We start from the raw sequence: 42,489 nt of genomic DNA on the forward strand, positions 1-42,489 counted from the left end.
GCTGGCTGTTCTGTGCGTGGTGGTCGGCGCACTCCTGAACGTCAAGGCAGGGCTGGCCCTCGCGATCGTCATGCTGCTCGCGCAGAGCTTCTTTAGCACCTTCCACAAGCAGCGATTGTGGCGCCTGCTCGACGCGCCGGTCTACGGCGAAGTGCCGAGCGCCCCCGGCATCTGGGGCGAAATCTACTACCGTCTGCATAAGCTCGCGAAGCGCTGGCATGCGCAAGTGCGTCAGGTCGAGCAGCAGCATTCGCGTTTTATCCAGGCGATCCAGGCGTCGCCGAACGGCGTGGCGATGCTCGACGACCACGATCAGATCGAGTGGTGCAACGCGATCTCCGAACTCCATTTCGGGCTCGATGCGAAACGAGATCTGCGTCAGCACATCACGCATCTCGTGCGTCAGCCCGATTTCGTGCGCTATCTGAATTCGCAGCGCTACGAACAGATGCTGATCATGCGCGGCATGGGCGAGAAGCGCCAGAACGTGCTGTCGGTGCAAGTGTTTCCGTATGGCGAGAATCGCAAGCTGGTGCTGTCGCAGGACATCACCGAGCTGGAGCGTACCGACGCGATGCGGCGCGACTTCGTCGCGAACGTGTCGCATGAATTGAAGACGCCGCTGACCGTGTTGTCGGGTTTTCTCGAGACGATGCGGGAGCTGCCGTTAAGCGAAGCCGAGCGCGGGCGCTATCTCGAACTGATGGAGCAGCAGGCCTCGCGCATGCGCCATATTGTCAACGACTTGCTGGTGCTCGCGAAGCTCGAGGGCGACAACAAGCCGCCGAGCGATCAGATGATCGATATGCGCGCGGTGCTGCGGCATCTGCGGGACGACGCGCAAAGCCTGTCGAGCGACCATCACAAGATCGTGTTCGACGCCGACGAAGGTCTCACCGTCACGGGCGTGGAAACGGAAATTCTCAGCGCGCTGGGCAACCTCGTGACCAATGCGATCCGCTATACGCCGGACGGCGGTGCGATCAAGGTGAGTTGGCAGGCCAACGGCGGCAGTGCAGTGTTTTCGGTTACGGACAGCGGCCTGGGCATTCCAGCCGCGGACATTCCACGTCTGACTGAGCGCTTCTATCGCGTCGACCGCAGCCGCTCGCGCGATACGGGTGGGACGGGTCTCGGGCTCGCCATCGTCAAGCATGTGCTGCAACGGCACGATGCGCAGCTCGACGTGAAGAGCGAAGAGGGGCGTGGCAGCACGTTCACTGTGCGCTTCCCGGTGTTTCGCACGGCGCGTCGGCAACCGGCACCGGTTTGAAAACGTTGGTCTGAAAAAAAGCCCGCCTGGAGCAAGACAAGGCGGGCTTTTTTTATGCGCAGCGCCGCTTGCTTCAGCGGAGCGTGAACGCAATCAGGCAATCACAAACTCACGAACAGAATTTCCCTAGCAGACTCATCTGCGCATTGCGCGAGGATTTGCCCGGCCGGCGGCGCCGATAGTGGCCGTCGCTTTGCATCAGCCACGCGGACTGGTTGTCGCCGAGAAAGGCCGACAGCCCTTCAGCAATCACACGCCGCTTCAAGCGACGGTTGTTGACCGGAAACGCCACTTCCACACGGCGGAAGAAGTTACGGTCCATCCAGTCGGCGCTCGACAGATACACCTGTTCCTTGCCGCCGTCGTAGAAGTAGAAGATGCGGTGATGCTCGAGGAAACGCCCGACGATCGAGCGCACCGTGATGTTCTCCGACAAACCCGGCACACCCGGTTGCAACGAACACACGCCACGCACGATCAGATCGATCTTCACGCCCGCCTGTGACGCTTCGTACAGCTCGGCAATCACGGTCGGTTCGAGCAGCGCGTTCATCTTCGCGACGATGCGCGCTTTCTTGCCGGCGCGCGCATGCTCGGCTTCCGCGCGAATCGCTTCGACCAGTTTCGGATGCAGCGTGAACGGCGACTGCCACAACTCGTGCAGCGACAGTTCACCACCGATACCGGTTAGTTGCTGAAACACGTGGTGCACGTCTTCGCAGATCTTCTGATCCGCGGTCATCAGCGCGAAGTCAGTGTAAAGACGTGCGGTGCGCGGGTGATAGTTGCCGGTGCCCAGGTGCACGTAACGCTTGAGCGTGGTCCTGCCGCCCGACGAGACACGCCGCACGATCAGCATCATCTTCGCGTGGCATTTGTGGCCCACCACGCCGTACACGACGTGCGCACCCACCGCTTCAAGCTGCGACGCCCAGTTGATATTGGTTTCTTCGTCGAAGCGCGCGAGCAGTTCGACCACCACCGTCACTTCCTTGCCGTTGCGCGCCGCTTGCATCAGCGCATCCATCAGCGGCGAGTCGGTGCCGGTGCGATAGATGGTCTGCTTGATGGCCATCACGTTCGGGTCTTTAGCTGCCTGCAGCAGCAACTCGAGCACCGGTTGAAAGCTCTCATAAGGATGATGCAGCAGCACGTCCCCCTGATCGATCACGTCGAACATGCTGGTGCTGTTGGCGATCTGCGGCGGGATCGCTGGAATATGCGGAACGAATTTCAGGTCGGGCCGGTCCACCATCTCCGGCAATTGCATCAGCCGCACGAGATTGACGGGGCCGTCGGCGAAATAGCAATCCTTGGTGGTGAGGCCGCTTTCGTCGAGCAGGCGCCGCACGACATGCGTGGGCGTCTCCGCCGACACTTCGAGCCGCACCGCGTTGCCCAGATGGCGCGCCGGCAGTTCGCCCTGCAGCGCGACACGCAGATTGGTGATTTCGTCTTCGTCGACGAACAGTTCGCTATTGCGTGTGATGCGAAACTGGTTGCAGGTGCGCACCACCAGGTTCGGGAAAAGCTCGCCGACAAAGCGCTGCAGCAACGAGCTCAGCAGCACGAAACCATGCGGATAGCCTGACAGTTCCTGCGGCATGCGCACGAGCCGCGGCAAGGCGCGCGGCGCTTGCACGATGCCCATCATCGCCTGGCGGCCGAACGCATCCTTGCCTTCGAGTTCGACGACGAAGTTCAGGCTCTTGTTGAGCACGCGCGGAAACGGGTGAGCCGGATCGAGGCCGATCGGCGTGAGCACCGGCAGCAGTTCGTCGAAGAAGTAATTGCGCGCCCATTCGGTCTGCGCTTCGTTCCACGCTTCAGTGCCGTGAAAATAGATGCCTTCTGCTTCGAGCGCGGTGAGCACCGTGTCGTGCAACATGGTGTACTGGCGATGCACGAGCCTCTGCGCGCGCTCGACCACGAGGTCGTACACGTGCTGCAGCGACATGCCGTCCGGCGACAGCGCGCCCGGGTTGTCGCGCATCTGTTCCTGCAGTCCGGCCATGCGGACTTCGAAGAATTCGTCGAGGTTGCTACTGGTGATGCAGATGAAACGCAGGCGTTCGAGCAAAGGGACGGCAGGGTCGGCAGCTTGTGCCAACACACGCTCGTTGAAACCCAGAATGCCCAGCTCGCGATTCAATAAGGGGTAGCGGATGGACATCGGCAGCGAGAATGGAATGTCAGGAAGGGAGACGTAAAGACGCTCGGAAATTCTCACAGTATGATGACGTTGTTATGACATTCTCGAAGTTATAAATTCTACGCCGTATTCATTGCGTGTCGTAATTATGACGCAGTGTGTGTGGGACCATAGGGCACCCCCATTACTGCGAGGCGACATCGTGAGGTCCGGTACGCTTAGAATGGCGTCTTTGAACAGCGCGGCCGGCCACAAGGCGCCCAAGGCATCGGGTGGGCATCCGGCACCTTTCGCATCCACCGCCGCCGCGCTCGCGCGCATGGAGTCCGCTTACTCGATGGTCACTACTCCACAACTCCTCGCTGCCGTCGATCTCGGCTCGAACAGCTTCCGCCTGATCGTGGGCCGGGTCGAGGAAACCGACGCGGGCAGCCAGATCTATCAGGTCGACGCCTTGCGCGAGCCGGTGCGCCTTGCCGCCGGTCTGTCGCGCGACAAGATGCTCGACCGTGCCTCGCAAGTGCGCGGCTGGGATGCGCTCAAGCGCTTCGGCGAACGCCTGCGCGACTTTCATCCCGATCATGTTCGCGCCGTCGCCACCAACACGCTGCGCATCGCTAAGAACGCGGGCGAGTTTCTCGGCGAAGCGCAAGCCGCGCTGGGTTTTCCTATCGAAGTGATCGCCGGGCGTGAAGAAGCGCGCCTGATTTATGCAGGGGCTGCACACTCCGTGCCCGCGAGCGCGGGCAAGCGTCTCGTGGTGGATATCGGCGGCGGCTCGACGGAATTCATCATCGGTTCGCACTACACGCCGATCAAGATGGAGAGCCTGTATATCGGCTGCGTGAGCCACAGCCGCGCATTCTTCCCGGCGGGCAATGTCGACGAATACACGATGCGCCAGGCCGAACTCGCCGCGAGCCGTGAAATTCAGATCATTTCCGCCGAATACAAGAAAACCGGCTGGGAACAGGCGATTGGCTCGTCCGGCACCGCGCGGGCGCTCGCCGAACTCGTCGAGGCGAATGGCTTCAACGATCCGGGCGTCACGCACGGCATCTCGCGCGGTGGGCTGGAGCGCCTCAAGCGCGCGCTGATCAAGGCGGAAAACGTCAATCGTCTGAAGCTGGTCGCGTTGAAGGGCGATCGTATTCCGGTGCTGGCCGGTGGCCTGTCGATCATGATCGCGGTGTTCGACGAACTCGGCGTCGACTACGTCGATACGACAGACGGTGCGCTGCGCCTCGGCGTGCTGTACGACTTGCTGGGCCGTTCGCAACACGAGGACATGCGCACGGTGACGGTGGAAGGCTTCATGCGCCGTTACGGTGTGGACCGCGCGCAGGCCGGGCGTATCGGTGAACTCGCGGTGCGTTTTTACGACCAGTTTGCCGAACCGGATGAAGAACGCCGCGCCGAGAACCGCATGTTCCTCGGCTGGGCCGCGGCCTTGCATGAAATCGGCCTGTCGATTTCGCACAGCGCCTATCACAAGCATTCCGCCTATATCGCCAGCAACGCCGACATGCCGGGCTTTTCGCGCACCGACCAGGCGCGGCTCGCCGCGCTGGTGCTTGGCCACGCGGGGAAACTCGGCAAGCTGTCGCAAACGCGCGAAGTGGAATGGCCGCTGCTGTTCTGCCTGCGGCTCGCGGCGCTGCTGTGCCGCCGGCGTGCGGATGTCGGCTTGCCGGGTATCGCGGTTGCGCAGGTCAACGGCGGCTACGAAGTGCGTTTGCCGAACGAGTGGGTGGCTAACAATCCGCTGACGGATTACAGCCTGATCCAGGAAGCCGCGGAATGGGAGAAGGTCGGCATTCCCTATCGCGTGGTTTATACGGACGATTGAGCATCATGCGCGGTAAATGAAAAAGCCCGGCGGATTAGCCGGGCTTTTTTTATGCGCTTCGGTTTTCAGTCGCTCAGCCGCCGGTTGAATCTGCCGGGCGGCTCGCGTGTGCCACTCAGTTCAATTCAGCGCGGTGTTGCGTCGCCGAGGAAGTGCCGCGCATAACGCGCGTTGATATCCGTCAGACGCAACAGCGTCAGAAAGTCGGCCGTGTTGAAGTCAGGATCCCAGGCCGGTGCGCCGCAAATCTTCGCGCCGAGGCGCAGATAGCCCTTCACCAGCGGCGGCGGCGCGACGTCGGCGCCCGTTTGCAATTCTTCCACCGGCAGCGGCGTGTGCGGGAACGCGCGATATTCCGGCGCCGTCATCGCGTTGTCGCGCAGCGAGCAGTAAAGATTCGCCGCGTAGTGGCCGCCGTCGACCATCGCGACGCTCGCGCAGCCGAGCATCGTCTCGTAGCCGTTGTGCTTCATGTACGCGGCGAGCCCTGCCCACAACGACATGATCACCGAGCCGCTGCGATAGTCAGGGTGCACGCACGAGCGGCCCACTTCGACCATCTTGGCGCGCAGGTGCGTGAGACGTGACACGTCGAATTCGCTTTCGGCATACAGGCGGCCGATACGGGCGGCCTGGTGCGGCGGCAGCGCGCGATAAGTGCCGACCACCTTCAGCGTGTCGAGATCGCGCACCAGCAGGTGATCGCAGTACGAATCGAACACATCGACGTCGAGGCCGGCCGGACCCGTCAGACGGGCGCCCATTTCATCGGCGAATACACGGTAGCGCAGACGCTGGGCTTCGCGCAGTTGCTCGTCGGTGCGTGCCCACGTCACTTGCAGGCGATGCTGGGCGGTGACTGTCTCTTCGGCGCGCGGCAGGCGGCGCGTTTCGAAGATCGAAGCCAGGGGCAGGGTGGGCGTCGGCAGTTCTCGCATGTGGCGTCCTGGTCGAAAAAAGGGAGATTTCTTTTTTCGCCAATGTAGTAACGCCTGGTGACGCTCGCATGGCAAAGCTGTGACGATTGGATGACTGCCCGTAAGCTGCGTGCGCGCGGCTTGTAATGTCGTGGGTAGGGCAGGTCATGTGTTGTTTCCGCGCGACCCGTGGGACTGGCGGGCGCAACGGGGCCTCTTTGAGTACCAGGTTGCGTGAGCTGATCGCCTCAGTTTAGCTCAGATCAGATCGGGGCTCATCGCCGCGCGCAGCACGGCCTGGTCGTCGCCGTCGCGCTCACGGCTTTCGATCCACCACAGGCCGGCTTTCTTCAATGGCCAACTCGCCCCGCTGTTGCCGAGCAAACGTGCCGCCACGTGGCCGAGCGTCGGTTGATGGCCGACGATCACGACAGTCGGTGCGATACCTTTTGACCAGCCAGCGGCCTCGAGCACATCGTCTGCGCTGGCGTTAGGCGCGAGCTCGCGCACCACGCGATATTGGTCGCTCAAGGTTTCCGCGGTCTGGATGGTGCGCACCGCAGGACTCGCGAGGACCACAGCGTCTTCGGGCAGGCGGGTGCGCAGCCATTTGGCGACGTTTTGCGCCTGTTTGCGGCCCCGCGTGGTGAGTGCGCGGGCGAGATCGCTAGCGGCGAAATCTTCGGCTTCGGCGTGACGCCAGAGGATCAGATTCATGTGTGTCTCCTTGACTCTGGTTGCGGCGTGGATAACAGCGCCGGGTTTTCAATCACTGTCGCATGCGAGCTTGTGAGGGCGCAAGGCGATGGCGCGTGCCGAACGGTCACATCAGTTCGCGTGAACCTCTCGCGCCCAAAAAGCAAAAACCCGCGAAGCCGAAGGCTACGCGGGTTTCGTATTGCTTTTCGTGGTCGGAGCGAAAGGATTCGAACCTTCGACCCTCTGATCCCAAATCAGATGCGCTACCAGGCTGCGCTACGCTCCGACGAATCCGAGATTCTACGTGGCATTGGGTGCCAGAGTCAATCACGAATTGCGTCGGGGTGAAAAAAGGTGCCAGTGTGGCGCGCCGGTTTATCTGTTCAATGCCGGCGACGCATCCAGTGCGGCATGTGCTGGTGCGTGATCCAGTGATGCAGCATGCCTTCGCCGTCATGTTCGCGCCGGTAGGTTCTCGATTCGAAAATCGACAGTGCGAGCAGCACGAGCAGGCCTATTGCAAGTCCGACCAGACCTGCGATCGATTCAGCGTCCATGGCAGTCTCCTATGACACGCAAGCTGTGCCTCTATAGTAGGACACGCGTAACAAAATGGCAGGGGCAGCAGGGTGACGCGGCCTGCCGCGACATCGTCGAATGTGAATTGCAGGTAGACTCTCGGCGCTTCGTTGCCGTTATTGTCATTCTGTTTCGAGAGTCTATGAACCGCGTTTTGTTGATTGTATTGATGCTGGCCGCAGGGCTCGCCGGCTGTGCCAACGATCCTTCCGGCCATCATGGCGGCCCGCCGCCGAAAGATCCCGTCGACTATCACGGTGTGCCTACCGACGACCGTCCGCCCGTCATGGCGCCCGCGCCCTGAGCGCTTGTAGGGAATGAAAGCGAAGCACCGGCGCGGGCACGTCGGCGCTTCTGACCCGCGCAGAGAATTCGCGCGAACGGCGCGGGCTGCAATCATTCTAGGGTGACGCGCACGCGTGATATGTGTGCGCTTGTTTCAAGCCGTAACGATGTGCTGCGTGTGCGGCGTTGTCGTTCAGACCGCCGCCACCGCCATGCCCCGCATGACACCCGGCAAAAAGCGCGCGAGCGTCACACCGCGCGCGGCCATGAAGATCAGCATCGCGGCCCACAAACCGTGGTTGCCGTACAGCGCCAGCAAGGCCCACGAGGCCGCCACGAACACCGCGAACGAGACCACCATCGACGTCATCAGCTCATGCGTGCGCGTCGCGCCGATGAACACGCCGTCGAGCAGAAAGCCCCACACTGAAATCACCGGCAAGAGCGAGGCCCATGGCAGATAAGTTTCGGCCGTGGTGCGCACAAGGGCCTGATTGGTCAGACCTTCGATGATCCATGAGCCCGCGCCCCAGTACACCAGCGAGAAGCCCAGCGCGCCGAGCGCGGACCACAGTGCCGTCACCTTGATGGCCTGCGCGAAAGCGTGCCGGTCGCGCGCGCCGATCGCAGCGCCTACCAGCGCCTCCGCCGCGTGAGCGAAGCCGTCGAGGCCATACGCCATGAAGGTCTGAAAGTTGAGCAGCAGCGCGTTGGCGGCGAGCGTGGCGTCACCTTGCTTCGCGCCGAGATGCGCGAACCAGCCGAACGACGACAGCAGGCAGAGCGTGCGCACGAAGATATCGCGATTCAACACCACGAGGCGCTTGAGGGCGGCAGCGTCGAAGAGGGCCGCGCGGTTCAGCGCAGGCAAACCGCGCGGCCGGCCGTGCCACAACAACGCGGCGCCGAGCAGGAAGCCGAGTGCGTCGGCGGTGGCCGTGGCCGCGCCGATGCCGGCCACGCCCCAATCGAATACGTACACGTACAACAGCACCGCCGCGATGTTCACACTGTTGATGAACACTTGCGACAGCAGCGCAAGCCGCACCTGCTGCGTACCGAGCAGCCAGCCGAGCACTACGTAGTTGCCGAGCGCGAGCGGCGCGGCCCAGATACGCGCGTGGCAGTAGATTTGCGCGTGGCGCTGCACCGCGTCGCTGCCGCCGATCACGCGCAATGCGTAATCGATCAACGGCGCTTGCAGCAGAAGCACCGCAGCGCCGATCGCCGCCGCCAGCAACAATGCACGTACGACGTTATTGCGCAGCTCGGCTTGGTCTCTCGCGCCGTGCGCCTGCGCGACGAGGCCGGTGGTGCCCATGCGCAGGAAGCCGAAGCCCCAGAACACGAAGTTGAAGAACAGGCCGCCAAGCGCGACGCCGCCGAGATAGGACGCACCGTCCAGATGGCCGGCGACGGCGGTGTCGACTGCGCCGAGAATCGGCTGGGTGAGATTGGCGAGGACGATGGGAAACGCCAGCGTCATCACCCGGCGGTGCCAGTGCACCGGGACGGCGGGAGCCGTCGCGCTCGCACCGCTCCCCGAGGGGACTTCCTTCGGGGCGTGCGCGGGGTCGCTCAATTACGTTCCTGCACGCACACCCATGGCGAGACGACTACTGCCCAGAGGTCGGGATCGCGCGCGGCGAAATCGGCGGCGGTTTCCGCCTGCACGCGTTCGACGAGGCCGGAAGACAGCCATTGCGTGACCTGCGTGGTGTCGTCGCTGGCGATGGCTTCGGCGACGCTCACCAGATCGAGGTCGCGTGCGACGCGCAGCAGCATGCCGCGCGCGAAAAAGCGTTCGAGTTCGGTCCAGCCGATTTTGGCGGTTTCGGCGAGCAGCTGGGCGTACAGCGGGCTATGGGTGGCGTCGTTGGAAGTCATCGTGAGCGGGTTCTGACGGGGCCGTTACTATAAACCATCGGCGCGGATCGCCAGGGCGGCGCGCGTTCCGGTACGCTTGAGGTCTTTCGGCAAAATTCATTCTGAACCTTCATGTCACTGGATTCAACGGCGCGCGCTGCGAGCGCGCAAGCTCATGTGGTGGCCGACGCCACACTCACGCGTACCGATGTGGAGCGCCTCATTGTTACGAGTTTGGGCGGCAATAGAGAGCCGCTCCATTTCACTGGCTGCGATTTCGAAGGCGCCGATCTGTCGCGACTCGATCTGCGCGGCGCTGAGTTTCATCGCTGTACGATCGTCGAAACGTCGTTTTTCGGCGCGACGCTGTCGCACACGCGCTGGGTTCGTTGCCGTGGCCGTCAGGCGGATTTCGCGTCGGCCGATCTGGTCGATGCGGCGTTCCAGTCGAGCGATCTGAACAACACCAGCTGGCGGCGCACCAAGCTTGCCTCGGCGTCGTTCCACAGCTGCAAGCTGACGGGCGCCAATTTCGAAGCCTGTACGGCGCTCGGCTTGAGCTTTGTCGAGACCTTGCTGGTGGGCGCGCATTTGCGCGGCTTGTCGTTTCGCAAGGCCACTCTCCAGCAACTCGATTTCTCCGACGCCGATCTGGCCGGCGTCGATTTCCGCGAGGCGATCTTCGACGGCGGCAGCTTGAAGGATGCCCATCTGAAAGGCGCGCGCTTTGACGGCGCGGACCTGCGCGAGGCGGATCTGAGCGGCGTGCGGCTCGTCGATGCGGCACTGTTCAAGGGCGCGACGATTTCGCATCAGCAGGCGGCGGTGCTCGTGACCGAACTGGGCCTGAGAGTGATGTGATTGCGCTGCAAGCTGGCCGATTTTAGCCATTCGGCCAGCTTGAACGAATCAGGACCTGTGCATATCATCCAATCTTTGATTCATTAACAGTGGTCGATTTTCAAGTTCGCAATTTGTCGGCGGATTTGAAGATTTTTAATGTATTCGCTATTCGCGAATTTGTTATGAGGAAACGCGATTGCTTATTAGCGTCTCTCAATAATCGCTAATACACCGGTATGGTGCGTTGGCGCACTAAAGGTTCGCAATACATAAAGCGTCCGGATCATGCTGGGCGGGGCTCACGGGAATCGACCCACCGGCTTTCGTCAGGCTTTTCTGGTGGCGGGTGGTAGGTGCTTGATTTATAAGGCCTCGCGAACCACGCGCGCGACTTTGACTTGCCGCTTTTATGAGGTTTCATACGGGGCCGGCAAGGCTATTTACCTCGCTTATTTCCGACATTTTCTCTTCACGTAATGCGGACTCCGTACGCCGCGTCACATTACCCGCGAAATTAATAGATTGCGCTTGTAAAAGGGGGTTGTTAGATTTCCTTCTGGCGCATGGTGAACCGGTCCTTTGCCGATATGCGCCGAACCCCCGTTAGCCCGGCCTCGTGCCGGGCTTTTTTTTCTCTGGCCAATTGCGCTCGGCGGGCTGTTCGCATTCGCCGCACGCGTCAATCCGCGCTCTGGCCGTTGGCGCCGCCGCCAGATCGAGCGGCCTTGGCGCCTGCGTTATCGCGTTACCAGTTTGCTTTCTACTGCTTGCAGCGAACCACCATCGACCGGTTCTTGACGTTCGCACCAAAAATTCCGCCGACCGAGCCGCCCGAGGTCGCGCCGTTGTCGACGTCCTTCGAAACGACGTCGTAGCCGTAGTTGCCGCAGACCTCACCCGCGCGTTTGTAGCACTCGGCCCAACTGGAGCTCGCGTCACTGCCGCTGCAGTTGATTGCAAAGCCCGTATCGCCGCTTGGCAGGTAAGTCATGGTGGTGGTGCTGGAACAGCCGCCGAGGCTGCCGAGCGTCAGCAGGCCGAGGCCGATCGCCGCGGCCGTTGTTAAAGACGCCAGTGCGCTCTTCATTGCAGATTCCTTACAGATAACAGGGGAAGACGCGGCATGTAGCCGCGTCATGCATAGGATTGGGCGTTTTATAGCACGCGCGGTTCCCTTGACTGCTGTTGCAGGGCGCGTGCCCGAAGCCGGGCGGCTAGCGCGCCGGCAGTGCCCGCGACGGGTCGATTGAGCGGCCCTGATAGCGCAGTTCGAAGTGCAGCATGACACGGTCGGTGTCGGTGTCGCCCATTTCGGCGATCTTATCGCCGCGGGCGACCGACTGGCCTTCCTTCACCAGCAGCACGCGGTTGTGCGCGTAGGCCGTCAGATAGTCGGCGTTGTGTTTGAGGATCAGCAGGTTGCCGTAACCGCGCAAGCCGTTACCCGCATAGACCACCGTGCCGGATGCCGCGGCAACCACCGGGGTGCCCGCCGCCGCCGAAATATCGATGCCCTTCGAATTGGAGCCGTCGAAGCGCCGGATCACCGTGCCGTCAGCGGGCCAAATCAGCGAGATCGACGGAGCCGGTGCCGACGACGGCGCGCTATCGGCGGGTGCCGCGCGGGGCGCCGCCGAAGCGCTCGCGCTTCCTGCACCGCTGCTACGCGTTGCACCACCCGCGGCGCCACCTGTGGACGCCACATTGCCCGGCGGCGCGACACGCAGCACCTGTCCAACCTCGATGCTGTCCGGGTTGGTCAGGTTGTTCCAGCGCACGATGTTTTGCACCGGTTGCCGGCTGCTGCGCGCGATCTTCGACAGCGTATCGCCCCGTTCGACGCGGTAAAAGCCTGGCCCCACCGGAGCGGACCCGCAGGCGGCAAGCACCGCCAGCAAAGACGCGCAGGCGAGCCGTTTCATTCTTGTTGTGTTAAGCATTGGACCTCGCAAAGCGCTGCCACGCGCCGATCCCGATCACGCGGCAGGTAGATGCAAAGCGTCCGATTCTAACGGTTTTGCGCTGCAGCATCCGAAAAACGGATGTCGAGGCGGGCGCACAAGGCGGGAACGCGGCGAAAAGCCGCGTAACCCGTTACGTCGCGACGAGTGGAAAACCTGCCATCAGCGCAGCTTGCTGACGTTGATACGGAGTACGGCTGCCTCGGTTTGTCCCGGTTCGAGCCAGCGCAGTCCCAGGCCGTTGTGGATCGCATCCGGCAGACCCAGCCACGGCTCGACGCAGTAAAAGTCTGACTCAGCGGCTTCGGTCCACGTCGTGACCGCGTACCAGGGCACCGAATCCGGCCGTTGCAGATCGATCGTGATGACCCGGTTCAGTCCCGGCGCGACGAGTCGCACCGGTTGGTTCGGCACATCGACGAGGCAATGGAAGCGGTCGAGAATCCGCGCCTCGTCGAGCGTGTAGCGGGCCGCGCCCGGCTCGGTCGTGCTGATCGAGCCGTCGCTCTGCTGGTAGCACCGTTCGGTGGGCGGCAGTTCCAGCGAGGTCTCGGCGCGCTGCGTGTGCGGCAGCGTGAAATAGAAGTGATGGCCGGCGTAGTAGGGCAGCCGCGTGTCGCCGGTATTGGCGGTGCTCAGCGTAACTTCAAGCGTATGCGTATCGACGAGCCGGTATGTCGCTTCGAAACGGAAGCCGAATGGGTAGCCGCTACGCGTCGCGTCGCTGTCGGCGAGCGTCATGCGCAAACCGGCGCCGTTTACGTCGGCGTGGGCTTCGAAGGGCAGGTCGCGTGCGAAACCATGCATTGGCAATTCGCGCACCGTGCCTTGTGCGTCACGCCAGAAGCCGATCTTGCCGTCGACGCGATGCCGGCCCAGAAACGGAAACAGCAACGGGTTGCCGCCGCGAATCCTGGCAGGCTGGCTCCAGTCGGCGTTCTCCGGCCAATGAATGACCTCCTCGCCGTCGATGATCCACGACAAAAGACGGCCGCCGGCTTGCGGCGAGAAACGGAGCACGGAGGCGTCCTGGGCGATCTCGAGAATGTCCTGTTGTGGGGAGAGGGGCATGGTCGATGGGCTGGTTGAGAAAAGGTTGGGTGCGGTTCAAGCGTGAGTGGAGCGCGGCTCGAAGGCGGGTTGTGAACGTTCGAATGGCGCTGCATAACGGCTCGCGAAGCAACGATTTTGCGCTGCTTTGCGCTACGGGGAAACCCTTCTCGGGAAATTGCGGGTGGCCGGGAAGCACTATCCTTGTCGATAATCCACTGACTGCCCGGTCCCTTCAACCACCGGGAGAGATCGGCTCAGGAGGCTTTATGGATCTCGCAATGGCAATGGGTGTGGCGCTGTTCGGCATGTTCGCGGCAAGCACGGTCTACTTTTTCTACAAGCTCGAGCGCTAGTCCAGCCATCTGCTTCGCCTTCTGCCGGGCCGTCAATGCGGGCCTGGTAACGGGTCTAGTACCACGGACCTGGCGCAACTCTCGCGCATCAGTACATTGAATTTCTCATAAACGCAGGGCGGCCACCGGCGGCGCTCTGTTTCTTTTGCTGCGACGTAACAACCGTTTCCAGTTGTGACGCAGCGCATCAATATTTCCCCGAATGCGGTTCAAACGCTTGGCGCTGACTTTGCAGCCAGGCATAATCGGTGCGCTTTTGACGCGTCGTCGATTTCCTTGTGCGGCGCGCTGTTCCCCGACATTTTCCTTACAAGGACCGCCGCGTGAACCTGTCGTTTCTGATTTTCCTGAGCGTGCTGCAAGGCGTCACCGAACTGTTCCCGGTCAGCAGCCTCGGCCACACCTTGCTCGTGCCTGGCCTGTTCGGCATGCATATCGACAAGCACGCGCCGCAGCTGCTGCCGTTCCTCGTCGCGTTGCACCTCGGTACGGCGTTCGCGCTGCTGTGGTACTTCCGCAAGCGCTGGTGCGCGCTGGTGCGTGGCTTCTTCGCTTCGTTCGGCGGCCGTCGCAACGACGACGCGCACATGATGTGGGCGCTCATCATCGGCACGATTCCGGCGGGCCTCGTCGGGCTGATCCTTGAGAAACGTCTCGAGCTGATTTTTCACGATCTGCGCATTGTCGCAGCCGCGCTGATCGTGAACGGCGTGCTGCTGTGGTTCGGCGATCGCCTGCAACGTTCGCGCGCGCATCTGGCGCCGGAGAAGCTGACCTTCCGTCAGGCGTTTTTCGTGGGTCTCGCGCAAATCGGCGCGTTGATTCCGGGCTTCTCGCGCAGTGGTCTGACGATGATCGCCGGTAACGCGGCCGGCCTGACGACCGAGAAGGCCGCCGAGTTCTCGTTCCTGCTCGGCACGCCGATCATCTTCGCTGCCGGCGTGCTCGAATTGCCGAAACTGTTTCATGCTCCGGACCAACTCGCCGATGCCTTGCTCGGCGGCGTGCTGACCGCAATTGCCGCGTATCTCAGCGTGCGTTTCCTGATGCGTTATTTCGAAGGCCGCGGACGTCTGGCTTCGTTCGGCGTGTACTGCGTGATCGCCGGGATCGTGTTCCTCGGCTGGTTCATGCTGCATCCGCAGCCGGTCTGATTGCGCTCGGCATGCCCGCTACAGCCCGCCACGTGCTGGCGCGCGACTGGCGGGTAAGAAGCGATCGGTTATAATCCGGGCCCGGCTCAACGAGTCGGGCCCGTTTGTTTTGTGATGCTGTGTGGTGATTGCCGATCAGCGTTGCCGTGTGCCGGATCGGATTTCCACAGTCCTCGGCCCGGTCAGTTAGAATTTCGGTATCCCATGAACCCTGTGGCGGTCATACAGCACAGGTTCCAATGCCCTCTACGGGTTCTCATTGCGGGCGATGCAGGTTGGTCACGTTTGTGTTTGCATCGCCTCACGTCAATACGGCAGTAGCTCAGCTGGATAGAGCATCGGCCTTCTAAGCCGAGGGTGGGGGGTTCGAGTCCCTCCTGCCGTACTTCAAAAGCCTTGCGCCGCGCATCGAAGCCTCACCGCTGCGATGCGCGCGAGGCCGTTTACTCCGCCGGTTGCACGTCGATGGAATCGACCCGGTTCGGATAGAACGCCAGGTGCTGGGCGATCTCTTTCACGGGCGCGTAGGGCGACTCGTAGGTCCAGACCGCATTCACTGCCCGCTCGCCGCCAAGCGGAATGCTGTAGTACGCGCAATCGCCTTTGTATGGGCAATACGTCGCGTGATCGGTACGTTCCAGCAGCGTCATCTCGACGTCATTGCGTGGGATGTAATACACCGGCGGATAGGCCGCCTCGCGCAGCACGAGTGCATTGCGCGTATCCGCGATCACGCGGCCGGCGACCGTCACCGCCACGTGGGCTTTGTCCGGCTCGATCGTAATCGGATGATCGGGGCCGGGTACCTTGATGATTTTTTCCGTCATGCTGTCGAGCTCCTGAATAGGTGGGCAAACCTGCAACACGTTGCTATGGGTTTCGAGCCGCCATGGGCGGGAATGATCGAGTCCTGCGTCGAAGCATACGCCGGTCGTGCAAACGCGTTGTGTCGCTGTTTGCGTCCATAACGAGTCGCGCGCGCCGTGGGGTGATCCGTGCGACGAACACAAAAAAGGGCAGCCGAAGCTGCCCCGTCAAGATCCCACCGTCAGGCGGGTCGTTGCTAGCGGACTATTGCCTGATGTTCAATGCGGCCGTCAGGTCGCCCATCGGCTTGCTGCCGTTGCTGACCAGTGCGGCATCACGCGTCGAGATGCCCGGCAGCGTCGGCAGCGAGTAACGGCGCGTGATGAAACGCAGGATCGACGTCGTGTCGTACTGCGTGTGATCGACGAAACCCTTCTTTGCGAACGGCGAAATGATCAGCGCCGGAATCCGCGTGCCCGGACCCCAACGGTCGGCCTTCGGCGGCGCGACGTGGTCCCAGAAGCCGCCGTTTTCGTCGTAGGTCACGACCACCAGCATGTTGTTCCACTGCGGGCTTTTCTGCAGATGCGAGATCACGTCGGCGATGTGCTGGTCGCCCGAGGCGACGTCGGTGTAACCCGCGTGCTCGTTCAGGTTGCCCTGCGGCTTGTAGAACGACACCTGCGGCAGCGTGCCAGCGTCGATCGCCTTGATGAACTCGGAGCCAGCCAGACCGCCGTCGAGCAAATGCTGCGAACGGTTCGCGGAGCCCGGTGCGAGATCGGCGAAATAGTTGAACGGCTGGTGATGCGGCTGGAAATTCGGCGCCGTCAGGTTCGCGCCGTAGATCACATTCGTCGCGCCGGTTTGCGCCGCTGAGACCGCCGCACCCCACGCACCGCCGTACCACGCCCACGACACCTTCGCGTTGTTCAGCAGATCGCCGATGTGCTGTTGTGTTTGCGCCGGCAATGTGGTGGCTGCGGTTGGGTCGGCCAGGTTGGCGTCGCCGCCCGAAGCTGCCTTGTTGCCGCTCGGCTGATACGGCGGCTGCATCGTGTTGATTGCGTAGAAGTCAGGCGTCAGGTTGCCTGAGAGCACGAATTTCGGCGGGCCGCTCAGCGCCGACGCCGGCGAGTTGGTCGCGAGCTTCAGCGTGACGCCGTCGCTTTCGACCGACGAGATCGAGGCGGCTGCCGGGCTCTTGTCCGCATTCGGATAAGTCGGCGTGCATGAGCAGATCAGCCACTGGTGATTCAGGAACGAGCCGCCGAAGGCGCCCATGAAGAAGTTGTCGGCCAGCGTGTATTGCTGGGCGATTTTCCACAACGGCAGCTTGTCCGCGTTGAGCGTGTAGTGACCCATGACGAGGCCGCCGGAATCCGCCCACGCGGCGAATTTGTCGTTCTTGCCGCCATTGATCTGCATCTGGTTTTCATAGAAGCGGTGATACAGATCGCGCGTCGTGGCGGTGATCGGCGTGTTGAAACCATTCGGGTCGTCGATGGCGAACGGGCTGTTCGGCAGGTTGGCCGTCATCGCTTGCGTCACGACCGGCGTCACGCCGGTTTGGGTCAGACCGTTCCACACTTGCGGCAGCGTCGCGAGCGCCGTACCGTTGCGGTCCAACTGTGTGGCGCTCGCCGCCGTCACGTTCTGCAGACCGTTGGCGCCGGGGAAGTTGCCGTACAGATTGTCGAAGCTGCGATTCTCCGCGTAGATCACCACGACCGTCTTGATCGACGTGATGTCCGGTGGCGCGGTGACATTGTCGCCGCCGCACGCATACAGACTCAACGCTGCCGCGATCGCGATAGGCGCCGCGCAGATCAGTTTCTTGTTCATTTGGTATGTGTTCTCTCTCTCGCGTTGGGGACGGGCCGCGTGCATTGCTTACACGGATGGCCGCGAGCGAAAGTTTGAACAAGGAATTTGACAGAAACATGTAACTAATTACGAATAGCTTGGGTTTCGATATTTTCGTCGGCTGTATGTCATTTAAACGACATGTCGATGAAATACGCTCGCGGACTTCAATATCGCAAACTCACATCATTCATATGCGGCCTGGTCTCGCGGGGATTCGGAAAACGGCAGTTCGGCCGCAGGCATGGCGGCGCGTGGGGACGCTGGGCATTGGCGCGGTGCTGGCGATGGCGCTCGCGGCCATGACCGTGACGCTGGCCGCGTGTGATGCAGGTTCGCAGACGGCAGGAGCCAAGGCCGAAGTCGGGACCCAGGCGAGCGCGTCGCCGGCGTCTACGCCCGCGGCGGCTTCTGCCGTCAAGGTGGCGGCCCATGAAGCCGGTCAGACCCGCGCGCAAGTCTACGAATCCGTGCGGCAGATGACGGCCCTCGGCAAGCAACTGTTCTTCGACGCGTCGCTATCCGGCTCGGGCAAGCTGGCCTGCGCATCGTGCCATAGCCCCGATCACGGTTTTTCGCCGGCGAATTCGCTGTCGGTACAGCTGGGCGGCAACGACATGCACCGCACCGGCATGCGCGCCGCGCCGACGCTCAAGTACCTGCAATCGGTGCCGGCGTTCGCCGAGCACTATCACGAGTCGGACGACGAAGGCGATGAGAGCGTGGATGCCGGGCCGACCGGCGGCTTGACGTGGGACGGGCGGGTCGACCGCGGCTCGGACCAGGCGCGTATTCCGCTGCTGTCGTCGTTCGAAATGGGCAGCACACCGGCGAAGGTCACGGCGGCGGTGAAGGCCGCGCCGTATGCGGAGGCTTTCCGCACGGCATTCGGCGCGCATATTTTCGATAGCGACGAAGCCACCTTCAACGCCGTGCTGCAAGCGCTGGAAACCTTCGAACAGGCGCCCGAGATTTTCTACCCATACACCAGCAAGTACGACGCGTATCTGGCGGGCAAAACGCAACTGACCAAGGCAGAACTACACGGTCTGGAAGTCTTCAACGACGAAAAGAAGGGCAATTGCGCGAGCTGCCACATCAGCCAGCGCACCATGGACGGTGCGCCGCCGCAGTTCAGCGACTTCGGTCTGATTGCGATCGGCGTGCCGCGCAATCGCGCGCTGCAGGTGAATCGCGATCCGCATTTCTACGACCTCGGCGCATGCGGGCCGGAGCGTACCGACCTGAAGGGTCGCGCCGAATTTTGCGGCATCTTCCGCACGCCGACGCTGCGCAATGTCGCGTTGAAGAAGAGTTTTTTCCACAACGGCATCTATCATTCGCTGGATCAGGCCGTGCGTTTTTATGCGCAACGCGACACGAACCCGGAAAAGTTTTATCCGGTCGTGAAGGGCAAAGTGCAGAAGTTCGACGATCTGCCGCAGCGTTACTGGGCCAATCTGAATACCGATCCGCCGTTCGATCGCAAGCCGGGTGATAAGCCTGTGCTCGACGAGGCTGAAATCAAGGACGTGGTGGCGTTTTTGAATACGCTTACGGATGGGTATAAGGCGGGAAATCAGGCGGGAAATAAAACTGCCGCGAATTGATCGCCGGGCGATTGGCGCGCGGCCGGTTGGGCGGCATGTGCGGCCGCGGGCGTGGTCAGTAGCCTGCGCCGGCAATGATGTAATAGCAGCCGACCAGCAGAAGTGCGAACGACACGAGGAGGCAGGCAATGCCGGCGCGTGTCAGCAGATTTGGCCAGCGTGCGCGAGGGAGGCTGTCCATTTGCACGATGCGCCGCGCAAGACCCGGATCGCGGCCGATGGCGAACGGCACCAGCGCGACGCAAAAGAGCGCGAGCGCGACGGTGAAGGTTTCGAGAGCAGACGAGATGTCCATAGGGCGGCAGTGGAAGCTTGATCAGCGCTACAGCGCAACAGACCTATCTTAAGAAAACGCTCCATAAGAAGATATGAGACGCGTCCTAAAAAGTCTGAGCGGTCGTCGCGCCAGTTCGTTCCCCAGAGCAGGGAGCTGGTCGCTACACGTTGCCGTAGGCCGTTGCGAGGCCGCATCCGGGCGGCTACTTCGAGGGCGACATGCTATGCTTTTGGGGTCCAGATCACGAGTTGCCGTGAGCGCGCTCGAGACCGCCGAACCACTCTTCGAGGAGAACCCTTCATGTCGATGCGACCCCGTGCCCTGTTTCACCTGACCGTCGGTGGCCTGCTGCTTGCCGGCGCCATCGGTGCGCAAGCGGCGAACCTCGGGTTTCTGAACGACACGCCGATCAGCTACATGAAGCAACGCGACGTCGACTCGATCAAGAACGCCGTGTTCGCTGCCTTGAACGACAAGCAGGACGGCGAAAGCGTGAGCTGGGTCAATGAAGGCACCGGCAATAGCGTGAAGATCGACGCAACGATCAGCATCGCCAGCACCGCGAAGGATGGCGAACGCACCTGCCGCGACGTCGGCGTCGTGCTGAATGCGAAAGGGCAGTCGATGAACCTGCGTCCGCAGTTCTGCAAACAGGGCAGCGGCAACTGGCAATTGCAGAAGAAACACTGAGCGTGCGGGCGGGTATGACAATGCGCGCCGGCTTGCCGCCGGCGCAGCCTGAGGCCGTGCGCCCCTGCGGCGCATTGCGTCGATGAGCGCGCGGGTCGTCTCGTGCGGCATCGTGCTGCTCGACCCGGACGGCCGGGTGCTGCTCGCGCACGCCACCGAAACGTCTCACTGGGACGTTCCGAAAGGGCACGGCGAAGAGGGCGAGGCGCCACACGTCACGGCGTTACGCGAGATGGTCGAGGAGACCGGTATCGTGATCGAAGCCGGCCGCCTGAAGGATCTCGGACTGTTCGTCTACCGGCGCGACAAGGATCTGCATCTGTTCGCGGCGCGTGCGACGGCCGACGAACTCGATCTGTCTTCGTGCATCTGTACGTCGCTGTTTCCGCGCCGCTCCGACGGCACGCTGATTCCCGAAATGGACGCATATCGCTGGACCGCACCGGACGAAGTCGAGCGGTATGCGAGCCGCAGTCTCACACGGCTTTTCCAGACCACGCTTTCACTCGCGGAACTGCATCGAACGCTATAGAGCGGTGGATGGGTTGTCGGGCTGTGGCGCTGGCATTAGCCGCCACCCGTACCCGCCACGCGCACGGCCTACACGCTCAGTCGAGCGCGCGGTCGTTCGGATGCGCGAACAGCGTGCGGTTCTGTTCCGACAACGGAAAATTCAGATTGATGCCGTGCGGCGGAATCGGCTGGGTGAACCACTGGTTGTATAGACGCTCGGCGTCGCCGGCAAGCTGGCCGCGTGCGATCACTCCGTTCACGAGCGTGCGCAGCGGCTCGTCGCCCTTGCGGAACATGCAGGCGTAGACCTCATAGCCGAGCGGCGTGCCGGTTACCACGAAGTCTTCGGGGTGCGGGTCGGTCGATTTGAAACCGTACACGATCGGCTCGTCCATCACGAAGGCCACGGCCCGGTCGTCCTTGACCGCGCTGAATGCTTCCGCATGGTCACGCGCGCTCGTGATGCGCATGTTCAGATGCTTCTCGGTGTTCAGGCGGCGCAGCAGGCGCTCGTCGGAGGTGCCCGCGGTCGTCACGACCGTCTTGCTGGCCAGATCCGGAAAATCCGCAATGCCGCTGCTCTTGCGCGCGATCATGCGCACCGCGTACTGGAAGAAGCTGTTCGAGAACGCGGCCGCGCTTTCGCGTTCCACCGTATGCGTGGTCGAGCCGCATTCCAGATCGATCTGGTTGTTCAGCAACATCGGCGTGCGGTTCGACGAGGTCACGGTGATTTCGTGCACCTTCAGTTGCGGCAGGCCGAGCGTTTTCTTGATTTCGTCGACGATTTGCAGTGCGATGGTCTGCGAGTAGCCGACCGTGCGCGTGCCGTCGAAGTAGGAGAAGGGAATCGACGCTTCTCGCACGCCGAGTACGACCACGCCATCGTCGTGGATTTTCTTCAGCGTGCCGGTGAGTTCGTCCGCTTGAGCGGCGCAGGCGAGCGATGCCGCGCCGAACGCGACCAGCGCTACGAATACGCTGTGCATGCTATGCGTGGCGCGTGCGGCTCGGGTTGTGTGCGTAACAGGAACGGCACGCGTATGAGCCGCGCCTCGCGCCGTGTCCCATGCACTTACCCCGCGACGGGCTGCAACTTTCATCGGGTCTCCTGGACTCGCACGTGCACGGATGCCGCGCTGTCACTGTCGATGGAACATGATGCAACGAAAACGGCGTGCATCCCGCTTGCGAAATGCACGCCGTAATTGACGTCGGCCAGGCAACGTCAGATGCGCTTCGCGCTGTAGTGGCTCCAGCTTACGCCGGCTTGCCCCAACTGTCGCGCAAGCTGACGATGCGATTGAATACGGGTTTGCCCGGCTTCGAATCGACGCGGTCGGCGACGAAATAGCCGTGGCGCTCGAACTGATAGCGCTGTTCCGGCAGCGCGTCGCGCGCACCCGGTTCCAGGTAGGCGTTGACCACGCGCTTCGAATCCGGATTCAGCGCTTCGAGGAAGTCACGGCCGCCGGCGTCCGGTTGCGGTTCCTTGAACAGGCGGTCGTAGATGCGCACTTCGGCCGGAACTGCGCCTGCTGCGCTGACCCAGTGAATGTTGCCCTTGACCTTATAGGTGTTCGCGCCTTCCGTGCCCGATTTGCTGTCGGGGAAGTAGTTGCAGTGGACGGCGACGATGTTGCCGTTCTCGTCCTTGTCCGCACCGATGCATTCGATCACATAGCCGTAGCGCAGGCGCACCTTGTTGCCCGGGAACAGGCGGAAGTAGCCCTTCGGCGGCGTTTCGGTGAAGTCCTCGCGTTCGATCCACAGTTCGCGCGAGATCGGGAATTCCCGAACCCCCATTTCCGGGTGATGCGGGTGGACCGGCGCATTGCACGGCTCGGTCACGCCTTCAGGGAAGTTGTCGATGATCAGCTTGACCGGATCGAGCACTGCAGCAGTGCGCGGCGCCTTGTCGTCCAGATCGTCGCGCAACGCGCCTTCGAACACGCTCATGTCGATCCACGAATCGACCTTGGTGACGCCGATGCGCTCGCAGAACAACTGGATCGCTTCCGGCGTGAAACCGCGGCGGCGCACACCAACGATGGTCGGCATGCGCGGATCGTCCCAGCCCTCGACATGGCCTTCGGTCACCAGTTGCAGCAGCTTGCGCTTGCTGGTGATCGCGTAGGTCAGGTTCAGGCGCGAAAACTCGATTTGTTGCGGCAGCGGGCGCGTGAAGATTCCGGCTTCGGCCAGCTCGTTCAGAATCCAGTCGTACAGCGGACGGTGGTCTTCGAATTCGAGCGTGCACAGCGAATGCGTGATGTTTTCCAACGCGTCCGAAATGCAGTGCGTGTAGTCGTACATCGGGTACACGCACCATGTGTCGCCGGTGCGGTAATGATGCGCGAAGCGGATGCGGTAGATGACCGGGTCGCGCATGTTGAAGTTCGGCGACGACATGTCGATCTTCGCGCGCAGCACGTGCTCGCCTTCCTTGAACTCGCCGGCTTTCATGCGGCGGAACAGGTCGAGGTTTTCCTGCACCGAACGGTCGCGGAAGCGCGACGGCGTACCGACTTCGGAAGCCGAGCCGCGGTTCGCGCGCATTTCTTCGGCCGACTGGCTGTCCACGTAGGCCTTGCCGCGTTCGATCAGCAGTTCGGCGAATTCGTACAGTTTGTCGTAGTAGTCGCTCGCGAAGTAGAGCTGTTCCTTGCCGCCTTTTTCCCACTCGAAACCGAGCCAGCGCACGGAGTCGATGATTGAGTCGACGTACTCGACGCTTTCCTTTTCCGGATTTGTATCGTCGAAGCGCAGATGGCACACGCCGCCGTAGCTGCGCGCCACGCCGAAGTTCAGGCAGATGCTCTTGGCGTGACCGATGTGCAGGTAGCCGTTCGGCTCGGGCGGAAAGCGCGTTTCGACGCGCTGCTCCCACTTGCCGGTGCGGTTGTCTTCGTCAATGATGTTGCGGATGAAATTGGATGCCGCTGGCGCGTCGTTGCGTTCGGTATTCATGCGAGAAGGTGAAAGTCTGTCGGGGACGCGCAATGCGCCCACTTATCCGTCAATTCTACCTGACGCGTTCGCTCGCGGCAGGCGAGTGCGGCGCGCAGCCAACGTTTGAGCGGTTTCGGGCGGTTTTTGGGGGCAGGACGAGATCCTGCAAGCTGCGTTTAATGTGCTGTAACAGGAGGTAAAACGTTTTGTTTGCGCGGTCCATGGCGACTTACGATGCGGGCGGCGCACTCTCCACGCGCCGCGCACGGGCAACATGATGTTCGCCCACGGATTTTTCCCCCGGCGCCACTTTGCGCCCGTGCGGCGCAAGCCAGACAGCCTCGCCGCACACCCGCGCCCCCGTTCAAGCCGTTTCGGATTGCGCTGCCTGTACCCGCCGTGTAGCGCCGAGCGCAGTGCTGCCGGGTGTGCAGGCCGCCTCACCCATTGAGCCGCCCTGGCATGGACGCTTTTCGTTCGTGCAACATGGCGCTCCTAGTTCCCGGAGTTTCTCGGATGTCCGTCCCGTCACATGACGCGCCTCGCGCGCCTTTTGCCCCTTTGTCTTTCGCACGGATCGTGACGGCTACGGCCGTGTTCGCCGCGCTCGCCGGCAGCGTCGTCGCGCCGGCCCCCGCGCTCGCGAAAACGCCGCCGCCAAAGGCCGTGCTGGACGCGTCGGCGGTGGCCGTGCCGGATCGCTACAGCGCCGACACCGCCCAGCAGATCTTCGCCGCCGGCGGCAACGCCGTGGACGCCGCGGTGGCGATCGCCTTCACGCTGGCCGTGACCTGTCCGGACGCAGGGAACATCGGCGGCGGCGGGTTTATGACCCTGTTCATGGACGGCAAGCCGTATTTTCTCGACTACCGCGAGCGCGCGCCGCAACAGGCGACCCGCGACATGTACCTCGACGATAAAGGCAACCTCGTGCCGGGTATGAGCCTCGTCGGCCATCGCGCGGTGGGGGTGCCGGGCACTGTAGAGGGTATGTGGGAAGCGCAGCAGCGTTTCGGTAAGCTGAAATGGAAGCAGGTGCTGGCGCCCGCGATCCGTTACGCCACCGACGGCTTCCAGGTCGACCAGGGGTTGCAGCAGCGTCACGACGCGGCGGCGAAGAGTTTCGCCGGCAAGACCAATTTCGACGCCTACTTCTCGAACCTGAAGGCGGGCGTGATGTATCGCCAGCCGGAACTCGCGCAAACGCTCTCGCGTATCGCCAGCGACGGCGGTCGTGAGTTCTACGAAGGCCGCACCGCGGATCTGATCGCGCAGCAGATGTACGGCCACGGTCTGGTCACGAAGCCGGACCTGGTTCAATACAAGGCTGTCTGGCGTCAGCCGCTCACCGCCGACTGGAACGGCTACCAGGTCGTGACCGCGCCGCCGCCGAGTTCGGGCGGCGTCGGGCTGATCCAGATGCTGAAGATGAAGGCAGATCTGAAGCCGGCGTTCGAAGGCCTTGAGTTGAACTCCGAGCCGTATATCCATCTGATCGCGCAGATCGAAGACCGCGTGTTCGCCGACCGCCAGCAATACATTGGCGACCCCGATTCGTACAAGGTGCCGGTCGACAAACTGACCGGCGACGCCTACCTCGCGCAACGCGCCGATGAAGTGAAACCCGACGAAGTGCCGGGCGCCACGCCCGTTAAAGGCGGCCTCGGCGACGTGATGCCGGAGAAAGCGCAAACCACGCATTTTTCGGTGGTCGACAAGTGGGGTAACGCCGTGTCGAACACCTACACGCTGAACGGGGATTTCGGTTCCGGCGTGGTGGTGGACGGCGGCGGCTTCCTGCTCAATGACGCGATGGACGACTTCGTCACCAAACCGGCTGCCGCCGGCACGCCCGGCGCAACGGCTGACGATCTGAACACGGTGGCTCCGGGACGCCGGCCGCTTTCGTCGATGACGCCGACCATCCTGTTGAAGGACAACAAGGTGTCGCTCGTGATCGGCACGCCGGGGGGCTCGCGAATCCTGACGTCGATCTTCCAGGTCATGACTAACCTGTACGATTTCAACATGGCGCCTGCCGACGCTTTGGCTGCGATGCGGTTCCATCATCAGTTGTTGCCGCCTAAGACGATCTATTTCGAGCCGTATCATCCGATCACGGGCGAGTTGGCCGATCAGCTGAAAGCCGGGGGCTACACGGTGGAAGGGCAGTCGTTTAACGGCGACGTGCAGATGATCCGCGTCGAAGGGACGACGCCCGAGCCGGCGGCGGATCCGCGCGGCGTGGGTGTGGGTCGCGTGATGCATTGAGTGAAAGCGAACTTGAAAAACGAACTGCGACGGGGAACGCAATGAGCGGACAAAAACTAAACGTACTCGTGCTGCCGGGCTACCAGAACTCCGGTACGGGCCACTGGCAGACGCTTTGGGAAGCACTCGATCCCGCCTTCGTGCGCGTGCAGATGCCCGACTGGGACCATCCGACGCGCGACGCGTGGTGCCGCACGCTCGACGCCGCAGTGGCCGCAGCCGAATCGCCGGTGGTGTTCGCCGCGCACAGCCTGGGCTGCCTCGCGACCGCTTTCTGGGCGTCGCAGTACGCGAGCACTGAGCAGTTGGCCAAAGTGGCCGGTGCATTACTGGTGGCCGTGCCCGATCCCTCCGGGGCACATTTTCCGCAGGACGCCAGCGGCTTTGCACCGGTGCCTCTTGTGCGCCTGCCGTTCGCGAGCATCGTCGTGTCGAGCAGCGACGATCCGTACGGCGGTGTGCCGTTTTCGCAGACGTGTGCGAGCGCGTGGGGCAGCCGCTGGATAGACATCGGGCCGCGCGGCCACATCAATGCCGACAGCGGCCTCGGCGATTGGGAAGAGGGGCGGCGCTGGCTGGCTTCGTTAGGCGAGCAGCGGTGATCGCCTGATTTGCTGAGATTCGGGCGGCGAGTGAGCTGACACCATCGCCAGCTCCGCTGAAAACTGCCACCGCCTCAGCCGACCGCCAGACCACTCGCCCACAATGCAGCCGGGCCTCAAATCACCGACTGGTCCCGCAACGCCGCAATCCGTGCCTCGTCATAGCCGAGCACATCGCGCAGGATGCTGTCGGTGTGCTCGCCGAGTGTCGGCGGATGGGACAGTGCTTCGGGCGGCGTGCCGCTCATATTGATCGGATTGCGCACCAGCTTGACCGTGCCGCCCGACGGATGCGGCAGATCGACCTGCAGCCCGCGCGCCACCACCTGCTCGTTCTCGAACACTTCGCCCAGATCGTTGATAGGTCCGCACGGCACACCGGCTGCTTCCAGGGCGGCAATCCATTGTTGTTTGCCCTGCAGACGCACCATGTCGGCCAGAATCGGCACGAGGATTTCGCGGTTGCGCACGCGCGCCGGATTGGTCGCGAATTGCTCGTCAATGGCGAGTTCGGGGCGTCCGCCCGCCTCGACGAACTTGCGGAACTGGCCGTCGTTGCCGACCGCGACGATGATCCAGCCGTCGCTCGTCTGGAAGGTCTGGTAGGGCACGATGTTCGGATGCGCATTGCCCCAACGCACGGGCGGCTGGCCGCTCGCCAGATAATTCGAATTCATGTTGGCCAGCATCGCGACCTGCACGTCGAGCAGCGCCATGTCGATGTATTGGCCTTCGCCCGTGCGGTCGCGATGCGTGAGCGCCGTGAGCACGGCGATGGTCGAATACATGCCGGTCATCAGATCGGCGATCGCGACGCCGGCCTTTTGCGGACCGCCGCCCGGCTGGCCGTCGCGCTCGCCGGTGATGCTCATGAAGCCGCCGATGCCTTGCACGATGAAGTCGTAGCCGGCGCGCTGCGCATACGGGCCGGTTTGGCCGAAGCCGGTCACCGAGCAGTAGATCAGATCGGGCTTTACTTCCTTCAGCGACGCGTAATCGAGGCCGTACTTCTTCAACTGCCCGACCTTGTAGTTCTCCAGCACCACATCGCTTTGCGCGGCCAGTTCGCGGATGATCCGCTGGCCTTCGGGCGAAGCGATGTCGACGGTGACCGAGCGCTTGTTGCGATTCGCCGCGAGGTAATAGGCGGCCTCGCGTGTGTCGGCGCCTTCCGGCGTTTTCAGGTACGGCGGCCCCCAGTGGCGCGTGTCGTCGCCGACTTCGGGCCGTTCGATCTTGATCACGTCGGCGCCGAAATCGGCGAGCGTCTGCGCGCACCAAGGGCCGGCGAGCACGCGTGTGAGGTCCAGCACGCGGATATGACTGAGAGCGCCCATATTCTTCAATGTCTCCTTTGTCGACCGGAGTTAGCGCTTTAGCGCTTACTCCGGTCCCATGCCAAATCGGCGCGCGTGGCGCCGCGGATGGGGGCAATCTTAAGCGATTCCCGCGCGCCGGCGCAGTCGGCCGAACGGCATAGGACGCGCGGCGCGCCTTGCCATGTCACTCGCTACCCGGCCAAACCTGGCCGAATGGCTATCGGGATCAAGGCGGGACAGGCCCGTCGCCGCGCATGGGCGCCGATCCCGTATAATCAGTCGTTTAAGAAACAAACAGTTGGCGCATCCCCATGATGCCGCCGGTAACAGCCAGGGAACTGGCAAACCCGTCCCCCGCACGCTATGAAAGCCGCCGAAATCCGCGAGAAATTCCTCAAGTTCTTCGAATCGAAGGGCCATACGATCGTTCGCTCGTCGAGCCTTGTGCCCGGCAACGACCCGACCCTGCTCTTCACCAATTCGGGAATGGTGCAGTTCAAAGATGTGTTCCTCGGCGCGGAATCGCGTCCGTATGCGCGCGCCACAACCGCGCAGCGCAGCGTGCGCGCCGGCGGCAAGCACAACGATCTGGAAAACGTCGGTTACACCGCGCGTCACCACACGTTCTTCGAAATGCTGGGCAACTTCTCGTTCGGCGACTACTTCAAGCGCGACGCGATCCACTACGCGTGGGAATTGCTGACCGGCGTGTACCAGTTGCCGAAAGACAAGCTGTGGGTCACCGTCTATCACGAAGACGACGAAGCGCACGACATCTGGGCAAAGGAAGTCGGCGTGCCGGTCGAGCGGATCATCCGCATCGGCGACAACAAGGGCGCGCGCTACGCGTCTGACAACTTCTGGCAGATGGCCGACGTCGGGCCGTGCGGCCCTTGCTCGGAAATTTTCTACGACCACGGTCCGGAAATCTGGGGTGGCCCGCCGGGATCGCCTGAGGAAGACGGCGACCGCTACATCGAGATCTGGAATCTCGTGTTCATGCAATTCAGCCGCGACGCCCAGGGCAACATGACGCCGCTGCCCAAGCAGTGCGTCGACACCGGCATGGGGCTCGAGCGTATCGCCGCGGTTCTGCAGCACGTTCACAGCAACTACGAGATCGACCTGTTCCAGGCGCTCATCAAGGCCGCGGGCCGCGAAACCGGCGTGACCGATCTGACGAACAACTCGCTGAAGGTGATCGCCGATCACATCCGCGCCTGCTCGTTCCTGATCGTCGACGGTGTGATTCCAGGCAACGAAGGCCGCGGCTACGTGCTGCGCCGTATCGTGCGCCGCGCGATCCGCCACGGCTACAAGCTGGGCAAGAAGGGTTCGTTCTTCCACCGCATGGTGCCGGACCTCGTCGCGCAAATGGGCGGCGCCTATCCGGAACTGAAGGAAGCCGAGCAACGCGTGACCGACGTGCTGCGTCAGGAAGAAGAGCGCTTCTTCGAGACCATCGAGCACGGCATGTCGATTCTCGAAAGCGCGCTGGCCGATCTGGAAGCCAAGGGCGGCAAGACGCTCGACGGCGAACTCGCATTCAAACTGCACGACACCTACGGCTTCCCGCTGGATCTGACGGCAGACGTCTGCCGCGAGCGCGAAGTGACGGTCGACGAAGCCGCTTTCGACGAAGCCATGGCGCGTCAGCGCGAACAGGCGCGCGCGGCGGGCAAGTTCAAGATGGCGCAGGGCCTCGAATACTCGGGCGCGAAGACCACGTTCCACGGCTACGAAGAAATCATCTTCGACGACGCGAAAGTGATCGCGCTGTATGTCGACGGCGCGTCGGTCAAGGAAGTGAATCACGGCCAGCAGGCGGTCGTGGTGCTCGACCACACGCCGTTCTACGCGGAGTCGGGTGGTCAGGTCGGCGACCAGGGCGTGCTGGCTAACGCGAGCGTGCGCTTTGCGGTAGCCGATACGCTGAAGGTACAGGCGGACGTGGTCGGCCATCACGGCACCCTCGAGCAGGGCACGCTGAAAGTCGGCGACGTCGTGAAGGCGGAAATCGATGCGGTGCGTCGCGCCCGCACCGAGCGCAACCACTCGGCCACCCACCTGATGCACAAGGCGCTGCGCGAAGTACTCGGTTCGCACGTGCAGCAGAAGGGTTCGCTGGTCGATGCGGACAAAACCCGTTTCGACTTCGCACACAACGCGCCGATGACTGACGAACAGATCCGTCAGGTCGAAGCGATCGTCAACGCGGAAGTGCTGGCGAACGCGCCGGGTATCGTGCGCGTGATGCCGTTCGACGAAGCGGTGAAGGGCGGCGCGATGGCGCTGTTCGGCGAAAAATACGGCGACGAAGTACGTGTGCTCGACCTCGGCTTTTCGCGCGAGTTGTGCGGCGGTACGCACGTGCATCGCACGGGCGACATCGGACTCTTCAAGATCGTGATGGAAGGCGGCGTGGCTGCAGGTATCCGTCGCGTGGAAGCGATCACGGGCGACAACGCTGTGCGCTTCGTGCAGGATCTCGACGCGCGGATCAATGCGGCAGCGGCCGTGTTGAAGGCGCAGCCGTCGGAATTGACGCAGCGGATCGTGCAGGTGCAGGACCAGGTGAAGTCGCTGGAGAAGGAACTGAGCGCATTGAAGTCGAAGATGGCTTCGAGCCAGGGCGATGAGCTTGCCGGTCAGGCAATCGAAGTGGCCGGCGTGCATGTGCTGGCTGCAACGCTCGAGGGCGCGGACGTGAAAACGTTGCGCGAGACGGTCGACAAGCTGAAGGACAAGCTGAAGAGCGCGGCGATCGTGCTGGCCTCGGTCGAGGGCGGCAAGGTGAGCCTGATCGCCGGTGTGACGGCGGACGCCAGCAAGAAGGTCAAGGCTGGTGAACTGGTCAACTTCGTTGCCCAGCAAGTCGGCGGCAAGGGCGGCGGGCGGCCGGATATGGCGCAAGCGGGTGGCACCGAACCGGCGAATCTGCCGGCGGCACTGGCAGGTGTGAAGGGTTGGGTCGAAGCCCGGCTTTGATTTGAGTTTGATTGGGCCATGCGGGACGCTGGTGGTTTTGGCGTCCCACGTGGCCCAAGTTGTTTCTGGCCTTGGCGTGTCGTAGCGTGTCTTGCCGCGCATCAACCTTGCCGATAGCGTTGGCGGTTAGCGTTCCCAGCCACGCAGACAAAGCATCAAGTAAAAATTCAAGCAACGCCTACCGGTGTAGTGGCAGGCAACTCCACCGTATCCTCCGCCGACACAAGCGTTTGCCGCAGCGCATTGAGCGCGGACGAAAAATGCCCTCGTCGCCAGACGAGCAGTGTCTCGATCACACCAATATCCGGAAGCTCATGAACCGCGATATTGCTCGCATCCGTTTGCAGATTGAGCACGGATCGCGGCGCCACGGCCACCCCCGCGCCGGCGGCGACACAAGCCACGATCGCATGATACGAACCGAGCTCCAGAACGCGAGCCGGCCTCACGCCATGCTCCAGATACCACTTCTCGATATACGCGCGGTAAGCGCAGCCGCGTTCGAACGCGATCAGCGTCGATAAAGCAATATCCCGTACTTCGCGAATCGGCCGATGGCCTCGCGGCGACAGCATCACCAACTCTTCGCGAAAAACCGGCACCGTCTCGAACAATTCGCCGAGGGCGGCGGGATCCTGTGGCGTCGCCACAAGCGCTGCATCCACCTCGAATTCGCGGACCCGCTCGATCAGCTTGCCGGTCGTACCGGTTTCGAGCTCCAGTGCGACATCCGGCCACCGCTGGTGATAACTCGCGAGCAATCCGGGCAGACGCGTTGCCGCGACGCTTTCCATCGTGCCCAAACGCAGGCGTCCACTCGGCCGATCTTCGCGCACGGCATGGCGCGCCTCGTCGGCGAGCGCGAGCAAACGCTCCGCGTAGGGCAGCAGTGTCTCGCCCGCCGGGGTCAGAACAAGGCGCCGCCCGTCACGGATGAACAGGTCGGTGCCCAGTTGCTCCTCGAGTTGCTTGATGCGCGTCGTGACGTTCGATTGCACGCGATTGAGCTTGGCAGCGGCGCGCGTCACGCCGTTTTCCCGCACCACAGCACGAAAAATGGTCAAAGCGGCCAGATCCACGATTCTCTCCTGGCGATGGTTGATATCCTAATTATTCATTTTTCGTGATTGAAAGGTCAAGCTAATATGGATTCAACAAACCGGCAGCTGCCGGCCCGCTTCCACTATCCGTGATGCTCATGATCGATCTCGCTTCCAGCGCGCAAGACACCGCTACCGAACGTCACGCCGCCCGCCGCGCGGCGCTTGCCTGCATGATTACCTTGGCCGTGGTGCTCGGTATCGGCCGTTTTGCGTTCACGCCGCTCCTGCCGCTGATGCTTCACGGCAGCGCGCTCGGGCAGCCGCAGATCGACATCCAGCACGGCGGCTGGCTCGCATCGGCCAACTACGCAGGCTATTTCGTCGGCGCGATCACCTGCGCGGCGCTGCGGGTCGAGCCGGCTCGCATGGTGCGCGTGGGACTTGTCGCGACGGTCCTGCTGACGCTGGCGATGGGCGTAACAAGCCAATTCTGGGTATGGGCCGTCGTGCGCTTCGTCGCCGGCGCGGTCAGCGCCTGGACCTTCGTGTTCGCCTCGCAGTGGGGCTTGCGGCGCCTCGCCGAACTCGGCGCGCATGGGTGGGGAGGGGTGATCTATACGGGCCCGGGCATGGGCATTGTCGGAACGGGTCTGCTGGTCAGCGCTGCGGGCGGCTATGGCGCGACGGTCGGTTGGATCGGTTTCGGACTCATCGGGGCGGTGCTTTCGATCCTGGTTTGGCCCGTGTTCCGGACCGCCCCAGGAGACGCGACGCGCGCCACAGGCCCGGCAACCACTGCCACTCGGCGAGCCTCGCCCGCAGGTCAGCGCGCCTCTACAAACCACGCCTGGCACCGCGCTGACGCCTTCTGGCTGATCCTGCTCTACGGCGTGCCCGGCTTCGGCTACATCATCACCGCGACGTTCCTGCCGGTGATCGCGCGCCATGCGCTGCCGGGTTCGTCCTGGCCCGATCTGTTCTGGCCGATGTTCGGCGCGGCCCTGATCGTCGGTGCGCTGCTCGCGGCCCGCCTGCCGGTGCATTGGGACAATCGCACGCTGCTCGCCGGTTGCTATGTGCTGCAAGCCGCCGGTATTGCGCTCGGCATCGTCTGGCCCACGGCGGCCGGTTTCTCGCTCGGCAGCATCCTGATCGGGTTGCCATTTACGGCCATCACCCTGTTCGCGATGCGTGAGGCGCGGCGTCTGCTTGGCGACGAAGCGGCCGGTCTGATGGGTTATGCGACGGCTGCCTATGGCGTCGGCCAGATCGTCGGCCCGCTGGTGGCCGCGCCGATCGCCGAGCACACGGGGTCTTTTTCACCGGCCTTGTGGCTGGCGGCGGGGACGCTGCTGTTGGGCGCGGTCGGCCTGATCGTCGTGGCGCACATGCCGCGAGGCCGTGGCCGCATGCCCGATTGCGGCTGTAACTAACGGTCTTCCTAGGTGGCGCATTCCTCGGCGTTAACTGATCCCGCAGGCGCAAGCACTAGCACCAGCAAGGCAAGTTTGTCCCCCGCCTTGCGAAGAGCACTTGGGCCCGCTGAACCGCCCACGAGGCAAATGCCTAGCCAAAAAACAAATAACTCATCGGCGCACTAAAATGACGGCTTTCCCGTCATCTCAGCGCGCCCGTCGCCGGGCGCGTCGCCAGCCATGCAACATTTCGCGTCCGACAACTACGCCGGCATCTGTCCCGAAGCGCTCAACGCGCTGATCGCCGCCAACAACAGCGGCCACGAACCCGCTTACGGCGACGACTCCTGGACCAACCAGGTTTGCGACCGTCTGCGGGATCTGTTCCAGACCGATTGCGAAGTATTTTTCGTGTTCAACGGCACGGCCGCCAATTCGCTGGCGCTGGCGTCGCTGTGCCAGTCGTATCACTCGGTGATCTGTCACGAACTCGCGCACATCGAAACCGATGAATGCGGCGGCCCGGAATTCTTCTCCGGCGGCTCGAAGCTGCTGACCGCGCCGGGCGTCGGCGGCAAGCTCACGCCGGATGCGATCGAAGCGGTCGTCACGCGCCGCGCCGATATTCATTACCCGAAGCCGAAGGTCGTCACGCTGACCCAATCGACGGAAGTAGGCACCGTCTACACCGTCGAGGAAGTGCGCGCGATCGCGGCGATCGCCAAGCGGCGTCATCTGAAAGTGCACATGGACGGCGCGCGCTTTGCGAACGCGGTCGCGGCGCTCGACGTGCATCCGTCCGAGATCACGTGGCGCGCGGGCGTCGACGTGTTGTGCTTCGGCGGGACCAAGAACGGTTTGCCGGTCGGTGAAGCCGTGGTGTTCTTCGACCGCTCGCTCGCCGACGATTTCGCCTACCGTCTGAAGCAGGCCGGCCAACTCGCCTCGAAAATGCGCTTCATCTCCGCGCCGTGGCTCGGACTGCTGGACAACGACGTCTGGCTGCGCAATGGGCGTCATGCGAATGCAATGGCGGCCTTGCTGGAAACGCGGTTGCAGGAAATTCCCGGTGTGAGCATCATGTTTCCGCGAGAATCGAACGCGGTCTTTGCGCAATTGCCGGCGCAGGCCGCCAAGGCAATGCGTGCGCGCGGCTGGAAGTTTTACGAGTTCATCGGCGCGGGCGGTTGCCGGCTGATGTGCGCCTGGGATACGCAGCCGGAAACCGTCGAACGTTTCGCCGCGGAAGTACGCGATTTGTGCCTGGCCTGAAACCGCAATGACCGCGCGTGCGACCAGCCTGGCATCGTGAGCTTGAACCGGAAGCTGGAACCAGGAACGAGGCGTACAAACAGCATCGCGCACGAGTTGCTGAATCCGCCGCAGCACGACATTCAACACTGAACAACGCTGCACAGAAACCATAAGAGACGACCCACTCGCCATGACCGAACATCGATTTTGTCCGCGCTGCGCTACGCCTTTGATCGAGCGCGCCGATGCCGAACACGAAGGCGGCCGGATCCGCCAGATCTGCCCTGATACGGAATGCGGCTACGTCCATTGGAACAATCCGCTGCCGGTGGTGGCCGCGATCGTCGAGTACGAGGGCAAGATTCTGCTCGCACGCAACGCCGCCTGGCCGGAAGGCATGTTCGCGCTGATCACCGGCTTTCTGGAAAACGGCGAGACGCCGGAAGAGGGCATTGCCCGCGAAGTGCTGGAAGAAACCTCGCTGCACGCGGAGACGGTCGAATTGATCGGCGTGTACGAATTCATCCGCAAAAACGAACTGATCATCGCGTATCACGTGAAGGCGTACGGCACGGTCGCGCTGTCGCCGGAATTGCTTGAATACCGGCTGGTCGAGCCGGCCAAACTGCGTCCATGGCGCGCGGGTACTGGTCAGGCGCTCGGCGAATGGATGCGGCGGCGCGGCTTGCCGTTCGAGTTTGTCGAAAGACCGGGGCAGTAAGCGATGAACAAACCCGCACCGGCCACGCGCAGCGCCTACCCGCATTTTCTGCCGATCACCACGCGCTGGATGGATAACGACGTCTATGGCCACGTCAACAATGTCGTCTATTACAGCTACTTCGACACGGTGGTGAACGAGTATTTGATCCGCGCCGGCGTGCTCGATTTCGAGCATGGCGCGACGATCGGCCTCGTGGTCGAGACGCATTGCAATTACTTCGCGCCGCTGGTGTTTCCCGAACACGTCGAAGCGGGCTTGCGGGTCGTGCGCCTCGGCACCTCGAGCGTGCGCTACGAGGTGGGCCTCTTCAAGGCGGGCGAAGATCAACCCGTCGCTCAAGGGCATTTCGTGCACGTGTATGTGGATCGCGTCACGCGTCGCCCGGTGAGCTTGCCCGCCGACTTGCGCGCGGCGCTCGAACCGCTGACCGTCGCTGTGCAGGCGGAATAGGCGCGTGCAGTCGTTCGTCATCAATCTGCTCAACGGTGTCAGTTACGGCCTGCTGCTGTTTATGCTGTCAGCAGGTTTGACGCTGATTTTCAGCATGCTCGGCGTGCTGAATTTCGCGCACGCGAGCTTCTACATGCTCGGCGCGTACGTCGGTTTTTCGGTGGCGGCGCATGCGGGTTTCTGGAGTGCGCTCGTAATCGCTCCGCTGATCGTCGGCTTGATCGGCGCGGCGTTGGAGCGCTGGCTGTTGCGCCGCGTGCGTGTGCATGGCCATCTCCCTGAGTTGCTGCTGACTTTCGGCGCCGCGTATCTGCTCGGTGAGCTGGTCAAGCTCGGCTGGGGCTTGAGTCCGCTTAGCGCGACTGTTCCGGCCGTGCTCGACGGACCGTTGTTCACCCTCTACGGCGCCGCTTTTGCACGTTATCGGGCCTTCATGATGGCGGTGTCGCTGGCGATGCTGGCGGTGCTCTACGCGGTGTTGCGCGTGTCGAAGGCTGGGTTGATCGTACGCGCCGCGCTCACGCATGCGAGCGCTGTCGAGGCGCTCGGCCACAACGTGCCGCGCGTGTTCACCGGCGTGTTCGCGGCGGGCACGGCGCTCGCCGCACTGGCCGGCGTGATCGGCGCGCCGCTCTTCGTGATCGAACCGTCGATGGCGGAGTCGCTCGGCTCGATCGTCTTCGTGGTGGTCGTGATCGGTGGACTGGGCTCGTTGAGCGGGGCGCTGGCGGCGTCGCTGATCGTCGGTTGCGTGCAGACCTTCGCGGTGGCGAGCGACGTTTCGCTGGGCGACCTGACAGCAGTATTCGGAGGCGTGCTGCCGGATGCGTGGGACACGCTGACGCTCGCGCAACTCGCCCCGTTGATTCCCTATCTGCTGCTTGTCGCGATGCTGGCGTTGCGCCCGCGTGGACTATTCGGACGGCGTGACGATCATGCGTGAGCTGCCCGGGAAGTTTGCTGTGCCGGCAGTCACGCCGCGCTCGATGTTGCACAGATTCGCGCCGTGGCTCGCGCTTGTTTTGTTCCTCGCCGTGCCGCCTTTTGTCTGGCCGCAAAGCTGGCTCCTCGCCTATCTCGCGCAAACCGCGACGATGATCGTATTCGCGCTCTCGTATAACTTGCTGCTTGGCGAAACGGGTTTGCTTTCTTTCGGTCATGCCGCTTATTCCGGCCTCGGCGCACTCATCGCGGCGCAAGTATTCAATCGCATCGGTGCGCCGTTGGTGCTGTTGCCATTGATCGGCGGCATCGGCGGCGCATTGTGCGGCGTGCTGTTCGGTTTCGTGTCGACGCGGCGTGCAGGGACGGCCTTCGCGATGATCACGCTCGGCATCGGCGAACTCGTCGCTGCGGCCGCGTGGACGCTGCCCGACTGGTTCGGCGGCGAGGCGGGCGTGCCGATCGATCGCGCGAGTGGACCGATGCTCGCAAGCTGGAGTTTCGGCCCGGCGCGCGAGGCCTATGCGCTGATCGCGCTGTGGTGCGTGCTAGCGAGCGTCGCGATGTTCGCGTTGTCGCGCACACCGTTCATGCGGCTCGCCAACGCCGTGCGCGACAACCCGGCGCGCGCTGCCGCGATCGGCTGCTATCCGCGCCGCATCCGCTACGGCGTGGTGGTGATGTCGGCTTTTTTTGCGGGCATCGCAGGCACCCTGGGGCTGATCAATGTCGAACTGGTGTCGACGGAAAGCGTCGGCATGATGCGCTCGGGCGCCGTGCTGATCGCGACGGTGATCGGCGGCACAGGTGCGTTTTTCGGACCGGTCGCGGGGGCGATCGTGCTGACGTTTTTCAGCGTCGCGGTGGCGAGCGTGACGCGGGCGTGGCTGTTCTATCTGGGCCTGTTCTTTATCGTGATCGTGGTGGCTTCGCCGGATGGACTGGCGGGCTTCATGCAGCGGCACACGGCACGCGTCGCTGCTTACGGTTGGCGCGTGTGCGGCAAGGCGTATCTATGGGGCGCGGCTTCGGCGGTGCTATGGACGCTGGCCGTCGTGCTCGCGGTGCAGTGGGCGTATGCCGTGCAATTCGGCGCTGCCGATGGCGCGGCGTTCAGCGTTATCGGCGTGCCGCTGGAGCCGGCCTCGCCGCATCTCTGGCTCGGCGTCGTGGTGTGCATGTTGGCCGCGCCAGGCGCACTTGCCGCGCACTATGCACATCGCGCGCAAGCACGTCTTGCCGGGCGCGCCAGCGCCACGCCGATCACCGGAGACGCGCGATGATCCCGGCCCTCGCGGTCTACGGCGTCGAAAAGCGCATCGGAGCCACGCGGATTCTGCGCGGTGTCGATCTTGCGATCGAGCCCGGTGAGCGTCATGCATTGATCGGGCCGAACGGCGCGGGCAAGTCGACGCTATTCAATCTGATTGCCGGCGGCGCGCGCCCGAACGCCGGGCGCATCGATCTGTTCGGCGCGGAGATCACGCGTCTTGCGCCTGCCGCCATCACGCGCCGGGGCCTCGCGCGCAGCTTTCAGACCACCAGCGTGTTCGCACGACTCAGCGTATTCGACAACCTGCGCTGCGCGGCCATGCTGGCCGAGCGCGACCGCACGCGCTGGTGGCAGCGTTTCAGCGGCTCACGCACGGTCGATGCGCGCGCCGAGCAGGTGCTCGAAGCCGTGGGGCTGAGTGCGCGCAGAGATATCCAGGCCGGCACACTCAGCTATGCCGAGCAACGCGCGCTCGACCTCGGCCTTGCGCTTGCAGGCGGCGCGCACACCTTGCTGCTCGACGAGCCGACTGCGGGGATGAACCGCGCCGAAGCGGCGCGCGCCATCGAACTGATTCGCGCGACCACTGCAGGCCGTACGCTGCTGATGGTCGAGCACGACATGGACGCCGTGTTTGCCCTTGCCGACCGCGTTTCGGTGCTGGTACAAGGCCGGATCATCGCGACCGGCACGCCGGCGGCGATTCGCGCGGATGCGGTTGTGCGCGCCGCGTATCTTGGCGACAGCGTCCACCCATGACTGCCTTGCTCGACATTCAACAGCTGAACGCCTGGTATGGAGCGAGCCAGACCTTGCACGGCGTCAACTTGCGGATCGACGCGGGCGAAGTCGTGGCGCTGGTCGGGCGCAACGGCTCCGGACGCTCGACGCTCGCGCGCGCGATCATGGGCCTCGTGCGCAGCGAGGGCGAGTTGCGTTTTGCCGGTCATGCGCTCGGCGGGCTGCGCACCTTCGAAATCGCTCGCCTGGGACTCGGGTACGTGCCTGAGCATCGCGACGTTTTTCCGACGCTGAGCGTCCACGAAAATCTGCAACTCGGTGTGGCGCCGCAAGCGCGCGGCCGTGCCCCGCGCTTCACCTTTGACGACGCGTACGAACTGTTCCCCGTCCTGCGCGAGAGAAAGCGCACGCGCGCCGGCGTGTTATCGGGCGGCGAGCAACAGATGCTGACGCTCGCCCGGGCATTGCTCGGCGACCCCGACCTGCTGGTCATCGACGAACCCGGCGAAGGGCTGGCTAGCCTGGTGATGGAGCAAGTCGCGCGGTGCCTGCGGATGCTGCGCGATCGTGGCGTGGCGATGCTGCTGATCGAACAGCGGCTCGTCATTGCGCAAGACATCGCCAGCAGGGTTGCGGTGATGGGGCATGGCGAAATTGTCTTCGACGATGCGCTCGCGTCGTTTGTGAAGCGGCCGGACGTTATGCAGGAATGGCTCGGTGTAGGTTAGCCGCGATGCGTAGCGGAGTCGCGCATAGCCGCTAGTTCACCGGCATCACTGCAGCTCACTTAAGGACAGTTCCGAAAGGGCGCCCAAGCCCGGTTTCGCGAAGCCGAACCTGAGCATCCCTGGCAGCCATCCCGCTGCAGTTTTATTGCGGCGCCGCATTCGAATCTGCGGCCGTTTTGTTGTCCTGACATGCGCGTCATGCGCTGTGTAATGCACGCGTCCCTCGTTCCACGTCCAAATCGCGTCCTGAATGCCGTTTGAATCCCGTTTGCGTACAGCGCGCTCAAGCCTGATGCGTGGGGCTTTCCCGTGACTTGTCGTAGCGATTCAAACGCTTGATCGTTTGGTGAGCGTCCTCCAGAAATCTTGTCGGCAGCGCGCTGACAAATCAAGACAATCAGGTCAAAGGCGCGCAACGGCGGCACGGTGTTTAAAGCCGACGTATGTGCGACCGACCATGCCGTGCCGGACGCGCACAAGACGCGCCGCGGCCTCAGGAGGAGACATCATGAAACAGACAGGCGCATTGGGCGAAACATCGGCGGATGGCGTGCAGGCGGAACCCGCGCTGCGACCGCTTCAAAGAATGCTGTCGCGTCGCGTGGCGCGCTCGCCGCTCGCAGAAACGTGGCGCACGCGAGCTGGCGCCGGTGCCGCGCTGGTGACGGCTGCACTGCTGATGTCCGCGTGCGCCGACGCGAGTTCCACGACCGGCGATGCGGCGTCAGCACCGTCGACACAAACGAGCGCGGCAGCGAACGCTGCGAGCAACAACGACAGCCTGTTGACGGCAAAATCTCAACTGGATGCTCCGGGACCCACCGCTAACGCCACGAACGGCGTCGCTACTGCTTCGAGCGGCACCGCCGTTGCGAGCACCGATCAACCTGCCTCCGCATCGCGCCCCTCGCTCGAACTCGCCAAGGCCAAACAGCTTGTTGCCGAACAGCGCGTCGCCGCACGCGTGCCGGCCGCGAGCGGCATGACCGAGAAGCGCAACCGTCCGCTGACGCTGCGCGATTCCGGCATCGACGGCTCGTTGATGTTCGCGCGCGACGTCGACTTTCGCGTGACTGGGGACATCGGCTTCATGATTCACGACATGGCGGCGACGCTGACTCCGGCGCGCGCCGGCCAGCCGATCGTGTTCGACGATCCGACCAGCGTGACGATCAATGTTCACCGCGGCGATGTGACGCTCGACAGCGCCAAGCTCACCGCGATCTTCAATCGCTATCTGTTCCAGTACCAGGGCTCGCCGTTGCGCAATATGCGAGTAGTGCCGCAAGACGGCGGCACTTTGCGCATCACGGGCGAAATGCATCGCGACACGTGGGTGCCGATCGTGCTGATCGGTTCGCTGTCGATGCGCAACGCCGACGACCTCGTGTTCCATGCCGATCACGTCGAAGTGGCCGGCGTCGGCGCCGACAAGCTGATGCAGGCCGCGCACGTGAAGATGGCCGACCTGTTGAAAGTGGACACACCGATCGCGCGTCTCGACGGCGACGACGTCGTGATGCAGGTGGCCAAACTCACGCCGCCGCCCGCGTTGCGCATGACCATCACGCAGATCAGCATCAGTGCCGCAGGTGTGCGCTTCACGCTCGACGACCGCACGGTGTCGAAGATCGACTGGCCCGCGACGATGCCACCGCGCGGCATGCTGGTGCAGGGCGGCGACGTGAAGTTCATGCGTTCGATGCCGATGAACATCGACATGGCGCTAACCCCGCTTGATACGAACGCACCCTTCGTGCTCGACCTGTATCACTACCGCGACCAGATGGCGGCGGGCTACTTCACCTTCGACGAAGCGGGCGCACTGGACGTGCACTTGCCGTCATATCCGACGCTAGCCAGCGCGTCGAAAGATGCGCCGACGCAAATGGGCAGCGCGAGCGCACGCTTTAACGACAGTTTCATTCGCGCGCAGCAGGCGTCGCTCGCGCAGGCCCGCCAGGTCTGGCAGCACGTGCCGCAGACGTTGCGGACGGCGTCGGTTGCGCGCGCGATCCCGGTCGGCACGCGGGCGGCATTTGCCGGTCAGAGCATGGCGACGCCTGGCTCCGCGATCAGCGACGAGCGACACTCGTCCGGACCTGCGCCGTTGATTCACGTCGAGAATGTGGACTTTTACGTATCGGGTCGAATCGGTTTTCATGTGCGATCGCTGGATGCACAGATGGTGCCGAAGAAGCCGGGCCAACCGGTCGACCTCGACGATCCGGACCAGTACGACATTCGCATCATTGGCGGCGAAGTGGTCGAGCCGTGGCCCGCGATGGCGGCGTTGTTCAACGACTATCTGCTCGACTATGAGCCGCGTTCGCTGAACGATTTGCAGCTGAAGCCGGTGGACGGCAAGTTGGAAGTGACGGGTGGCATCAAGTTGTGGAATCACTTTCCTGGCGTGTGGTTGCCGACGACGATGAGCGGCACGATCGTGGCTAAGGATGAGCGGCATCTTGTCTATGAGCCGACCTCGGTGAAGGTGTTGGGCGTGCCGCAGGCGGGGTTGCTGCGGGCGCTGGATATTCCGTTGGCGTCGTTGACGCCGTTTACGCGCAAGGGTGTGGCGTTGAAGGGTAACGAACTGGTGTTCGATCAGTACACCGTGTTTCCGCCGCCCGTTTTGCAGGGGCGGCTGGCTAGTGCGACGGTGACTGATGAGGGGTTGGTGTTGAAGTTCAAGCGGGATGCATCCGTTGTTGCTGCTAGGCCGCCTGTTGGGGCGGCGAAGAGTTTTGTCTGGATCGAGTCTGGGGATGTGAAGATGTTCAATTCGTTGGTCACGAATGCCAGAACTTTTATTCGGGATAGTTCTAATCCTGGGGTTATGAGGTTTGATCTTTATGGGTATAGGAGGGATGTTTCTAAGGGGACTGTGAGGATGGGGGGGGATGGGGGGTTGGAGGTGGATCTGGCTGCCAGGAAATAGCTATGGTCTTTGCCTTCGGCGGCGCTTGTTTGGCCGTGTTCTTGGGGCTTTGGCCTTTCCTTGAATTGTTAGTGGTCTATTAGCGTTCCCCCTGTGCGG

General features: G+C 63.0%; 37 protein-coding genes and 2 tRNA genes (1 of these 39 running past the window's edge). 22 read left to right on the forward strand and 17 right to left on the reverse strand.

The genetic code is table 11. The features are described from left to right. Positions 1-1,273 carry the 3' portion of a phosphate regulon sensor histidine kinase PhoR gene (gene phoR, locus M0D66_RS06945; protein ID WP_256455394.1) on the forward strand. The gene continues 41 nt to the left of window position 1, outside the view, so the window shows 1,273 of its 1,314 coding nt (coding positions 42-1,314); its start codon lies off the left edge, out of view; its stop codon occupies positions 1,271-1,273. A gap of 109 nt (positions 1,274-1,382) precedes the next feature. Here the strand turns inward: phoR and ppk1 are convergent, their stop codons facing one another. Beyond that, complete coding sequence (gene ppk1 / locus M0D66_RS06950) at positions 1,383-3,446, reverse strand: polyphosphate kinase 1 (protein WP_211702281.1); 2,064 nt, start codon at positions 3,444-3,446, stop codon at positions 1,383-1,385. A gap of 202 nt (positions 3,447-3,648) precedes the next feature. On the opposite strand from ppk1, the gene ppx reads away from it, so the two are divergent. Further along, the gene (gene ppx, locus M0D66_RS06955; protein ID WP_093640350.1) at positions 3,649-5,274 is read left to right on the forward strand and encodes an exopolyphosphatase; all 1,626 of its coding nucleotides are present in this window, start codon (positions 3,649-3,651) and stop codon (positions 5,272-5,274) included. 125 nt (positions 5,275-5,399) lie between these two features. On the opposite strand, the gene M0D66_RS06960 is transcribed toward ppx, so the two are convergent. From M0D66_RS06960 to M0D66_RS06975, 4 genes are all read right to left on the reverse strand, one after another. Further along, positions 5,400-6,212 (reverse strand): GNAT family N-acetyltransferase, encoded by an 813-nt coding sequence (locus M0D66_RS06960; RefSeq protein WP_054036277.1) that lies wholly within the window; start codon positions 6,210-6,212, stop codon positions 5,400-5,402. 237 nt (positions 6,213-6,449) lie between these two features. Continuing rightward, positions 6,450-6,908, reverse strand: a complete 459-nt coding sequence (gene sixA, locus M0D66_RS06965) for a phosphohistidine phosphatase SixA (protein ID WP_200618402.1) — start codon at positions 6,906-6,908, stop codon at positions 6,450-6,452. Positions 6,909-7,099: 191 nt separating this feature from the next. Continuing rightward, a tRNA-Pro gene (locus M0D66_RS06970) sits at positions 7,100-7,176 on the reverse strand. Between the two features lie 97 nt (positions 7,177-7,273). Then, positions 7,274-7,447 (reverse strand): hypothetical protein, encoded by a 174-nt coding sequence (locus M0D66_RS06975; RefSeq protein WP_200618403.1) that lies wholly within the window; start codon positions 7,445-7,447, stop codon positions 7,274-7,276. 11 nt (positions 7,448-7,458) lie between these two features. On the opposite strand from M0D66_RS06975, the gene M0D66_RS06980 reads away from it, so the two are divergent. Next, on the forward strand, positions 7,459-7,773 hold the full coding sequence (locus M0D66_RS06980; protein WP_266210430.1) for a hypothetical protein: 315 nt from the start codon (positions 7,459-7,461) through the stop codon (positions 7,771-7,773). A 174-nt stretch (positions 7,774-7,947) separates the two neighbouring features. Here the strand turns inward: M0D66_RS06980 and M0D66_RS06985 are convergent, their stop codons facing one another. Together M0D66_RS06985 and M0D66_RS06990 are read right to left on the reverse strand one after the other, a co-directional pair. Further along, positions 7,948-9,240: an MATE family efflux transporter gene (locus M0D66_RS06985; protein ID WP_266210428.1), complete on the reverse strand. Its 1,293-nt coding sequence runs from the start codon at positions 9,238-9,240 to the stop codon at positions 7,948-7,950. A 92-nt stretch (positions 9,241-9,332) separates the two neighbouring features. Continuing rightward, positions 9,333-9,641: a DUF2288 domain-containing protein gene (locus M0D66_RS06990; RefSeq protein WP_093640308.1), complete on the reverse strand. Its 309-nt coding sequence runs from the start codon at positions 9,639-9,641 to the stop codon at positions 9,333-9,335. A gap of 111 nt (positions 9,642-9,752) precedes the next feature. On the opposite strand from M0D66_RS06990, the gene M0D66_RS06995 reads away from it, so the two are divergent. After that, positions 9,753-10,481: a pentapeptide repeat-containing protein gene (locus M0D66_RS06995; protein WP_266210408.1), complete on the forward strand. Its 729-nt coding sequence runs from the start codon at positions 9,753-9,755 to the stop codon at positions 10,479-10,481. 742 nt (positions 10,482-11,223) lie between these two features. Here the strand turns inward: M0D66_RS06995 and M0D66_RS07000 are convergent. The 3 genes from M0D66_RS07000 to M0D66_RS07010 all read right to left on the reverse strand — a co-directional run bounded on the left by M0D66_RS07000 (position 11,224) and on the right by M0D66_RS07010 (position 13,495). Then, entirely contained in the window at positions 11,224-11,550 is a 327-nt protein-coding gene (locus M0D66_RS07000) for a hypothetical protein (RefSeq protein WP_093640302.1), read from the reverse strand. A gap of 127 nt (positions 11,551-11,677) precedes the next feature. Next, the gene (locus M0D66_RS07005; RefSeq protein ID WP_266210409.1) at positions 11,678-12,403 is read right to left on the reverse strand and encodes a peptidoglycan DD-metalloendopeptidase family protein; all 726 of its coding nucleotides are present in this window, start codon (positions 12,401-12,403) and stop codon (positions 11,678-11,680) included. A gap of 183 nt (positions 12,404-12,586) precedes the next feature. Beyond that, positions 12,587-13,495 (reverse strand): aldose epimerase, encoded by a 909-nt coding sequence (locus tag M0D66_RS07010; protein ID WP_093640297.1) that lies wholly within the window; start codon positions 13,493-13,495, stop codon positions 12,587-12,589. 83 nt (positions 13,496-13,578) lie between these two features. Between M0D66_RS07010 and M0D66_RS07015 the strand changes: the two genes are divergently transcribed. The 3 genes from M0D66_RS07015 to M0D66_RS07025 all read left to right on the forward strand — a co-directional run bounded on the left by M0D66_RS07015 (position 13,579) and on the right by M0D66_RS07025 (position 15,369). Continuing rightward, entirely contained in the window at positions 13,579-13,830 is a 252-nt protein-coding gene (locus tag M0D66_RS07015) for a hypothetical protein (RefSeq protein WP_143131754.1), read from the forward strand. Between the two features lie 323 nt (positions 13,831-14,153). Further along, positions 14,154-14,984, forward strand: a complete 831-nt coding sequence (locus tag M0D66_RS07020; protein WP_093640294.1) for an undecaprenyl-diphosphate phosphatase — start codon at positions 14,154-14,156, stop codon at positions 14,982-14,984. 311 nt (positions 14,985-15,295) lie between these two features. Further along, positions 15,296-15,369, forward strand: a tRNA-Arg gene (locus M0D66_RS07025). 58 nt (positions 15,370-15,427) lie between these two features. Here the strand turns inward: M0D66_RS07025 and M0D66_RS07030 are convergent. Both M0D66_RS07030 and M0D66_RS07035 read right to left on the reverse strand, forming a co-directional pair. Continuing rightward, positions 15,428-15,811 carry a DUF427 domain-containing protein gene (locus M0D66_RS07030; protein WP_266210410.1) on the reverse strand — a complete coding sequence of 128 codons (384 nt, stop codon included), beginning with the start codon at positions 15,809-15,811 and terminating at the stop codon, positions 15,428-15,430. A gap of 244 nt (positions 15,812-16,055) precedes the next feature. Continuing rightward, positions 16,056-17,636: an acid phosphatase gene (locus tag M0D66_RS07035; protein ID WP_200652460.1), complete on the reverse strand. Its 1,581-nt coding sequence runs from the start codon at positions 17,634-17,636 to the stop codon at positions 16,056-16,058. Positions 17,637-17,851: 215 nt separating this feature from the next. On the opposite strand from M0D66_RS07035, the gene M0D66_RS07040 reads away from it, so the two are divergent. Continuing rightward, a complete protein-coding gene (locus tag M0D66_RS07040; protein ID WP_266210411.1) occupies positions 17,852-19,267 on the forward strand; it encodes a cytochrome-c peroxidase in 1,416 nt (471 codons plus the stop codon). Between the two features lie 55 nt (positions 19,268-19,322). On the opposite strand, the gene M0D66_RS07045 is transcribed toward M0D66_RS07040, so the two are convergent. After that, positions 19,323-19,562: a hypothetical protein gene (locus M0D66_RS07045; RefSeq protein ID WP_266210412.1), complete on the reverse strand. Its 240-nt coding sequence runs from the start codon at positions 19,560-19,562 to the stop codon at positions 19,323-19,325. A gap of 282 nt (positions 19,563-19,844) precedes the next feature. Between M0D66_RS07045 and M0D66_RS07050 the strand changes: the two genes are divergently transcribed. Beyond that, positions 19,845-20,234: an RT0821/Lpp0805 family surface protein gene (locus M0D66_RS07050; RefSeq protein WP_266210413.1), complete on the forward strand. Its 390-nt coding sequence runs from the start codon at positions 19,845-19,847 to the stop codon at positions 20,232-20,234. An 82-nt stretch (positions 20,235-20,316) separates the two neighbouring features. Further along, the gene (locus M0D66_RS07055; RefSeq protein WP_093640277.1) at positions 20,317-20,766 is read left to right on the forward strand and encodes an NUDIX hydrolase; all 450 of its coding nucleotides are present in this window, start codon (positions 20,317-20,319) and stop codon (positions 20,764-20,766) included. Positions 20,767-20,842: 76 nt separating this feature from the next. On the opposite strand, the gene M0D66_RS07060 is transcribed toward M0D66_RS07055, so the two are convergent. After that, complete coding sequence (locus tag M0D66_RS07060) at positions 20,843-21,736, reverse strand: transporter substrate-binding domain-containing protein (RefSeq protein WP_093640274.1); 894 nt, start codon at positions 21,734-21,736, stop codon at positions 20,843-20,845. A 271-nt stretch (positions 21,737-22,007) separates the two neighbouring features. Further along, positions 22,008-23,717, reverse strand: a complete 1,710-nt coding sequence (locus tag M0D66_RS07065) for a glutamine--tRNA ligase/YqeY domain fusion protein (RefSeq protein ID WP_200618425.1) — start codon at positions 23,715-23,717, stop codon at positions 22,008-22,010. Positions 23,718-24,215: 498 nt separating this feature from the next. Between M0D66_RS07065 and ggt the strand changes: the two genes are divergently transcribed. After that, on the forward strand, positions 24,216-25,970 hold the full coding sequence (gene ggt / locus M0D66_RS07070; RefSeq protein WP_266210414.1) for a gamma-glutamyltransferase: 1,755 nt from the start codon (positions 24,216-24,218) through the stop codon (positions 25,968-25,970). 41 nt (positions 25,971-26,011) lie between these two features. Beyond that, positions 26,012-26,572, forward strand: a complete 561-nt coding sequence (locus M0D66_RS07075) for an alpha/beta hydrolase (RefSeq protein WP_266210415.1) — start codon at positions 26,012-26,014, stop codon at positions 26,570-26,572. Between the two features lie 116 nt (positions 26,573-26,688). Here M0D66_RS07075 and M0D66_RS07080 read toward each other — a convergent pair whose 3' ends face one another. Next, complete coding sequence (locus M0D66_RS07080) at positions 26,689-27,909, reverse strand: CaiB/BaiF CoA-transferase family protein (RefSeq protein ID WP_266210416.1); 1,221 nt, start codon at positions 27,907-27,909, stop codon at positions 26,689-26,691. 345 nt (positions 27,910-28,254) lie between these two features. Here M0D66_RS07080 and alaS point away from each other — a divergent pair, with 345 nt between their 5' ends. Continuing rightward, positions 28,255-30,879, forward strand: coding sequence for an alanine--tRNA ligase (gene alaS / locus M0D66_RS07085; protein ID WP_266210417.1), 2,625 nt, complete (start codon positions 28,255-28,257; stop codon positions 30,877-30,879). A 167-nt stretch (positions 30,880-31,046) separates the two neighbouring features. Here alaS and M0D66_RS07090 read toward each other — a convergent pair whose 3' ends face one another. Next, a complete protein-coding gene (locus M0D66_RS07090) occupies positions 31,047-31,958 on the reverse strand; it encodes a LysR family transcriptional regulator (protein WP_200618429.1) in 912 nt (303 codons plus the stop codon). Between the two features lie 119 nt (positions 31,959-32,077). Between M0D66_RS07090 and M0D66_RS07095 the strand changes: the two genes are divergently transcribed. The 9 genes from M0D66_RS07095 to M0D66_RS07135 all read left to right on the forward strand — a co-directional run bounded on the left by M0D66_RS07095 (position 32,078) and on the right by M0D66_RS07135 (position 42,390). Then, positions 32,078-33,355: a YbfB/YjiJ family MFS transporter gene (locus M0D66_RS07095; protein ID WP_266210418.1), complete on the forward strand. Its 1,278-nt coding sequence runs from the start codon at positions 32,078-32,080 to the stop codon at positions 33,353-33,355. A gap of 222 nt (positions 33,356-33,577) precedes the next feature. Beyond that, positions 33,578-34,609 carry a low specificity L-threonine aldolase gene (locus tag M0D66_RS07100; protein WP_054036315.1) on the forward strand — a complete coding sequence of 344 codons (1,032 nt, stop codon included), beginning with the start codon at positions 33,578-33,580 and terminating at the stop codon, positions 34,607-34,609. Between the two features lie 172 nt (positions 34,610-34,781). After that, entirely contained in the window at positions 34,782-35,312 is a 531-nt protein-coding gene (locus M0D66_RS07105; protein WP_200618431.1) for an NUDIX domain-containing protein, read from the forward strand. A gap of 3 nt (positions 35,313-35,315) precedes the next feature. Continuing rightward, positions 35,316-35,765 (forward strand): thioesterase family protein, encoded by a 450-nt coding sequence (locus tag M0D66_RS07110; protein WP_200652452.1) that lies wholly within the window; start codon positions 35,316-35,318, stop codon positions 35,763-35,765. A 4-nt stretch (positions 35,766-35,769) separates the two neighbouring features. After that, positions 35,770-36,708, forward strand: a complete 939-nt coding sequence (locus M0D66_RS07115) for a branched-chain amino acid ABC transporter permease (protein ID WP_200652451.1) — start codon at positions 35,770-35,772, stop codon at positions 36,706-36,708. A 43-nt stretch (positions 36,709-36,751) separates the two neighbouring features. Next, positions 36,752-37,990, forward strand: coding sequence for a branched-chain amino acid ABC transporter permease (locus M0D66_RS07120; protein WP_244864107.1), 1,239 nt, complete (start codon positions 36,752-36,754; stop codon positions 37,988-37,990). Then, positions 37,987-38,739 carry an ABC transporter ATP-binding protein gene (locus tag M0D66_RS07125; RefSeq protein ID WP_266210419.1) on the forward strand — a complete coding sequence of 251 codons (753 nt, stop codon included), beginning with the start codon at positions 37,987-37,989 and terminating at the stop codon, positions 38,737-38,739. Before M0D66_RS07120 ends, M0D66_RS07125 begins: the two co-directional genes overlap by 4 nt. Beyond that, positions 38,736-39,449 carry an ABC transporter ATP-binding protein gene (locus M0D66_RS07130; RefSeq protein WP_266210420.1) on the forward strand — a complete coding sequence of 238 codons (714 nt, stop codon included), beginning with the start codon at positions 38,736-38,738 and terminating at the stop codon, positions 39,447-39,449. Before M0D66_RS07125 ends, M0D66_RS07130 begins: the two co-directional genes overlap by 4 nt. A 586-nt stretch (positions 39,450-40,035) precedes the next feature. Continuing rightward, entirely contained in the window at positions 40,036-42,390 is a 2,355-nt protein-coding gene (locus M0D66_RS07135; RefSeq protein ID WP_266210429.1) for a hypothetical protein, read from the forward strand. The last annotated feature ends 99 nt before the right edge of the window (positions 42,391-42,489 follow it).

The sequence above is a fragment of the Paraburkholderia sp. SECH2 genome, from assembly GCF_030464795.1.
Classification (GTDB): Bacteria; Pseudomonadota; Gammaproteobacteria; order Burkholderiales; family Burkholderiaceae; genus Paraburkholderia; species Paraburkholderia aspalathi.

Coding starts and splice junctions, on each gene's coding strand:
- M0D66_RS07030 (WP_266210410.1), bottom strand. CDS start 15,811: ATGACGGAAAAAATCATCAAGGTACCCGGCCCCGATCATCCGATTACG.
- ppx (WP_093640350.1), top strand. CDS start 3,649: ATGGCGTCTTTGAACAGCGCGGCCGGCCACAAGGCGCCCAAGGCATCG.
- M0D66_RS06995 (WP_266210408.1), top strand. CDS start 9,753: ATGTCACTGGATTCAACGGCGCGCGCTGCGAGCGCGCAAGCTCATGTG.
- M0D66_RS07005 (WP_266210409.1), bottom strand. CDS start 12,403: ATGCTTAACACAACAAGAATGAAACGGCTCGCCTGCGCGTCTTTGCTG.
- M0D66_RS07135 (WP_266210429.1), top strand. CDS start 40,036: ATGCTGTCGCGTCGCGTGGCGCGCTCGCCGCTCGCAGAAACGTGGCGC.
- M0D66_RS07105 (WP_200618431.1), top strand. CDS start 34,782: ATGACCGAACATCGATTTTGTCCGCGCTGCGCTACGCCTTTGATCGAG.
- M0D66_RS07075 (WP_266210415.1), top strand. CDS start 26,012: ATGAGCGGACAAAAACTAAACGTACTCGTGCTGCCGGGCTACCAGAAC.
- alaS (WP_266210417.1), top strand. CDS start 28,255: ATGAAAGCCGCCGAAATCCGCGAGAAATTCCTCAAGTTCTTCGAATCG.
- M0D66_RS07060 (WP_093640274.1), bottom strand. CDS start 21,736: ATGCACAGCGTATTCGTAGCGCTGGTCGCGTTCGGCGCGGCATCGCTC.
- M0D66_RS07130 (WP_266210420.1), top strand. CDS start 38,736: ATGACTGCCTTGCTCGACATTCAACAGCTGAACGCCTGGTATGGAGCG.
- M0D66_RS07045 (WP_266210412.1), bottom strand. CDS start 19,562: ATGGACATCTCGTCTGCTCTCGAAACCTTCACCGTCGCGCTCGCGCTC.
- M0D66_RS07035 (WP_200652460.1), bottom strand. CDS start 17,636: ATGAACAAGAAACTGATCTGCGCGGCGCCTATCGCGATCGCGGCAGCG.
- M0D66_RS07125 (WP_266210419.1), top strand. CDS start 37,987: ATGATCCCGGCCCTCGCGGTCTACGGCGTCGAAAAGCGCATCGGAGCC.
- ppk1 (WP_211702281.1), bottom strand. CDS start 3,446: ATGTCCATCCGCTACCCCTTATTGAATCGCGAGCTGGGCATTCTGGGT.
- ggt (WP_266210414.1), top strand. CDS start 24,216: ATGTCCGTCCCGTCACATGACGCGCCTCGCGCGCCTTTTGCCCCTTTG.
- M0D66_RS07120 (WP_244864107.1), top strand. CDS start 36,752: ATGTTGCACAGATTCGCGCCGTGGCTCGCGCTTGTTTTGTTCCTCGCC.
- M0D66_RS07040 (WP_266210411.1), top strand. CDS start 17,852: ATGCGGCCTGGTCTCGCGGGGATTCGGAAAACGGCAGTTCGGCCGCAG.
- M0D66_RS07050 (WP_266210413.1), top strand. CDS start 19,845: ATGTCGATGCGACCCCGTGCCCTGTTTCACCTGACCGTCGGTGGCCTG.
- M0D66_RS07065 (WP_200618425.1), bottom strand. CDS start 23,717: ATGAATACCGAACGCAACGACGCGCCAGCGGCATCCAATTTCATCCGC.
- M0D66_RS07080 (WP_266210416.1), bottom strand. CDS start 27,909: ATGGGCGCTCTCAGTCATATCCGCGTGCTGGACCTCACACGCGTGCTC.
- M0D66_RS07100 (WP_054036315.1), top strand. CDS start 33,578: ATGCAACATTTCGCGTCCGACAACTACGCCGGCATCTGTCCCGAAGCG.
- M0D66_RS06975 (WP_200618403.1), bottom strand. CDS start 7,447: ATGGACGCTGAATCGATCGCAGGTCTGGTCGGACTTGCAATAGGCCTG.
- M0D66_RS07000 (WP_093640302.1), bottom strand. CDS start 11,550: ATGAAGAGCGCACTGGCGTCTTTAACAACGGCCGCGGCGATCGGCCTC.
- M0D66_RS06960 (WP_054036277.1), bottom strand. CDS start 6,212: ATGCGAGAACTGCCGACGCCCACCCTGCCCCTGGCTTCGATCTTCGAA.
- M0D66_RS07095 (WP_266210418.1), top strand. CDS start 32,078: ATGATCGATCTCGCTTCCAGCGCGCAAGACACCGCTACCGAACGTCAC.
- M0D66_RS06980 (WP_266210430.1), top strand. CDS start 7,459: ATGACACGCAAGCTGTGCCTCTATAGTAGGACACGCGTAACAAAATGG.
- M0D66_RS06985 (WP_266210428.1), bottom strand. CDS start 9,240: ATGACGCTGGCGTTTCCCATCGTCCTCGCCAATCTCACCCAGCCGATT.
- M0D66_RS07010 (WP_093640297.1), bottom strand. CDS start 13,495: ATGCCCCTCTCCCCACAACAGGACATTCTCGAGATCGCCCAGGACGCC.
- M0D66_RS07055 (WP_093640277.1), top strand. CDS start 20,317: ATGAGCGCGCGGGTCGTCTCGTGCGGCATCGTGCTGCTCGACCCGGAC.
- M0D66_RS07015 (WP_143131754.1), top strand. CDS start 13,579: ATGGCGCTGCATAACGGCTCGCGAAGCAACGATTTTGCGCTGCTTTGC.
- M0D66_RS07110 (WP_200652452.1), top strand. CDS start 35,316: ATGAACAAACCCGCACCGGCCACGCGCAGCGCCTACCCGCATTTTCTG.
- M0D66_RS06990 (WP_093640308.1), bottom strand. CDS start 9,641: ATGACTTCCAACGACGCCACCCATAGCCCGCTGTACGCCCAGCTGCTC.
- sixA (WP_200618402.1), bottom strand. CDS start 6,908: ATGAATCTGATCCTCTGGCGTCACGCCGAAGCCGAAGATTTCGCCGCT.